59 protein-coding genes and 3 tRNA genes (2 of these 62 only partly in view) are annotated in these 56,347 nt (G+C 57.1%); 17 read left to right on the forward strand and 45 right to left on the reverse strand.

The genetic code is table 11. The annotated features are described in order from the left end of the window. A protein-coding gene (locus tag ACTRWH_RS10285) for a ShlB/FhaC/HecB family hemolysin secretion/activation protein (RefSeq protein WP_156105470.1) crosses the window boundary here: on the reverse strand, nt 1–192 show its beginning. Its footprint begins 969 nt before the window's first position; 192 of the gene's 1,161 nt are visible here — the first part of the coding sequence; it begins with the start codon at nt 190–192; its stop codon lies off the left edge, out of view. Nucleotides 193–572: 380 nt separating this feature from the next. Here ACTRWH_RS10285 and galU point away from each other — a divergent pair, with 380 nt between their 5' ends. Beyond that, nucleotides 573–1,409, forward strand: a complete 837-nt coding sequence (galU, locus tag ACTRWH_RS10290) for a UTP--glucose-1-phosphate uridylyltransferase GalU (protein ID WP_228209727.1) — start codon at nt 573–575, stop codon at nt 1,407–1,409. A 4-nt stretch (nt 1,410–1,413) separates the two neighbouring features. Here the strand turns inward: galU and ACTRWH_RS10295 are convergent, their stop codons facing one another. After that, nucleotides 1,414–1,830 carry a helix-turn-helix domain-containing protein gene (locus tag ACTRWH_RS10295; RefSeq protein WP_036205391.1) on the reverse strand — a complete coding sequence of 139 codons (417 nt, stop codon included), beginning with the start codon at nt 1,828–1,830 and terminating at the stop codon, nt 1,414–1,416. A gap of 134 nt (nt 1,831–1,964) precedes the next feature. On the opposite strand from ACTRWH_RS10295, the gene ACTRWH_RS10300 reads away from it, so the two are divergent. Next, nucleotides 1,965–2,837 (forward strand): dihydrofolate reductase family protein, encoded by an 873-nt coding sequence (locus ACTRWH_RS10300; RefSeq protein WP_462826388.1) that lies wholly within the window; start codon nt 1,965–1,967, stop codon nt 2,835–2,837. On the opposite strand, the gene ACTRWH_RS10305 is transcribed toward ACTRWH_RS10300, so the two are convergent. The 4 genes from ACTRWH_RS10305 to ACTRWH_RS10320 are packed head-to-tail and all read right to left on the reverse strand — an operon-like array spanning nt 2,812 to nt 7,105. Next, complete coding sequence (locus ACTRWH_RS10305; protein WP_462826405.1) at nt 2,812–3,741, reverse strand: lysylphosphatidylglycerol synthase domain-containing protein; 930 nt, start codon at nt 3,739–3,741, stop codon at nt 2,812–2,814. The genes ACTRWH_RS10300 and ACTRWH_RS10305 overlap by 26 nt on opposite strands. 1 nt (nt 3,742) lies before the next feature. Further along, the gene (locus ACTRWH_RS10310) at nt 3,743–5,689 is read right to left on the reverse strand and encodes a glycosyltransferase (RefSeq protein WP_462826389.1); all 1,947 of its coding nucleotides are present in this window, start codon (nt 5,687–5,689) and stop codon (nt 3,743–3,745) included. Then, complete coding sequence (locus ACTRWH_RS10315) at nt 5,676–6,074, reverse strand: 6-pyruvoyl trahydropterin synthase family protein (protein WP_036205386.1); 399 nt, start codon at nt 6,072–6,074, stop codon at nt 5,676–5,678. The genes ACTRWH_RS10310 and ACTRWH_RS10315 overlap by 14 nt, the downstream gene beginning before the upstream one ends. Before the next feature lie 32 nt (nt 6,075–6,106). Next, the gene (locus ACTRWH_RS10320) at nt 6,107–7,105 is read right to left on the reverse strand and encodes a zinc-dependent alcohol dehydrogenase (RefSeq protein ID WP_379865234.1); all 999 of its coding nucleotides are present in this window, start codon (nt 7,103–7,105) and stop codon (nt 6,107–6,109) included. 157 nt (nt 7,106–7,262) lie between these two features. On the opposite strand from ACTRWH_RS10320, the gene ACTRWH_RS10325 reads away from it, so the two are divergent. The 6 genes from ACTRWH_RS10325 (at nt 7,263) to ACTRWH_RS10350 (ending at nt 12,136) form a co-directional block, all read left to right on the forward strand. Next, nucleotides 7,263–7,982, forward strand: a complete 720-nt coding sequence (locus ACTRWH_RS10325; RefSeq protein WP_434049308.1) for a CDP-alcohol phosphatidyltransferase family protein — start codon at nt 7,263–7,265, stop codon at nt 7,980–7,982. After that, nucleotides 7,979–8,581 (forward strand): YceI family protein, encoded by a 603-nt coding sequence (locus ACTRWH_RS10330; protein WP_136633647.1) that lies wholly within the window; start codon nt 7,979–7,981, stop codon nt 8,579–8,581. Before ACTRWH_RS10325 ends, ACTRWH_RS10330 begins: the two co-directional genes overlap by 4 nt. Nucleotides 8,582–8,729: 148 nt before the next feature. Further along, nucleotides 8,730–9,806 carry a hypothetical protein gene (locus tag ACTRWH_RS10335; RefSeq protein ID WP_462826390.1) on the forward strand — a complete coding sequence of 359 codons (1,077 nt, stop codon included), beginning with the start codon at nt 8,730–8,732 and terminating at the stop codon, nt 9,804–9,806. A 29-nt stretch (nt 9,807–9,835) separates the two neighbouring features. Further along, nucleotides 9,836–10,921, forward strand: coding sequence for a hypothetical protein (locus ACTRWH_RS10340; RefSeq protein ID WP_462826391.1), 1,086 nt, complete (start codon nt 9,836–9,838; stop codon nt 10,919–10,921). A gap of 126 nt (nt 10,922–11,047) precedes the next feature. Next, nucleotides 11,048–12,004 carry a DMT family transporter gene (locus tag ACTRWH_RS10345; protein ID WP_091641293.1) on the forward strand — a complete coding sequence of 319 codons (957 nt, stop codon included), beginning with the start codon at nt 11,048–11,050 and terminating at the stop codon, nt 12,002–12,004. A gap of 55 nt (nt 12,005–12,059) precedes the next feature. Then, a tRNA-Val gene (locus ACTRWH_RS10350) sits at nt 12,060–12,136 on the forward strand. A gap of 182 nt (nt 12,137–12,318) precedes the next feature. Here ACTRWH_RS10350 and ACTRWH_RS10355 read toward each other — a convergent pair. From ACTRWH_RS10355 to dapA, 8 genes are all read right to left on the reverse strand, one after another. Next, on the reverse strand, nt 12,319–13,578 hold the full coding sequence (locus ACTRWH_RS10355) for a TRAP transporter large permease (protein WP_199480452.1): 1,260 nt from the start codon (nt 13,576–13,578) through the stop codon (nt 12,319–12,321). Continuing rightward, on the reverse strand, nt 13,575–14,093 hold the full coding sequence (locus ACTRWH_RS10360; RefSeq protein ID WP_136632908.1) for a TRAP transporter small permease: 519 nt from the start codon (nt 14,091–14,093) through the stop codon (nt 13,575–13,577). Before ACTRWH_RS10360 ends, ACTRWH_RS10355 begins: the two co-directional genes overlap by 4 nt. 20 nt (nt 14,094–14,113) lie before the next feature. Further along, nucleotides 14,114–15,112 (reverse strand): TRAP transporter substrate-binding protein, encoded by a 999-nt coding sequence (locus ACTRWH_RS10365; protein WP_075196197.1) that lies wholly within the window; start codon nt 15,110–15,112, stop codon nt 14,114–14,116. A 185-nt stretch (nt 15,113–15,297) separates the two neighbouring features. Continuing rightward, nucleotides 15,298–16,305 carry an NAD-dependent epimerase gene (locus tag ACTRWH_RS10370; protein ID WP_085680253.1) on the reverse strand — a complete coding sequence of 336 codons (1,008 nt, stop codon included), beginning with the start codon at nt 16,303–16,305 and terminating at the stop codon, nt 15,298–15,300. A 19-nt stretch (nt 16,306–16,324) separates the two neighbouring features. Then, on the reverse strand, nt 16,325–17,053 hold the full coding sequence (locus ACTRWH_RS10375) for a TIGR04219 family outer membrane beta-barrel protein (protein WP_075196199.1): 729 nt from the start codon (nt 17,051–17,053) through the stop codon (nt 16,325–16,327). Nucleotides 17,054–17,088: 35 nt separating this feature from the next. Beyond that, complete coding sequence (purC, locus tag ACTRWH_RS10380; protein WP_036205376.1) at nt 17,089–17,802, reverse strand: phosphoribosylaminoimidazolesuccinocarboxamide synthase; 714 nt, start codon at nt 17,800–17,802, stop codon at nt 17,089–17,091. A gap of 44 nt (nt 17,803–17,846) precedes the next feature. Further along, a complete protein-coding gene (gene bamC / locus ACTRWH_RS10385) occupies nt 17,847–18,944 on the reverse strand; it encodes an outer membrane protein assembly factor BamC (protein ID WP_136633252.1) in 1,098 nt (365 codons plus the stop codon). 37 nt (nt 18,945–18,981) lie between these two features. After that, nucleotides 18,982–19,857 carry a 4-hydroxy-tetrahydrodipicolinate synthase gene (dapA, locus tag ACTRWH_RS10390; protein WP_136633253.1) on the reverse strand — a complete coding sequence of 292 codons (876 nt, stop codon included), beginning with the start codon at nt 19,855–19,857 and terminating at the stop codon, nt 18,982–18,984. A gap of 74 nt (nt 19,858–19,931) precedes the next feature. Here dapA and ACTRWH_RS10395 point away from each other — a divergent pair, with 74 nt between their 5' ends. Then, nucleotides 19,932–20,399, forward strand: a complete 468-nt coding sequence (locus tag ACTRWH_RS10395) for a peroxiredoxin (RefSeq protein WP_041334312.1) — start codon at nt 19,932–19,934, stop codon at nt 20,397–20,399. On the opposite strand, the gene ACTRWH_RS10400 is transcribed toward ACTRWH_RS10395, so the two are convergent. Then, nucleotides 20,396–21,475, reverse strand: coding sequence for an AI-2E family transporter (locus ACTRWH_RS10400; protein ID WP_036205372.1), 1,080 nt, complete (start codon nt 21,473–21,475; stop codon nt 20,396–20,398). The genes ACTRWH_RS10395 and ACTRWH_RS10400 overlap by 4 nt on opposite strands. A gap of 30 nt (nt 21,476–21,505) precedes the next feature. Beyond that, nucleotides 21,506–21,733 (reverse strand): sulfurtransferase TusA family protein, encoded by a 228-nt coding sequence (locus ACTRWH_RS10405; protein ID WP_036205371.1) that lies wholly within the window; start codon nt 21,731–21,733, stop codon nt 21,506–21,508. 154 nt (nt 21,734–21,887) lie between these two features. Here ACTRWH_RS10405 and ACTRWH_RS10410 point away from each other — a divergent pair, with 154 nt between their 5' ends. After that, a complete protein-coding gene (locus tag ACTRWH_RS10410; RefSeq protein ID WP_462826392.1) occupies nt 21,888–23,366 on the forward strand; it encodes a M48 family metalloprotease in 1,479 nt (492 codons plus the stop codon). Nucleotides 23,367–23,368: 2 nt separating this feature from the next. Here ACTRWH_RS10410 and nadA read toward each other — a convergent pair whose 3' ends face one another. The 15 genes from nadA to aspS all read right to left on the reverse strand — a co-directional run bounded on the left by nadA (nt 23,369) and on the right by aspS (nt 35,428). Next, nucleotides 23,369–24,430, reverse strand: coding sequence for a quinolinate synthase NadA (gene nadA / locus ACTRWH_RS10415; protein ID WP_036205367.1), 1,062 nt, complete (start codon nt 24,428–24,430; stop codon nt 23,369–23,371). A 214-nt stretch (nt 24,431–24,644) separates the two neighbouring features. Further along, nucleotides 24,645–24,720, reverse strand: a tRNA-Lys gene (locus tag ACTRWH_RS10420). A 66-nt stretch (nt 24,721–24,786) separates the two neighbouring features. Beyond that, nucleotides 24,787–24,862, reverse strand: a tRNA-Lys gene (locus tag ACTRWH_RS10425). 85 nt (nt 24,863–24,947) lie between these two features. After that, nucleotides 24,948–25,733, reverse strand: coding sequence for a tol-pal system protein YbgF (gene ybgF / locus ACTRWH_RS10430; RefSeq protein ID WP_085680251.1), 786 nt, complete (start codon nt 25,731–25,733; stop codon nt 24,948–24,950). Between the two features lie 12 nt (nt 25,734–25,745). Further along, on the reverse strand, nt 25,746–26,324 hold the full coding sequence (pal, locus tag ACTRWH_RS10435) for a peptidoglycan-associated lipoprotein Pal (RefSeq protein WP_036205364.1): 579 nt from the start codon (nt 26,322–26,324) through the stop codon (nt 25,746–25,748). Nucleotides 26,325–26,396: 72 nt separating this feature from the next. Then, nucleotides 26,397–27,680, reverse strand: a complete 1,284-nt coding sequence (tolB, locus tag ACTRWH_RS10440; RefSeq protein ID WP_136633071.1) for a Tol-Pal system beta propeller repeat protein TolB — start codon at nt 27,678–27,680, stop codon at nt 26,397–26,399. Nucleotides 27,681–27,742: 62 nt separating this feature from the next. Then, complete coding sequence (tolA, locus tag ACTRWH_RS10445; RefSeq protein WP_036205360.1) at nt 27,743–28,717, reverse strand: cell envelope integrity protein TolA; 975 nt, start codon at nt 28,715–28,717, stop codon at nt 27,743–27,745. Between the two features lie 78 nt (nt 28,718–28,795). Beyond that, nucleotides 28,796–29,242, reverse strand: a complete 447-nt coding sequence (gene tolR / locus ACTRWH_RS10450; RefSeq protein ID WP_036205359.1) for a protein TolR — start codon at nt 29,240–29,242, stop codon at nt 28,796–28,798. 43 nt (nt 29,243–29,285) lie between these two features. Continuing rightward, nucleotides 29,286–29,975 carry a protein TolQ gene (tolQ, locus tag ACTRWH_RS10455; RefSeq protein ID WP_007152467.1) on the reverse strand — a complete coding sequence of 230 codons (690 nt, stop codon included), beginning with the start codon at nt 29,973–29,975 and terminating at the stop codon, nt 29,286–29,288. Between the two features lie 14 nt (nt 29,976–29,989). Next, complete coding sequence (locus ACTRWH_RS10460) at nt 29,990–30,433, reverse strand: YbgC/FadM family acyl-CoA thioesterase (RefSeq protein ID WP_091641305.1); 444 nt, start codon at nt 30,431–30,433, stop codon at nt 29,990–29,992. Then, entirely contained in the window at nt 30,426–31,454 is a 1,029-nt protein-coding gene (gene ruvB / locus ACTRWH_RS10465; RefSeq protein ID WP_317305583.1) for a Holliday junction branch migration DNA helicase RuvB, read from the reverse strand. The genes ACTRWH_RS10460 and ruvB overlap by 8 nt, the downstream gene beginning before the upstream one ends. A 162-nt stretch (nt 31,455–31,616) precedes the next feature. Continuing rightward, a complete protein-coding gene (gene ruvA / locus ACTRWH_RS10470; protein WP_075196204.1) occupies nt 31,617–32,249 on the reverse strand; it encodes a Holliday junction branch migration protein RuvA in 633 nt (210 codons plus the stop codon). 18 nt (nt 32,250–32,267) lie between these two features. Beyond that, complete coding sequence (ruvC, locus tag ACTRWH_RS10475) at nt 32,268–32,810, reverse strand: crossover junction endodeoxyribonuclease RuvC (RefSeq protein ID WP_379865252.1); 543 nt, start codon at nt 32,808–32,810, stop codon at nt 32,268–32,270. Nucleotides 32,811–32,819: 9 nt separating this feature from the next. Further along, a complete protein-coding gene (locus tag ACTRWH_RS10480; protein ID WP_036205347.1) occupies nt 32,820–33,569 on the reverse strand; it encodes a YebC/PmpR family DNA-binding transcriptional regulator in 750 nt (249 codons plus the stop codon). 53 nt (nt 33,570–33,622) lie between these two features. After that, on the reverse strand, nt 33,623–35,428 hold the full coding sequence (gene aspS, locus ACTRWH_RS10485; protein WP_036205346.1) for an aspartate--tRNA ligase: 1,806 nt from the start codon (nt 35,426–35,428) through the stop codon (nt 33,623–33,625). Nucleotides 35,429–35,610: 182 nt separating this feature from the next. On the opposite strand from aspS, the gene fabR reads away from it, so the two are divergent. Beyond that, nucleotides 35,611–36,228 (forward strand): HTH-type transcriptional repressor FabR, encoded by a 618-nt coding sequence (gene fabR, locus ACTRWH_RS10490; RefSeq protein WP_075196207.1) that lies wholly within the window; start codon nt 35,611–35,613, stop codon nt 36,226–36,228. A gap of 27 nt (nt 36,229–36,255) precedes the next feature. Here the strand turns inward: fabR and ACTRWH_RS10495 are convergent, their stop codons facing one another. Genes ACTRWH_RS10495 through tadA form a run of 4 tightly spaced genes read right to left on the reverse strand, consistent with a single transcriptional unit; the run spans nt 36,256 to nt 39,588 of the window. Then, nucleotides 36,256–36,696 (reverse strand): HIT domain-containing protein, encoded by a 441-nt coding sequence (locus ACTRWH_RS10495; RefSeq protein ID WP_041334301.1) that lies wholly within the window; start codon nt 36,694–36,696, stop codon nt 36,256–36,258. 1 nt (nt 36,697) lies between these two features. Continuing rightward, entirely contained in the window at nt 36,698–38,041 is a 1,344-nt protein-coding gene (locus tag ACTRWH_RS10500; protein ID WP_036205341.1) for a UDP-glucose dehydrogenase family protein, read from the reverse strand. A gap of 53 nt (nt 38,042–38,094) precedes the next feature. Next, nucleotides 38,095–39,078 carry a UDP-glucose 4-epimerase GalE gene (galE, locus tag ACTRWH_RS10505; RefSeq protein ID WP_091641313.1) on the reverse strand — a complete coding sequence of 328 codons (984 nt, stop codon included), beginning with the start codon at nt 39,076–39,078 and terminating at the stop codon, nt 38,095–38,097. 9 nt (nt 39,079–39,087) lie between these two features. Further along, complete coding sequence (gene tadA, locus ACTRWH_RS10510) at nt 39,088–39,588, reverse strand: tRNA adenosine(34) deaminase TadA (protein WP_041334295.1); 501 nt, start codon at nt 39,586–39,588, stop codon at nt 39,088–39,090. A 345-nt stretch (nt 39,589–39,933) separates the two neighbouring features. On the opposite strand from tadA, the gene ACTRWH_RS10515 reads away from it, so the two are divergent. Continuing rightward, a complete protein-coding gene (locus ACTRWH_RS10515; RefSeq protein ID WP_228301344.1) occupies nt 39,934–41,145 on the forward strand; it encodes a virginiamycin B lyase family protein in 1,212 nt (403 codons plus the stop codon). 21 nt (nt 41,146–41,166) lie between these two features. Here the strand turns inward: ACTRWH_RS10515 and guaA are convergent, their stop codons facing one another. Beyond that, entirely contained in the window at nt 41,167–42,744 is a 1,578-nt protein-coding gene (gene guaA, locus ACTRWH_RS10520) for a glutamine-hydrolyzing GMP synthase (RefSeq protein ID WP_036205338.1), read from the reverse strand. A 65-nt stretch (nt 42,745–42,809) separates the two neighbouring features. Then, on the reverse strand, nt 42,810–44,273 hold the full coding sequence (gene guaB, locus ACTRWH_RS10525) for an IMP dehydrogenase (RefSeq protein ID WP_007152454.1): 1,464 nt from the start codon (nt 44,271–44,273) through the stop codon (nt 42,810–42,812). A gap of 228 nt (nt 44,274–44,501) precedes the next feature. Between guaB and xseA the strand changes: the two genes are divergently transcribed. From xseA to ACTRWH_RS10540, 3 genes are all read left to right on the forward strand, one after another. Continuing rightward, a complete protein-coding gene (xseA, locus tag ACTRWH_RS10530) occupies nt 44,502–45,857 on the forward strand; it encodes an exodeoxyribonuclease VII large subunit (protein WP_091641318.1) in 1,356 nt (451 codons plus the stop codon). A gap of 111 nt (nt 45,858–45,968) precedes the next feature. Further along, nucleotides 45,969–47,843 carry a propionyl-CoA synthetase gene (locus ACTRWH_RS10535; protein ID WP_273064983.1) on the forward strand — a complete coding sequence of 625 codons (1,875 nt, stop codon included), beginning with the start codon at nt 45,969–45,971 and terminating at the stop codon, nt 47,841–47,843. Between the two features lie 319 nt (nt 47,844–48,162). Next, entirely contained in the window at nt 48,163–48,372 is a 210-nt protein-coding gene (locus ACTRWH_RS10540; RefSeq protein ID WP_008169155.1) for a cold-shock protein, read from the forward strand. Nucleotides 48,373–48,449: 77 nt separating this feature from the next. On the opposite strand, the gene leuA is transcribed toward ACTRWH_RS10540, so the two are convergent. Further along, complete coding sequence (gene leuA, locus ACTRWH_RS10545; RefSeq protein WP_379865260.1) at nt 48,450–50,150, reverse strand: 2-isopropylmalate synthase; 1,701 nt, start codon at nt 50,148–50,150, stop codon at nt 48,450–48,452. A gap of 146 nt (nt 50,151–50,296) precedes the next feature. Between leuA and ACTRWH_RS10550 the strand changes: the two genes are divergently transcribed. Beyond that, a complete protein-coding gene (locus ACTRWH_RS10550) occupies nt 50,297–50,794 on the forward strand; it encodes an Lrp/AsnC family transcriptional regulator (protein ID WP_036205333.1) in 498 nt (165 codons plus the stop codon). Nucleotides 50,795–50,798: 4 nt separating this feature from the next. Here ACTRWH_RS10550 and ACTRWH_RS10555 read toward each other — a convergent pair whose 3' ends face one another. Beyond that, complete coding sequence (locus ACTRWH_RS10555) at nt 50,799–51,413, reverse strand: TetR/AcrR family transcriptional regulator (protein ID WP_036205332.1); 615 nt, start codon at nt 51,411–51,413, stop codon at nt 50,799–50,801. Between the two features lie 10 nt (nt 51,414–51,423). Beyond that, complete coding sequence (locus ACTRWH_RS10560; protein WP_036205331.1) at nt 51,424–51,852, reverse strand: PaaI family thioesterase; 429 nt, start codon at nt 51,850–51,852, stop codon at nt 51,424–51,426. Nucleotides 51,853–51,960: 108 nt separating this feature from the next. Between ACTRWH_RS10560 and ACTRWH_RS10565 the strand changes: the two genes are divergently transcribed. Then, nucleotides 51,961–53,694, forward strand: a complete 1,734-nt coding sequence (locus ACTRWH_RS10565) for a proline--tRNA ligase (RefSeq protein WP_151982471.1) — start codon at nt 51,961–51,963, stop codon at nt 53,692–53,694. A gap of 47 nt (nt 53,695–53,741) precedes the next feature. Here the strand turns inward: ACTRWH_RS10565 and murB are convergent, their stop codons facing one another. The 5 genes in view from murB to lpxK are tightly spaced (at most 12 nt apart) and all read right to left on the reverse strand, a layout consistent with a single transcriptional unit that may run on beyond the window. Then, nucleotides 53,742–54,776: a UDP-N-acetylmuramate dehydrogenase gene (murB, locus tag ACTRWH_RS10570; protein WP_075196217.1), complete on the reverse strand. Its 1,035-nt coding sequence runs from the start codon at nt 54,774–54,776 to the stop codon at nt 53,742–53,744. After that, nucleotides 54,773–55,252: a low molecular weight protein-tyrosine-phosphatase gene (locus tag ACTRWH_RS10575; RefSeq protein WP_151982473.1), complete on the reverse strand. Its 480-nt coding sequence runs from the start codon at nt 55,250–55,252 to the stop codon at nt 54,773–54,775. Before ACTRWH_RS10575 ends, murB begins: the two co-directional genes overlap by 4 nt. Continuing rightward, a complete protein-coding gene (gene kdsB, locus ACTRWH_RS10580; protein WP_041334280.1) occupies nt 55,249–56,046 on the reverse strand; it encodes a 3-deoxy-manno-octulosonate cytidylyltransferase in 798 nt (265 codons plus the stop codon). Before kdsB ends, ACTRWH_RS10575 begins: the two co-directional genes overlap by 4 nt. A 12-nt stretch (nt 56,047–56,058) precedes the next feature. Beyond that, nucleotides 56,059–56,247 (reverse strand): Trm112 family protein, encoded by a 189-nt coding sequence (locus tag ACTRWH_RS10585; protein ID WP_007155362.1) that lies wholly within the window; start codon nt 56,245–56,247, stop codon nt 56,059–56,061. 10 nt (nt 56,248–56,257) lie between these two features. Continuing rightward, nucleotides 56,258–56,347, reverse strand: the end of a protein-coding gene (gene lpxK / locus ACTRWH_RS10590; RefSeq protein WP_151982475.1) for a tetraacyldisaccharide 4'-kinase. 921 nt of this gene lie beyond the right edge of the window; only the last 90 of its 1,011 coding nucleotides appear in the window; its start codon lies beyond the right edge, outside the window — the gene reads right to left on this strand; its stop codon occupies nt 56,258–56,260.

The raw sequence follows: 56,347 nt of genomic DNA on the forward strand, positions 1-56,347 counted from the left end.
TCCGTCGCTGTTCAGGGAGGTTTTGCCGGAAAACTTCAATCGGGATCTTAGCCAGTGTTCACGCTCATCGCGGAACGCATTCACGGTGCCCTCAAAATTATCGGCGTAGGGTTTCCAGCCATTACGCAACCAGGAACCCGATGATTCCGCGTACAAAGGTTGGCTGAGAACGCACCAAATCAGTGCGAACAACAGGGAATGTCTCAATGTTTCTGATCCTGCCAGTGAGCGCCGACCGCCTGTCGCTGCGAATACCGGTTATTCTTAAAAAATCGTCACTGCGGAATGTATTGCATTAACGCCCTTAAATCCATCACTGGTTGCCAAAATTTACAAAGTTAATCTTCAAAGAAAACAGATGATTACAAAGACCTCTGAAAGTTTTTTCTATAGATTTCAACAGGCCGGAGGTATTGAGAACTGGTGCCACTTATTACCAAATTCTACATTTCGCTACCGAGGCCTCCATTTGGGTCACTAACTTGGTTACACTTGGCACAATTCGTGAGTCAGCCTACACGGACGACTGACTTCAAACAGGCCGTGACCGAAACGAAATAAGGACGAACGTTATGATCAAGAAGTGTCTCTTCCCTGTTGCCGGCTACGGCACCCGCTTCCTGCCAGCCACCAAAGCCATGCCCAAGGAAATCCTGCCCATTGTGAACAAGCCCCTTGTTCAATACGGTGTGGAGGAAGCTGCAGAAGCGGGGGTTCACGAGTTCGGTTTCGTTACCGGTCGTGGTAAAAGGGCCATCGAGGATCACTTCGACATCAGCTATGAGCTTGAGCACCAGATTGCCGGCTCGGGCAAGGAAGACCTGCTTACCTCCATCCGGGATCTGATCGACAATAACTCGTTCGCCTTTACCCGCCAGAACGAAATGAAAGGTCTCGGTCACGCCATTCTCACCGGTCGCAACCTTGTTGGCGACAACCCATTCGCGGTTGTACTGGCGGACGACTTCTGCGTGGCTGACGGCGCCGAAGAAGGCGTACTCGCCCAGATGGTTAAACTTTACAACCAGTTCCGCTGCTCCATCGTTGCCATTGAGGAAGTACCGGAAGACGAGACCCACAAATATGGCGTCATAGCGGGCGAGTCGATGAAAGACGGCCTCTATCGCATCACCGACATGGTCGAAAAACCATCGCCGGAGAACGCCCCCAGCAACCTTGCGATTATCGGTCGCTATATCCTCACGCCCGATATTTTTGACATCATCGAGCGCACGGCGCCCGGCAAGAACGGTGAAGTTCAGATAACGGATGCGCTGCTGGAACAGGCGAAGAACGGCTGTGTGCTGGCGTATAAATTCAAGGGCCGCCGGTTTGATTGCGGCAGTATTGACGGGTTTGTGGAAGCAACCAACTACGTTTACGAAAACATCTACAAGAAAGGTAAGTAGGCGCCTATTTGCCGAGGATTTGCAGGATCATGCGCCGGTTTTCGCCGGAGGTTTTCCGGAACCGGCGCAGCAGTTCCATTTCCTCCTCTGAAAGTTGAATCCGGCTGATTTCACGCTCCAGTTCTTTCAGGGCCGTTGACAGGTCATCGCCCTGGCTGAACGCCAGGCCTGGCAACTCCAACTGGCCGGTGTCCCCGGCGTCGTCCAGATCCAGCAGGTCTTCCAGTGGGGTTTCCGTCTTCAGGCAAAAATCCAGTAACTCGGTGACACCCGGCCATGCCCGCTGCCTCGCATCAGTCGATTCCCAACTCACCACCCGCGCCTCGTCCACTCCGCACATTTCTGCCACGTCCCCGCACGACAACTGCCCGGCTTCCCGAATCTGCCGCAGGCGGCGGTTAAAGGTTTGCAGGTACCGCATAGGAGTGTTCTCTGCCGTGGTTAGTCTTGTGGCCTGATGGCACTTTCGGTGAATCAAACCGGAAATGTAACGTACATATAGCTTTACACACAATCTACCTATAATGAATCCATAAGCAACGGAAATAACTTGGTATGGCGGCAAAAGCACTGGATAAGAACACCGCATGGGAGCTGGTACTGGACGCAGTGAACCGCAGCAATGTGACACTCTCATTGCCGGGCAGTGACAAGCCAGCACTGGATATAGGCCAGAACGGCGAATGGGAACTTCGACTGCCAGCAGAGCTCGACGCACGCAACCTGCTGTCGGTTTTCCTGCCTCTGTGCTGCCCGGTTGCTCAAGGCTCGCGCTCGCGGGTTGTCGGCCAGATGGGGCAGAGCCTGGACGGACGTATCGCCACGGTGACCGGCGCTTCCAAGTTCATCAATGGCGAGGATGGCATTACCCACCTGCACCGCTTGCGGGCTGTGTCGGAAGCGGTCATTGTCGGCGCCGGAACCGCATCCACCGACAATCCCAGGCTGACAGTCCGCAAGACGTCCGGCATTAATCCGGTCCGGGTGGTGATTGATCGCAACCATCGGGTTCCGGACAGCCATCACCTGTTCAGCGACGAAGCATCCCCTACGCTCCGCCTCGTCGCAGGGGACTACCACGCCGGCGACAAGCTGACACCCCGCCACGGCGTAACAGATGTGCCCTGCCTCGGGCAGGATGACACCACGGACCCTGCCCATATACTCGCGGTTCTCGCGGACTTTGGCCTTCGCAGGATTTTTGTGGAGGGCGGAGGGCTTACCGTGTCTGAATTCCTGAATGCGGACCTGCTCGACCGGCTGCATGTCATGGTCGCCCCCATGATCATCGGCAGTGGGCGCCCGGCATTTTCACTGCCGGAGATCAAGAAACTCGACAGCGCCCTGCGCCCGAAGGCCCAGATGGTGGACCTGGGCAGTGACATGCTGTTTGACCTGGATTTCACTCGTTCGACTGTCGACGAGTGAACACGAACAGCACGCCCGGAAGGCTCGACAACAGAACCGCCAACCCATAGCCGACACTGAGTGCAACACCCTGCTCTGCCGGAATCCCAGCCATGGGCCAGAGCAATGCCGCAGCACCCTCGCGCACCCCCCAGCCTGCAACAGTGACCGGAATGGCCATGACCAGCAGCAGAAGGCTGCAAAGAGACGTCAGAACCAAAGCCATGTGCGGGTCACTCCAATAACCCGCGCCCAGAGCCAGCAATGAGAACACGGCCAGGTAACTGGCCACCACACCGGCGGAAGACACCAACTGGACACCCACGGCCGGCCACTCCAACAAGGCTTTGCGCAAGTCCCGCCGCAGCGTATGGACATAGTCTTTCGCGCGCTGCCAAATACTTGTAACCAATACCACTGTGGCCGTCAGGCCTGCCAGCAACAGCAGCGCCCGTTCGCCATATTCCGAGAGGGCTTCGAGCATTCCGTATCGGTACCAGACAAGCCAAACACCCAGGCTCAGCGCCACAGCTATCATCACCAGTTGCCCGGACATTCTCTCAATCATGACGGCGTGAGCGGACGCAAGGCGCTCACCGGAGTCGAGACTGTGACGCCAGGCCCGATTAACATCGCCCATCACCCCGCCAGGAAGCACCTGATTGAGAAAAGTGGCAAGGTAGTACTCCCGCACCGCAACAGCCATGGGCAAGACCAACCCAAGTCGCCGGGCGGTGTAACGCCAGCGCCAGGCTGAAAGCACCACCTGCGCAACGGATACCACCATGGCTGCCAATAACGACAGTAATGAGAACTGCGCCAGTTCCCGCCAGAGCACGCCCAGATCCAGGAAGTAGCCAGTCGCCAATAGCAACAGCAGGGTGAAACCCCAGCGCAGGTAACGGGTTCGGAGCAGGCGTCGCACGTCAGGCAACGCCGTCTCTGGCTGGCCGGGCAAACAAGTCTTCATGTTCCACGCGGATTGACAGGCTCTGCTCATCAGCCTGCTTCAGACGCAGGCCAAACCAGCGCTCGGCCCGCTGACGTTCGCTCGGCGACTGTTGCATCACCGCGTCACGCCAGCCCTCAAGCAAGGCGCGCTGAAGTGCACTTTGAGCAGGCGTCAGGCGCCACGGGCTTGGAGCAACAGACACCTGATAGTCCCGCAATTCGAGCTGTTGCTTGAGGTAATTCGTCGCCGATGGCCCCAGCGCGGCACCAGTCCCCTTATCGTTGTGCTGGTGCTCGTTGACGGTCTCGCGTATCCAGTCGTCGTCCTGGTCTGCCGGCGACAGCTCGACATTCCCCGCGTAACTCAGAACGATAAACACGCCGGCATTGTGTCTGGTGGCGGCTACCGCCAATGCCTCTAGCCAGTCTTCCGACATCAGGTCTATCAGGGCCGAAGCTGTGATCAGCCGGGTGCCATCCGGAATCTGCCCGGCAAGCCGCTTGGCGTTCAAGTGACAGGCATGGGTTTCCAGCGGGACATCAAGGTGTTGCAGTCTCTCTCCGGCAAGGGCAAGCAGGTGTTCGTCCTGGTCCAGTAGCACCCAGCGCTGGGGTACCGTCATGGCCGGCACAAGGTAACGGGCGTTGGAGCCAGTGCCGGTACCCAGATCCACCACCAGCAGTGGTGGTGCGTGATGACCGCTCAGAACGCCCGGGTGACAATAGTCCTGTTCCGCCCAAACCAGCACCTCCGAGAGCAGCCTCTTGTTACGAGCAAGGTGGTCTGCCGGCTCACGCAGTGCCAGCCAGTCGCTGTCGAAGGTGGTAGGGTCCGGTGGCGGCAGCAGGTCTTCCAGTGCCCGTTGGAAGTCAATGGCGGTACTCTGCCAGCTTCGCAGGGAGCGCGCCGCCTGCTGTGCCTGGGTAGCCGCCTCGCCAAGCGCGCCGGGGTTAGTAAGCCAGTCTTCCAGGCACGCCCGCAACCCTGCGACATCGCCGGTTTGATACTGCCGGACGCCAGGCCGCAGGCCTGTGGTGGAAAGGGCACCCCCATCCGTGGTGATCACCGGCAACCCCGCGGCAATCGCCTCATCAATCACCATTCCATACCCTTCGTAAACGGACGGCAGCACAAAAACATCAGCGTTACGATAGGCGCCGGCAAGCTCAAGGTCGTCCAGCTCCCCCAAAAGACTGATCCGATGTTCAAGCCCCAGGTTCGCAATGATACCGCGAAGCTCGTGGGCATAGCGCTCGTCGCGATCCAGCGAGCCTGCCAGGGTGCAGTGCCATGAACAGTCCCGGAGATCACTTAACGCTTCAACCAGATGGTGCTGTGCCTTGCGCGGCGACAGGTGGGCAACACAGAGCAGATGAATCGTGGGGCCCTGGGCTCTTGTTGGCTGGGTTTCAGCGCCAATACCGGCAATGGTGTCGGCGCCCGGCTCAACCACGCGGATGGCCGTGGCCGGTACGCTGTAGTCTTTCAGTCGGTGCGCGGTGTGGGCACTGGTCGTGATTACCCCGGCCACCTTTGACAGCGCCCGACGCTCTACCCGGAAAAGCCAATCCTGCAACTCTTGCGTCAGCCCCGTTTCATCCGCCAGGGCGTGGTGGACCAGCGACACAACCCGCAAACGGGATGCATGGTTGGCGATCACGTCCGGAAGCCCGCCCATGGCCAGGCCATCAAGTACCACCACCGAATCATCCGCAAGGTCGGCAAGCAACCTGTTCATGGATGCTTCCGCCATCCGGTCTGGCACCGGGAAGCTGCCACAGAGCCCGGAAACAAAGGCATCCACGCCGTTATCCCTGAGCCCTGCGACAACACGCTGAACGTACCGGTAGCCTCCGGTTTTCTGTTCAGGATCCCCCGGGACAACGAACAACACCGACGTTAATGGCTCAGAGTTCGCCATGGTAGCTGGCCCAGGCAATATGGGATTCGCCAAGGGTGACCTTCATCGAACACAGGCCTTTGCCGGTTTCACCCAGCCGGCCCTGGCGGATCGCCGCGGCCAGTCGGTCGAACACCGTCATCGCCATGAATTCGGTGGTGGTATTGCGATTGGCAAATTCCTCGATATCGTCCAGGTTCTTCATGTTGAACTCGGCAATCACCGACGACAACACCTCGGACGCCAGCCCGATATCGACGATCAGATCGTCGTTGTCGAGGGCTTCCCGCTCGAAGGAGACATCAACCACGTAGGTGGCGCCATGCAAGCCCTGGGCGGGGCCGAAAATGTCACCCTTAAAGCTGTGGGCGATCATCATGTGGTCTCTGACGGTAAGGCTGAACATGGGTTTTGGGTCCTCGATACGGATGATGGGAGTCAATTGTCGGGGTATACGATACGGTGACAGAGAGTGTCGGAGGCCGTTCCGCCAGCTCTGTTTCCAGCAAGTGCCGGCATAACCTCCGGCAGCGATTCGAAGGTGGTTTCGCCGCTGATCAGGCAGTCCAGGACATCATCCCGCAGCAGCTCCAGGGCCAGCACCATTCGATCCCGATGGCGCCAGCGTGGCCGCTGCTCAGGATGCAGGTTACCAACCTGGCTAGACCGTATCGTCAGCCGACGGGAATGGAATGCCCGGCCCAGGGATACCGGCACTGGCTGCTCGCCGTACCAGCTCATCTCAATAATTCGCGCTTCCTGTCCCGCCAGCGCAAGAGCGGTTTCAAGACCCGTTGGGTGGCCGCTGGCGTGGATGACCAAGTCATGATCGTCCTGTCGGCATTGGGTCTGGAAATCCAGCCCCAGGGTGTGCGCAACCGTTTTACGCTGTGGATTGGTGTCCACGGCGGTAACCCGGGTACCTGGTATGCGGCTGGCAAGCCACGCAACCAGCAGACCAACGACGCCAAGGCCAACCACTGCGACCCGCTCTCCCACTCGTGGTGAAGCATCCCACAGGCCGTTAACCGCGGTTTCCATGTTGGCGGCCAGCACTGCCCTGGATTCCGGAAGACCGGATGGAAGAGGTACCACGGCGGATGCAGGAACCTGGTAGTGCTCCTGATGAGGAAACAGGCAGAAAACCGACTGGCCAGTCAGGGCCTCGGGGCCCGAAACAACACGGCCTACGCTGGCATAACCATATTTGACCGGGAAGGGAAAATCGCCTTCCTGGAACGGGGCACGCATCGAATCGTATTCCGACGGTGGCACACGGTTGTTGAAAACCAATGACTCGGTTCCACGACTGACGCCCGAGTATAGCGCTCGCACAGACACCGCTGGACTGTCAGCGTCGGTCGCCGAACAATGATCGTAGGTTGCTGGGAGAATGGCCCCTTCCCCGGGCCCGGTCACCCAAAATGCGTTTGTCATATCGTCTGTTTCCTTACAGCGCACGTAACTCACTATAGTATACGCAGGCTATAGTACACGCGGCCTTGCCAGCTATAGTGCATACAGGCGCATCCATATTTTCAGTAAGGCCCTGTTACGACCGGATGCACGCTCAATCATACGCTGGGGTTTGATGATGGATTCCCACACTCACACGTTCCGCCTGCCCCTGGCTGCCGATCTTGCCTGGTCCGGCGGACTGACGGTGCTCATGGTGACCGCCGCTGGCATCGGATTCCACCCCCCTGCCAGCTTTTACGCGCTCGCCGTGTTGCTTTGCCTGGCAATTGCGGTGCCTGTTATTCGCTTCTGGCCCGCGGAACAGGACTTCGGTTGGGCCAATCGGGCAACCCTGGTACGCGCCTCCCTCGTCATACTCCTCATCAGCCTGGCGCCGTTCACTTCCGGGTTAGGGAACTGGCTGTGGTTGTACGGGTCATTGTGTTTACTGGCGTTGATTCTTGACGGCGTGGATGGCGCAGTAGCAAGGGCCACCCGTTCAACAACGGCGTTCGGTGCCCGATTCGACATGGAACTGGATGCGCTATTCATCCTCGGGCTGTGTGTTGCGGTCCTGGCCCAGGGCAAAGCCGGCCCATGGGTTCTCGCGTTGGGGCTGATGCGTTACGCCTTTGTGATCGCTGGCCACTGGTTTCGCTTCATGGACAGACCACTACCCGACAGCTTTCGACGCAAAACTGTCTGCGTATGGCAAATAGTCACCCTTATGGTTGCCATATTGCCGATTACGCCGACCGGCTTCGCGACTGCCACACTCGCTATCGCGCTGTTATTGCTCTGTTATTCGTTTTTTACAGACCTGCGCTGGCTTTATCAAACAGGGAGAAAGACATGAAAGCGTTCCTATCCACTGCTGCACTAACCGCCTCACTGGCATTGTCCGCCCCCGTTGCCATGGCCGAGCCGGAGACCTACGTTATCGACGATGAGCATTTCTCGATGTCGTTTGAGGTGAACCACATCGGCTATGCCCCGGTAATGGGCATGTTCCGGGATGTGGAAGGAAAGTTCGGCTACGACGAGGAGACTCAACAGCTCACCTCCGGCACACTGACGTTCAAAAGCAAAAGCGTCTTCACCAATCACGATAAACGGGATGGCCACCTGCGCAACGAGGATTTTCTCAACAGTGGAAAGTTCCCGGACATCACCTTTGAGATCACCAATTTCGAAACCACCGGCGAAAACACCGGCACTGTGACCGGTGACCTGACCCTTCTGGGCAAAACCCGCCCGGTGGATGTTGATGTAACCCTTAACAAATCTGCCGACTACCCCATCGGGCACGAGGACTACACCCTCGGCGTCACCGCCGAGGCCACCATTAAGCGCAGCAATTGGGGCATGACCTACGGCATTGATCAGGATCTGGTGGGTGATGACGTTCGCCTCAGGTTCGGCCTCGAAGCTGTGAAAGAGTCCGGCTGGTTATGAGGTAGTGTGAACAACATCACACCCTGGACACATTCTGTTACACATTCGGGCCATTTTTTTGCGCGAAGTCAGTTTGGCCCGTTATGTTAATACAACAACAAAAATAATGGCGTTCGCGCCATAGAATGCCTCCAACAAGGATCCAAAGATGCCACTGCGGTTGCTCTTGGCCCTAACGTTCGTTGTGTCCGGTGCCGTCGGCCTGGGATATCTACTGTCGACCGACAATACAGTCCGGTTCTCCTGGATAACCGGTGAGAGCGAAGGCAGGAGCCCGCCCCCTTCCGGAACAGACACCACCCGCTCCAAGCCCGGGCCGGCCGAATCGCCGACCACGGAAAAGCAGGAACCCTCTGAGAATGCGATCGGCTTCATGTTGGCCAGTGCTGCAGCCCAATACAGCCAGAACATCCGCTACCCGACGTACTCCATTCCAATCTCTGACGACCAGGCCAAGGCCTACGCCGGCAACCGTTTCGACCCTGTGGAGCTGCCGCTGGACGGGGGCGGACAATTTACCGTCACACTTGAGAAATACCGCTTCGTACAGGAAGAAGACATTCTTGTGGCAGCGAGCATTACTGGCTCCCAGGTGGTAGGGCCAAGCCTGGACGCGACCCTGGAGTCCCCCGAGTCTCGCCAGGCGATTGCCAGTACTACACTCCAGAACGAGGCCGGTGCCCCCTACTATGAAGGCATCATTGAGGCCGACGCAGAGCCTGGCGAATATCGGTTGATCGTTGAGGCAACCATTGATGGCAAACCCGTACGCCACGTTTCAACCCTGACCATTGAGCCCGTCCTGGGAGAGTTTGACGGCCTGGGCGACCCAAAGGTGACCAACAACGACCTGATAATACCGGTTCATTTCGACGCCAAAGACCCCGGCTTCTATGCCCTCTCTGCCCAGCTCTACCACAACGGCCGCGCACTCGCGCAGCTGCAGGCGGAGAAGCGACTCGACGGAACCACCGACACCCTGGAGCTCAAAGCCCATGGCTCGGTGCTCGCCCATCGTGAGATTAGCGGTAACCTGGAACTGCGCAACCTGCAGATCCGGCGCCTGCCGGCCTCGCCCGGAGACCGCACCGACTATGGCTATGGCCCTGATGATGGCTACTCGTTTTCGCCACCGGACATGGACGGATTGACCGACAGCCCGGCAGGTGACCCCGAATCAGAGCAACGTGCTGCGCTGCTGCAAAGGCTGGCAGACAAGTTCTGATACAACAATAAAACAAAGACGGAGCCTTTATGAAAACAAGAAAGAGAAGTGCCTGTAAGACCGCCCTTGCGGTGGCCATCGCCGGCGGCTTGTTCGCCGGCACCGCCCACGCCCAGCTTGCGGGCCACAACGTGATCCTGGTTCACGGCTTCCAGCAGGAAGACCTGGCCAATCCACCTGCCAACCTTAATGAGGTAAAAAGTGCTGGCGAGGACTACTGGCGTACCTTCTGGCTGTCCCGTTCCGACGCCCGTGTAGATTGGGGCAGCGATGGCCGTGTGGAGGGCAACATCGCCCAGCAGGCCTATCACCAGCTACGTGACATCAGCCAGCAGGGGCTATGCAACGATTTCTGCATTGTGGTTTCCCATTCCACCGGTGACCTGGTTACCCGATATCTTCTGGAAAACCAGGCACGCTGGCTTCAGGCCGACGGACTGCAGCCGCTGAAAATACTCGCTGCGATCGACTACTCCGGTGCCGGCGGCGGTACAGAACTGGCCGATCTGGCCCTCAATGTTGCCTACAACGACAGCTGGTACAACTGGCCGCTCAAACAGGCGGTACGTGCCTTCACCGGCATCACCCCTGAGCCAGGCAGCCTTGGCGTGGTCAATGACCTGCAAACCAACACGGCACGCAACCTCGCCGTCAGTCCCAATAATATTCCGCGCCTGCGGTTTGTGGCCGGCGGCTCCTCCTACGGCGGCATCACCAAGCCGTTCATTGCCGGCACCGATGATGGCGTGGTACCAACCCACTCGGCCTGTGGCGCCACCACCAGCAACGGTATCGACTCCTGTAGCTCGAACCTGAGCCTGGCGGGCAAGGTGTCCAGCCAGAACGGGCCGTCGGACCTGTACTACAATCACTTTCCGATCCTGATGAACGAGGGTGCTTCCCACAGCGGCGTTCTGGGCTCGGAAACCGGCAATATTTCCGTCCCCGTAGTGAATGACACAACCCTCAATGGGCTGCGTGTCGATTTCGCCAGCCGCACCTACAACAAGCGCGCCTGGTGGCAGTGGTGGGGTTCCGGTGACCGATATGTTGAAGTACCCGGTTCGGACCAGACCGATATGTCGACACTGGTCTACAACACACTCAACAACTAAAAATACCAAGATGGACCCAACCGTCTGAAGGAGCACCAACCGGCTCATGGAAGAGCCATTCTTACCTGCCCGTGATAAACTCCGCCGCTGTCGCTCTAAAGCCTATCCACTCTATGGCGGTCTTGAATGCCCCTCTCGAACACTCATAAATCCGACCTGTTACTGGTGGTTGTCACCCTGATGGCAGCCATTAGCTGGATATTTTCCAAGGAAGCCGTATTACTGATGCCGCCGCTGATGTTCATGGCCCTTCGGTTCCTGTTGGCCGGTTCGGTACTGGCGGTCATAGCCTGGCCTTCGCTGAAACGACTAAGCCTGGACCAATTCAAGCGCAGTGCTGGCGTGGGGCTGGTGTTCGGAGTGGCCATGAGCTTCTGGGTGATGGGGCTTTTTCACGTCACCCACATAGGTGAAGGTGCCTTCCTGACCAGCCTTGGCGTGGTCATCGTGCCAGTGATTGCCCGGGTGATCTTCCAGGAGGCACAGCCTTTGAGCACCTGGTTTGCAATTCCGGTCGCGGTGGGCGGGCTCGCGCTGCTGTCGCTCAAAAATGGATTCCGGCCCGAAATCGGTCAGGTTTTCTTCGTGGTGGCTGCGTTTATCTTTGCGCTGTATTTCACCCTTAACACCCGCGCGGCCAACCAGCGCACGGTGATCAACCACCGGGGAGAGTCCGTGGAAAAACACCGCGTCCCCGCCCTGCCCCTCACGACCATTGCGCTGCTCACCGTAGGCACCGTCACCTTGACCGAGTCAGTGCTGCTGGAACCCTGGACACCGACTCTCGAGAACTTCTCCGGCATTCTCGCCGGCTGGGTGATTGCCAGTGCCGTGGTAGGCACGGCAGGCCGCTTCCTGCTGCAGACCTATGCCCAAAGCCTGGCTACCCACAGCCACGGAGTTGTAATCCTTGTGTTGGAGCCGGTATGGGTCGCACTGTTCGCTGCAGGCTGGTTCAGCGAATCCATGTCCACCACACAACTCGCCGGTTGCGGCCTGATATTCCTCGCACTGCTGATCAATCGGTGGGGAGTGCTCAGCAAGGCCATAAAAGGCTGGGCCAGAAAGCAGAAAACCGCCTGAAAGAGGTTGACCACGCCCATCGGAATCAGTATATTTCCACCCCGTTGCAGGACATAGGACCATAGCTCAGTTGGTTAGAGCGCTGCCTTGACATGGCAGAGGTCGGCAGTTCAAATCTGCCTGGTCCTACCATTCCTGCTTAACGATCCGTTTCTTGCAGTTCCCTTCTCTATACCGTCTTTCTTTCCCGATATTGTTTCAAAGCTCTTCCAATAAGATTCTTAATACCGCTCCCGGGCCAGATCGCTCACTAGTTCACCCCCATCTGATGTCAAACCGTTTCATCACGACAACTGAGACGCAGCGATTCCTGCCTAACCTGATATGCCTGTAAAAATCGGGATATAAACCACCAGAAGCAACACTGCAATTAAGCCAAGCAGGTAGGGAATGATAGCGCGGGTGATGCGCTCGAGCGGCAAACCGGTGACAGAGGACGCCACATAAAGGTTGATTGCGACTGGAGGCGTAATCATACCAATGGCCAGTCCCACCACAATTATGAGACCGAAGTGGATTGGGTCGATTCCTAGCTGGATGACTAACGGCAACAGAACCGGGGTCAAGATTATCAGGGCACTCGCTGTTTCGATGAACACTCCCGTTATCAGGATAATACCGACGACGAGTAGCATAATGATGTAAGGGTTAGTGGACAGTGACAGGACCGATTCAGCAATCGCGCCGGGTACCTGCCAACTTGATAGTGTCCAGCTCAGAACGGCCGATGTGGCAATGACGAACATGATAACGGCGGTTGTAATCGCAGAGCGGATCAATATCCGATAGATATCCGGAAGCTTGAGGTCGCGATAGATAAACAATGAAACTAACAGTGCGTAATTGACCGCCACTACTGCCGCTTCGCTGGGTGTAAAGATGCCAGAGAATATTCCACCCAGAATAATGACGGGTGTCATCAACCCCCAGCTTGCGCTCTTAAGCGTGCCCCAAATAGTAGCGAGGGATAATGCTGTCCCACGCGGATAATTCCGACGGTAACCCTGGGTAATGGCAATAGCGATGAGCCCCAAACCCATGATAAGGCCGGGAATAAAACCATTTAAAAACAGCTTGGAAACCGATTGCTGAGCAATGACAGCATAGATAATCATCGGCACTGATGGCGGGATCACCACACCAATAGTGCCGCTGGCAGCAATCAAACTGGCTGCCGCCGCCGGGTCATACCCTTTTTTACGAAGCTCCGGCACCAGGCTGGAGCCAACAGCTGCCGTTGTGGCTGCCCCTGAGCCGGATATAGCCGCAAAGAACATGCCTGCCAGTACGGCTACGATAGAAAGCCCACCTTTCAGAAACCCAAACAGCGAGTCCGCAAAACTGACCAGCTTCTCACTGACCTTGCCTTGGGCCATGAGGTCGCCGGCCAGTATGAACATAGGTACCGCAACCAGGGCGAAGGAGTTAATCCCCTGAAACATCTGCTGGGTAACCACCATCAGTGGCACACCCTGAAAAAATAGCGCTGCCATCGTACTGGCACCGATTGACACGGCAATAGGTACGCCAATGAGCATGAACAGAAAAAAAAGTAGGAACAGCAGACCAGTCACAGTGGCGGGTCACTTATATCAGAAGCAGTCTCGGCGGCGCCAGGTCCTTCGGACACCAGTTCAACCAGATCAACAAATGCATACCAACTCATCAGCGCTCCACAGACCGGGATAATCGCGTAAACGTAGGTCATTGACCAGCCAAGAGAGGCCGAGGTCTGGAAGCTTTGCATCTGCATATAGCGATAGCCAACAAGCACTAACGCAATCATGAATCCCAAAACAATGGCCACAGCCAGAATACGCGTCACTTGCCGCAGCCTGCCTGGCAGCGCATTGACGACGAAGGTAACAGCGATATGGCGACCACGCTGAAACGCGAGGGTGGCCCCCATAAAAGTGATCCAGATAAGCAGGAACCTGGCTAACTCCTCAGTCCAGCCCGCCGCTGTAAAGAAAACCCTGGATATAATCTGCAGCGTGATCACGGCGATCAATGCCACCATCGCCGCAAACACCATAGGCTGCATGATGGCATCGATTGCACGTTCAACTCTCTTCAGAATTCCCAACATAACGTCGTCGGGTCCTTTAACTATTGCTGCTGGAATTCACGAATCCGCTCCAGGTAATCACCAAACTGATTACCGTACTTTTCATAGACGGGGGCGACGGCAGCCTGGAAGGCATCAATCTCAGGATCCTCTACGATTTCCATCCCCGATGCTCGAAGCTCCGCCAACTGCTTGGACTCCATTTCAGCATTAACGCTGCGCTCATGTTCCGCAGCTTCCTGGGCCGCCTGTTTGATTACGCCTTGAGCTGCCTCCGGCAAGCGGTTCCATACTGGCATCCCCATGACAAATATCGCCGGCGCGTAGGTGTGCCGAGACATCGTCATATAGTTCTGAGTCTCATTGAGCTTAAAGGAGTGTACGACGTTGACAGGATTTTCCTGGCCATCAATAGTGCCTTGTTGCATTGCTGTCAGCGCTTCGGTCCAGGCCATGGGAACGGCATTTGCCCCCAGCTCACGGAACGTATCAACGTAAACAGGATTCTCCATGACACGCACGCGCAAACCGTCAATGTCATCCGGATGACTGACCGGCCGCTCGCTGTTGGTGAGGTTACGGAAGCCGCGCTCCGCATATGCGAGGCCTTTGAGGTTGACTTCGCTTAACTTGTCCAGCAACTCCTGGCCAATGGGACCATCAAGCACGGCATAGGCTTCTTCCGGGGAAGAAAACAGGAAGGGCAGTTCAAATACTGCCATTTCTTCTACGAAATTGGCGACCGGACCATTGGTTATGACGCCCATATCCACGGTACCAATTTGCATACCCTCAAGTAGGGTGCGCTCGTCGCCGAGAGAAGCATTGGGATAAAGTTCGATGGTCACCGCACCTTCTGTGCGCTTACTGACCAGCTCCTGGAATTTTACAGCGGCGATGTGGAAGCCATCCTGCTCGTTAACGACGTGAGCCAGGCGCAAAGTGACGGGATCCATATCCGAAAAGTCATCGGCAAAGACCGAGGAAGTCAGGCCAAGTGTGAGGCCAAGTACTGCAGTAACGCAGGCGAGTTTATTCATCATCTTTCCTTTTTTATTTTGAATAATTGTGAATCCAATCTCAGAATAACAGCAATAAACTACATAGCAAGCTCTCGACACGGTAAACGCTTGATTGCGTTACGCTAAATACTGCCCCCCAGTAATGGGGGCATAAAAAAACCGCCGAAGGTGCCCTTCAGCGGTTTTGTGTGCGCCTGAAAAACCTAGACCTTGTAGAAATCCCGATACCAGTCCACGAAGTTGGCAATGCCCTCTTCCACCGTGGTGGATGGCTTGTAGCCCACATCTTCAATCAGGTCATCCACATTGGCGTAGGTAGCCGGCACGTCACCGGGTTGTAGGGGCAGCAGGTTCTTCTCAGCCTTTTTACCAACGCGCTCTTCGATGATCTCAATAAACCGGGACAACTCCACCGGATTGTTGCTACCGATGTTATACAGTCGATATGGCGCCTTGCTGGTGCCGGGGTCTGGCGTTTCACCACTCCACTGCGGGTTGGGGGTGGCGACACTGTCCAGGGTCCGGATAACGCCTTCCACAATATCGTCAATGTAGGTGAAGTCGCGCCTGTGGTGCCCATGATTGAACACATCAATGGGTTCACCGGCCAGGATCTTCTTGGTGAAGATGAACAGCGCCATATCCGGTCGGCCCCATGGGCCATAGACGGTGAAGAAGCGCAGGCCGGTGGTGGGCATGTTGTAAAGGTGGCTGTAGGTGTGGGCCATCAGCTCGTTGGCTTTCTTGGAGGCCGCATACAGACTCAGGGGGTGGTCCACGTTGTCGTGGATGGAGAACGGCATGGTTTCATTCGCGCCGTAGACGGAGCTGCTGGAGGCGTATACCAGGTGCTTCACATCATTGTGACGACAACCTTCCAGGATGTTGGTGAAACCCACCAAATTGGCATCGATGTAGGCATGAGGATTCTCCAGGGAGTACCGCACGCCCGCCTGGGCCGCCAGGTGAACCACACGCTCTGGCTTGTGCTCTCGGAACAGGGCCTCCATGGCGGGCCTGTCGGCCACGTCCTTACGAACCTCGGTGAATCCTGGTTTACAGGTCAGGCGCTCAAGCCGCGCTTCCTTCAAAGTGGGGTCGTAGTAATCGTTGACGTTATCTACGCCGATTACTTCATCACCTCGGTCAAGCAGCCGATGCGCCAGATGGGAGCCAATGAAGCCCGCCGTGCCCGTAACCAGAATTTTCAACGTGTTCTCTCCTGTTCCTTCAGAACGTCAGCCCGGCACTTACAAACGGGCCACCGAGTTCGATGTCCAGACGGTCATCGCTGTCTTCGTAATCAATGCTGATCTGACGGTATCCGGCGCGCAGCTGTAACAACGACAGTTCGTATTGGCCGTAAGCGTTGTAGTCATAGATGGAATCGCCGTCGAAGCTGATGAGATTGGCCTCGCCACCGACGGAAACACCGGTAAAGGGAAGATCAAAGCGGGCAGCCAGATAACCCATCGGAATCACGCCGTCGACCTCAGTCTTACTGACCTGGCCATTGGTGGCCTGCTCACGAACAATCAGTTCGCCATCCAGATTGCGGGCGGTCACGCCCAGATCCAGATTGGCCCAGTTGTCGAGCACTTCGTAATACAGGGTGACGTCAAACTGACTCAGGTCCAGATCCGAATCGACGTCGCCGGACACCAGATCAAATTGCGTGGACACTTCGCCACTACCGCTTTGTTCAATGCGGGTGTAATTCAGGCGCACGTTAGGCAATACCGGCACCGGGTGCTCGAGGTAGGCACTCAGGTTGGCATTGGTGTCGCTTTCCAGGTCAAGGTCGTTTTCGACGTCGACCACGTCGTTGTTTTTGCCGGCTTTGCCCGAGAGGTCAGAATCCCAGTAGCTGACATTGGCGCCCACACCAACCACATCAGCGGTTGCGACTGGGGCGGCGATGACCAAAGAGCCGCCGATGGCAAGAATCAGTTTACGCATAGTGCACCTGTTTTCTGGTTGTTGTACCTGACTGATCAGTCGAAACGGATGCCGAGACGACGACCAACCTCTTCGTAGGTCTCAATCACATCGCCCAGTCCCTGACGAAAACGGTCCTTATCCATCTTCTTTCGGGTTTCCCTGTCCCAGATACGGCAGCCGTCAGGGCTGAATTCGTCACCCAGGACAATCTGGCCACCCGAACGACCAAATTCCAGCTTGTAATCCACCAGCAGCATGCCGGCTTCCTCAAACAGCGCCTTCAGTACGTCATTTACCTGATAGGTCAGTTCTTTCATTCTGGCAAGCTCGTCTGCTTTCGCCCAGCCAAAACTGACCGCCAGTGACTCATTGACCATGGGATCATGCATGGCGTCGTTCTTCAGGAACAGTTCAAAGGTGGGCGGATTCAGCGTCAGCCCTTCCTCGACACCCAACCTGCGGCACAGACTGCCAGCGGAGATGTTACGAACCACGCATTCAACCGGAATCATATCCAGCTTCTTGACCAGCGATTCCGTGCCGGAAAGCAGGCCCTCAAAGTGCGTGGGAACGCCGGCCGCTTCCAGTTTTTCCATGATGAAGGCATTAAAGCGGTTGTTCACCATGCCCTTGCGGTTGAGCTGCTCTTTCTTCTCGCCGTCAAAAGCCGACGTATCGTCGCGAAAGACCATCACAAACCGGTCGGGGTCGTCGGTACGGTATACGGATTTGGCCTTGCCCGCGTAAAGCTCTTCACGCTTTTCCATGTCAGATCTCCGGACGTGCCCGCTCGGTGCAGGCACTGCTTGCATTAGTAAAGATATTCGAACAGTTCTGAAAGCAGCTCGGTCGAGCGATTCTCACCATCGTAACTCTCGGCGATGGCGGTGGAAACGACAATGTCGCCGTCACGCTCCTCAAGCCGTATATCAAACGAATGTACCGGTTCCGGGGCGTCGGAGAACCAGCTGAACCATCCCGGCTCGCGCTCGGATTCCGGCCGGAAATCCACAAAGAAATATCCGTCTTCACGGTTCAGGTCGATCACCGGTATGCCCGCGTCATCCACCGCTCGGCGAACCTCCGCCCAAGCCCGGCCGTAATCCAGGCTCATTACAATTTCCCTGGGCGTTTCGTCGTCCGATACCAACTTGACCAGGGGTTCGCTGGCCATGCCCAATGCCGCACGGGAGTAAGACTTACTGTCTTCCCGGTTGCGTAAATACTGGGCCAGGTCTTCGAGCAGCTTCCGACTGGTATCGAGTTGCTCGCGGCTACGGGTATCCCCACCGCCCCAAGCCATCAGTTCGTTCGGATCATCAGCAACTTCGAAGGAACGGAATTGAACCTCTGTGGTTTTGCGGCGCACACCGGGCGCAACACGGGCCTGGACAACCACTTTCGCTTCTGGTCCGTCGGGGTTTTCCGGCAGCTCCAGCAATTCCCTCGCCTGCTTGCTGAAGTTAACCAACTCACTCTGCATCAGGCCGAGCTGGGGGCTGTCGTACGCCACACCAAGACCGTTCTCATTCATGTAGGAGGTGACTGCAGGCCAAAGGCGACCTGGAACATCATTCACCAGCAGCCATATCTGGCCATCCAGTTCCTCAACCAGATAATTTTCGTCAAGGATATCGGAGGTCATATCCGGCGGCCTGGGTATGCTTCCCCGATACATACGGCCCGAGTCGGCAGCGGTCGCTTCGCGTATCGGCATGATCTGACCAAACTCGCCTTCATCCGCCGTTTCCGGCAGTTTCAGAGGCGTGCCTTCCGAGGCATTGACATAGCGCTCTGAGCGGTCTTCGATCAAGCTACAGCCTGACAGGGCCATAACAAACATCAGGCCCGCCAGGGGCCTGATGCATTTTTCGGTTTTTTCGATTTCTGTCCTGAACCTAAACGCCATCAGGCGACTCCAGTTACGATAGATGGTACAGCCTGACTCAGAGTACGCCAGAGGCTTTCAGTGCGTCTTCCACTTCGCCGTGGAACCTGTCACTCAGAGGGGTGAGCGGAAGGCGAATGCCCTCCCCGATCATACCCATATGATAGAGAGCCCACTTCACGGGGATGGGATTGGCCTCGAGGAAAAGTTTGCGGTTCAGAGGCATGAGCAACTCGTTAAGCCGCTCGGTTTCCTCCTCATTTCCGGCGATGGCGGCTTCGCACAACGCAGCCATGCCCTTGGGCGCCACGTTGGCGGTAACGGAGACGTTGCCTTTGGCGCCGGCAAGCATCAGTCCGGCGGCCGTCGCGTCGTCGCCAGAGTAGACCACCAGGCGGCCTTTAACGGCTTCAACCAGCTCTGCACCACGGGGAATATTGCCGGTTGCATCCTTGATGCCGATGATGTTCGGAATATCTGCCAGGCGCTCAACGGTTTCGTTCAGCATGTCGCACGCCGTTCGGCCGGGAACGTTGTAGAGAATCTGATCGACCGGGACAGCCTCAGCAATGGTCTTGAAGTGCTGGTAGAGCCCTTCCTGGGTCGGCTTGTTGTAGTACGGGACGACAAGCAGACAGGCATCGGCACCCAGCTTGTGAGCTTCTTCGGTCAGCTCTATGGCTTCGCGAGTACTGTTACCGCCGGTACCGGCAATCACAGGAATGCGGCCATTGACGCGTTTTATGATATGCCCCACCACCCGCATGTGCTCTTCCGGGTCCAGCGTGGCGGATTCACCCGTCGTTCCAACGGCCACGATACCGTGCGTTCCGTTGTCGAGATGAAAGTCCACCAGCTTATCAAGGTGCTCCCAATGAACGCTGCCATCGGAATGCATGGGCGTGACCAGTGCGACAAGGCTCCCCGTAATCATAAAAACTCCGTACGAATAAAAACGATATGGTAATGTTGGGCACCCACTGACACAAGGGAATTAAAGGAGATGTCATGTCAGCACCCGAACTGAACCGTCCTGTTGATGATTTTGAGGCCCCGGCTACCGGAGATCAAACCATTCGTTTATCGGACCTGAAAGGCCAGAATGTGGTGGTCTATTTCTACCCCAAGGACAACACCCCCGGATGCACCACTGAAGGTCAGGATTTCCGCGATCGGCACGACCAGTTTGAAGCACTCGATACGGTTATTTTGGGCGTGTCACGTGACGGCCTGAAAGCCCACGACAACTTCCGCGAAAAGCAGGCATTTCCCTTCCACCTGATTTCCGACAAGGACGAAGCCCTCTGCCAACAGTTCGATGTCATCAAGCTGAAGAAGCTCTATGGCAAGGAATATATGGGCATTGACCGCAGCACCTTCCTGATCGACAAGGACGGGGTCCTTCGCAGGGAGTGGCGAGGCGTGAAAGTACCAGGCCACGTTGACGAAGTGCTGGAGGCCGTCAGGAGTCTTTAAGACTCCTTTGGCAACGTCTCTGCCTGCCCGTACTTGACCGGCCATGCCGAGAAGATCGCCTTGAGCATGGTCGCCAGCGGTATGGCGAAGAACACACCCCACAAACCCCAGATGCCACCAAAGAACAACACAGCCACGATGATGGCGACAGGGTGCAGATTATTCACTTCCGAGAACAGGATGGGAACCAGAACGTTGCCATCCAGCGCCTGGATCACACCGTACACCACCATGACCCAGATAAACTGGCTGCCCCACCCGAAGGCGAACAAGGCGATCATGGCGACCGGAATGGTGACAACAGCCGCCCCGATATAGGGAATCACCACGCTCAGACCCACCATCAGTGACAGCAGGGCCGCATAGGGCATACCCAGAACCTTGAAGGCCACGTAGGTGATACCTCCAACGATCAGTATCTCCACCGCCTTTCCCCGCACGTAGTTGGCACACTGAAGATTCACTTCATGCCATATCCGGACCATCATCGGGCGTTGGGATGGCAGCATGCGAGCGATCGCACCCAGTAGCACCCGGCGGTCCTTGAGGAAGAAGAATACGAGAATCGGCAGCAACACCATGTAGATCAGCAGCGCCACCAGATCCGGAATGCTTTCCAGTGAAAAGGACACCAGCCATTGGGTCATGCGGCCGGCTTCGGTGGTTACCTGATTGTAGATGGTGTTGATGCCTTCCATGGATATCAGCGTTGGATACTGCTCAGGAAGCACTTCAAGATAGGACTGCATCTCTCTGAAAATACGAGGCGCTTCGCCCGCCAGCCCGGTCACCTGGGTCCAGATCAGAGGTAACAGCCCGAACAGGACGCCAATCAACAGCCCCAGGAAGACAAAGAACACGCCTATGATGGATACGATTTCCGGAATTCCGAGCCGATTAAGCTTGGTGACCAGCCCCTGGAGGATAAAGGCAACAATAACCGCCGCAATCGCGGGCGCCAGCATGGAGCCGAAAAAAATGATGAAGACGACGCCTGCCAGTATCAGCAGGAAAAGAATGACGGCTTCTTCATCTGAAAAGTATTTGTGGGCGAGACCACGTAAAATTCTGATCATCAACGACTCCGGAGGGTCATTACTACGGGCTTAACCGCCGCACTTTATCACAAAGGTGAAACAGCCACCCTGTTCGGATGTGCGGACCAGCTCATGACTCGACAGTTCGAGGAACGCAGGAATATCCCTTGCAGAACCGGCGTCTGTGGCGATAACTTCAAGTTCCTGGCCGGGAGACATGCTGTTGAGTTCGAGCTTGGTTTTCAATAGCGGCATCGGACAGCGCAGGCCCGATGCGTCCAGTGTTCGATCAGCCATGGCGATAAGGCATCCGTATGTTCAAAACAGGAGCCGGCATTATGCCCACAGTGGTACTGTATTGCACCTCAATCGTAACAGACGAACCCCGATAGAACTTTCGGTGGCACAATGCTGTCAGAGAGAACCCCATGACAACGGACATCGCCTATTCATGACTGTAACAAACCGCCGCCGAACTCAACGGCCAGGCACCCTGGCATCCGCCTTTGCCCTGGCGTTTTCACTGACGGTCAGCCAGGCCTCGGCACAATCGTCGGATAGCACACTGCCGTCCATTGGTGGCGCCGGTGGTGGGCTTATCTCTGAGCGCCAGGAAACGGATATCGGGCGTCAAGTGATGACATCCATCCGGCGATCCGCCCCTCAGATCACCGATGCCCTGGTCCAGGACTACCTGAACTCGATCATTTATCGCCTCGTACCCTCGGCACCTCTGAGTAGCAGCGACCTCACGCTGGCGATCATCGACAGCCCCGACATCAATGCCTTTGCGGTCCCCGGCAATGTCGTCGGCGTTAATGGCGGCCTGTTCCTGAATGCCGAGAGTGAGCAACAGTTTGCCTCGGTTCTGGCCCACGAACTGGCGCACCTGAGCCAGCGCCATTTCGCCAGGCGCCTGGAGCAACAGGAAACCAGCGCCCCGTTGACCATTGCCGGCATGATCGCCGGCATCATCCTCTCAGCGGTTACCCAGTCGGATGTCGGCATAGCGGCCATCGCAGGCACCCAGGCACTGGCAGTACAGAATATGTTGGCTTATAGCCGGGCCCATGAACAGGAAGCTGACCGGGTTGGCATGGACATACTGGCCAGCTCCGGCATGGACCCGAGAGGGATGCCGGAAATGTTCGAGATCATGATGCGACAGAACCGCCTGCAGGGAAACCGGGTTCCGGAGTACCTGTCCACCCACCCGCTGACGCAGAATCGTGTATCCGACACCCGCAACCGCGCCGAACAATACCCTCGCAGGGATGTGGCCGATGCCCAGGAGTATCATCTGGTTCGATCCCGGCTTCAGGTTCGATACGCAAAGTCCGCAGACATCGCTGTGGAAACGTTCAATGACTACCTGAACCGTTCGGACACCGAAAAGCCGGATGCCATTCGCTACGGCCTGGCGGTGGCGTTGCTGAGAAATGGAAACCAGAGTGAGGCGATTATTGAGCTTGAAAGGCTGCTCGATGGAACACCGGGGCGCATCACCTATCAGGTGACACTCGCAGAGGCGCTGATTGAGCAGGACAAGCTCAACGAAGCTCGCAGCCTGCTTTCCGAAGCCCTTGCAAGAAATCCCGGCAACTACCCGATTACCGACATGCTCGCACACCTGGAAACCGCGGCGGGTAACGGCGAACGTGCCGCCGAATACCTCCACAGACTGACGCGGGAACTGCCGAAGAAAGAGCATCTCTGGCTGAGGTTGGCGGAAGCCGAAGGGTTGGCGCGCAACATCGTTGGGGTGCACCGGGCGAGGGCCGAATACGATATCCTGATGGGCGACCTTGAGGCAGCCCAGCGCCAGTTGCGACAGGCCCAGGAAAGACTCCCCGCCGGAGCGCCATTGCGCCAAATCGTGACCGAACGATTGTCGCAGGTGTCAGAGCGGCTGAACCAGCGCCGCAGCTGACGTCAGGCGTTGCCGGCGGCCTTCAGATTCATCTCGGCGGTGAAATCCAGCATTCGCTGAAGCGGCCTCAACGCATCCTCCCGCAACGACGGGTCCACATGAACCTCCTGGTCACCGTTCTCAATCACCGACAGCAGGTTCTCGAGGCCATTCATCGCCATCCACGGGCAATGGGCGCAGCTACGACAGGTGGCGCCATTTCCGGCTGTTGGCGCCTCAATCAAGGTCTTGTTGGGGGCCAACTGCTGCATCTTGTAGAAAATGCCGTTGTCGGTGGCAACGATAAACTGATCGTTGGGCAGCGTCTGTACCGCATGAATCAGCTGAGAGGTCGAACCGACAACATCGGCCATCTCGACCACCGCGTTGGGCGACTCAGGGTGCACCAGAACCGCCGCATCCGGATACAGCGCTTTCAGATCCTCCAGCCCCCGGTACTTGAACTCTTCATGTACGATGCATGAACCATCCCAGAGCAACACATCCGCACCGGTGGTTTTCTGCACGTAATGGCCTAAATGCTTGTCCGGGGCCCAGAGTATTTTTTCACCACGGGCATCCAGCGACTCCACAATGGCCTGAGCACAACTGGAGGTAACCACCCAGTCCGCCCTTGCCTTCACCGCTGCGGAGGTATTGGCGTAGACCACAACGGTACGGTCGGGGTGCTGGTCGCAAAAGGCCGAGAATTCGTCCGCGGGGCAGCCAATATCCAGTGAACAGGTGGCCTCCAGCGTGGGCATCAGCACACGTTTTTCCGGGTTCAGAATCTTGGCGGTTTCGCCCATGAAACGGACACCTGCCACGACCACGGTTGACGCTTTGTGCTGGTTGCCAAACCGGGCCATTTCCAGCGAATCGGCAACACAGCCGCCGGTTTCCTCCGCCAGGCGCTGAATGTCAGGGTCGGTGTAGTAATGAGCCACGAGCACCGCATCCTGCGCTTTCAGCGCTGCTCGAATACGGGACTCAAGGTTGGCTTTCTCGTCGTCGCTCAGGGTCTTTGGCTCCGCCTGGTGTGCCAGATGTTCCTGAACGAGAATACGGTCTTCAACTCGCGTCATTACTGCATCTCTGTATTGCGTTAACGTCGGAAGTATATCACTTCGGCCACGACTTTCACTGGGCTGACACCCTGCTGTCACAGAGTTTTGCTTAGGTTACTTACACGCACCCTTTTAACTACGCCCACTATCACAGATGTATGACCGTATACCCAAAAAAAAAGAGCCCGAAGGCTCTTTTTTCGACAGGAGCCGCTTTGGCTTCCTGTTCTATTGGTGGGTCGTGAAGGATTCGAACCTTCGACCAATTGGTTAAAAGCCAACTGCTCTACCAACTGAGCTAACGACCCATAACTGTCGGCCCGAATCCGGACCAGAACAACGCGACGACTCAGTCCACCGCCTCGTTCGTAATTTGGTGGGTCGTGAAGGATTCGAACCTTCGACCAATTGGTTAAAAGCCAACTGCTCTACCAACTGAGCTAACGACCCAAACGAGGCGCATATAGTAATGATTTTTCAGCGCCGATCAACCCCTAATTCCCAGGTTTCTCAACATTCTTCGTGGCAAGCACGATCAGCCGTTACTGGAGTCGAGGTACTTCTTGGCCAACTCAGCAGCGCTGGTATTCGGATAGTCGCGGACCACGGTTTCCATACGCCCGCGAGCCTGCTCCTTATCGCCAAGCCGGTCCAGGGTCACGCCAAGCTTGTAAACAGCGTCCGGCGCCTTGCGATGATCCCCATAACGGGTTGCAACGATGGTGAACGCCTGCCGCGCCTGTTCGAGCTGTTCCTCAACGAGGTACACTTCGCCCAGCCAATAATAGGCGTTGACCGTCAGGTCCCCTTCCTCATACTCATCAATGAAGTCGTACAACCCGTTGATCGCCTGGTCGTAGTTCTTTTCCTGATGAATCAGAGTCTGGATTTTCTGGTATTCCGTTCGCTCCTTGTCGGAAGGCTGCCGGTAGATTCTGGTTTTCACCCCCGAATTTCCTGCTGCCTCAGCCGAATCGGCCGCGCCCTCTGAGCTCGCTGAGCTCGTCGCTGGTGCTTCCGAGACCTTTTCAGAGAGTTTCAGAATTCGCTGGTCAAGATCGATGTAGCGGTCCCGTGACTGCTTGGTAAGCCGATCAATGAGGTTGCGCTGCTCTTCGACCCGCCCCTGCAATCGACGAACCTCGCCCTGCAGTTGCTGAATCATGTAGAACAGTTCCGCATTGGCCTGACTGTTGCCAGCCTTGCGTTCTGCCTCGGACGCATTGTCCTGGAACGCTGGAGAAACGGATTGCGCCAGCGCGCCGCCCGCATGCCCGAAGGCAAGCGGGAGCATCACTGTCGCCATGAGCAGATGTCTCATGGGGTTCGCCTGTTACTGGAAAACGAGTTCAACGCGACGGTTCTGGGCCCACGCGCTCTCACTGGAACCCATCACTGCCGGCTTTTCTTCACCGTAGCTGATGGTTTCCGTCTGGCCGCGGGAAGCACCGTTCACGATCAGGAAACGCTCGATGGCGTTGGCACGACGCTCGCCCAATGCGAGGTTGTATTCTTTGGTGCCGCGCTCATCAGCATGCCCTTCAATACGGACATTCTGCCCCGGATTGGCTTGCAGGAACCGGGCGTGGGCCACCAGCACATCGCGGGCTTCGGTTTTGATTTCGGAGGTATCAAAATCAAAGTAGAAGGTGGTGATTTCGCGCATGGCGGCTTCTTCCGCCCGCGCAGCACGAGCTTCCGCTTCACGACGCTGCTCTTCGCTCATCTCGGATGAAGACACACCGCCGTCATCATCGCCGCCATAAACAGTGCTGCCACCTTCCTGGTCGACAGCAGAGACATCGGAACCGTACGCACCGTCTTCAGTGGTCTCACCGGTGCTGCTGCAACCGGCGATCAGACCAAGAGACATTACCATGGCGAATAACTTGTGGTGAGCTGATACGTTCATAATCACTTCCTTCCTTTTTGAGAGTCTGTTGTACGTTAATGCAAACGAACCTGTTCTGTTCGGAGTTCCGGTTTACTTGACGATCGGTGACCATGCCGGTTCACGCACATCACCCTCCGAGGCCGGCAGACTATAGGCCGCTCCGCCATCCGCGGCAATTACAGTTAGTACACTGTCGCCGCCCTGCTTGGTTGCATAGATCAACATCCGGCCATTGGGCGAAACACTGGGCGACTCATCGGACTCAGTTCGAGTGAGAATCGTTTCTTCCTCCGTCTGCAAGTTAGTCCGTGCTATATGAAACGCCTTGTCTCTCTGATGCACATAGTAGACGTACTTGCCGTCATTGTCTGGCCGCGGGCGGGCATTGTAGCGGCTACCGAAGGTAATCCTGCGGGGTTCCGCACTCTCACTGGACTTGTGGTAGATCTGCGGCCCACCGGAACGATCAGACGTAAAGAAGAAACCTTCACCCGTATGATCCCAGGTGGGCTCAGTATCAATAGACCAGTGATTGGTCAGCCGCTTGAGCGAGCGACTCTGAATATCCATCTTGTAGACCTCGGCATTGCCGTCCTTCGACAGGGTCATAAGCAACGACCGACCATCCGGGCCCCATGCGGGAGCTGAATTCAAACCCCGGAAGTCCGCGATCCGCGTGCGGTTGCCCGATGAAAGCTCGTGGATATAGATTGCAGGCTTACCGGTTTCAAACGACACATAGGCAAGCCTCTTACCGTCGGGCGACCAGGCTGGTGACAAAATGGGTTCATCGCTTTCCAGCCTGACCTTGGCCCTTTTGCCATCCACGTCACTGACCTGCAGCCGATACAGGGCGTTGCCACCGGATCGCTGAAGCGTGACGTAGGCCAGCTTGGTAGAAAATGCGCCCGGCACACCGGTGATAGCCTCATAGACCTTGTCACTGATGTGGTGGGCAAGGCTCCGTGTGCTATTCACCGATGAGGACGCCGTTGCCCCAAGGATCCGCTCCTCGCGGTTCACATCGTATAACTCATACCGGGCTTCAATCTTGTCGCCGGTACGTGTCAACTGACCGACCAGAACGTAACGCTGCCCCAGAAGTCGCCAGTCGCGAAAATAGACCTCATCACCCTTTGACGGCAGGCTGAGCATTTTCTCTGGTGGCAGTGGCTTGAATTCACCGCTCATGGTGAGGTCGTCGCGGATGATACTGCTGATCTTATCGCCGGACGGCATGGTGCCGGATTCAGCGAATGGGACCACGGCGACCGGGATGGCCGAATCCGCACCCTCCGTGATTCGGATCAACAGCTCTGCGTGGGCCGCCGGACTGCTCCCTATCATCACCGCCAGCATCAGCAACCATGTCATTACCATGCCGGTTGGGGTTGTGCCTTTAGTACTCCGGTTCGTCATTTGATTTCCCATTGTCCTTATCTCAACCGCCGAGGATTGAACTCAATCGTAAACTGGCGAAAATACTTTTCAAACGTGTCCCGATCATCGGGAATCGGATAACGATTCAACGACTTAACCGCGCCCAGCGCCGAATTGTCGAATGCCGTGTTGCCACTGGTGGAGACAAGCTTTACCGAGGCAAGTTCACCAGTCGGTAGCAAAGTGATCTGAAGCCGCGCAGTCATCTCCTCGGTTGCCGATGATGGCGGATACCAGGCCTGGCTCAATCGTTCACGAATCAGCGCCTGATATTTCTGGCTTTCCGTCAGCATCTGCGCTTCGCGCGCTTTAGCGGCAGCCGCCTCCCTCTTACGGCGCTCCTCCGCCTCGCGTTCCTGCTGGGCTTCTTCCGCCAGGGCTTCCAGTTGCTGTTCTTTCAGACGCCGCTCACGCTCTTTGCGTTTGCGTTCAGCTTCCTGGCGCTCTCGCTCTTCCCTCGCCTTGCGCTCAGCTTCTTCCTTGCGGCGCTGCTCCTCCGCACGGCGTTTTTCCTCGGCGGCCTTCCGGGCAGCCTCTTCCTGGCGACGCTTTTCTTCCTCGGCCTTTTGACGTTCACGCTCCTTGGCTTCAGCAGCAGCCTTCTGGCGGGCAGCCTCTTCCGCTTTGCGCTGCTGTTCACGTTCGCGCTTCGCCGCCTCTTCCTGGCGCTGCTGTTCCTGCTTGCGCTCTTTCTCCTGCTGGATGCGGCGAGCCTCTTCCCGTTCGCGTTCCTCTTCGGCCTTTCGACGTTCGGCTTCTTCCTTACGCTTCCGCTCTTCCTCCTGCCTGCGTTCTTCATCACGATCCGGTTCATCAACCGGTTCCGTCACCGGGCTGGGTTCGGGCTCGTTCGGGGTGATCAGGCGCGCAGAAATACTGGGCGGCGGCGGATCCTCCGAGGGATTGGTCCACGTCCATCCGGCCAAGGCCACGCCCAGGATCAACCCATGCAGCAGGATTGACAGAGCCACGGGCGACTTCCAGGGCGGCTGGCCAGTGTTGGTTACATCACGCTCATGACCTCTCACAAAAACCTGCCTGCTCTGTACCTACTCATCAATGGATGGCGCTTCGGTGATCAATCCGACATTAGAAGCCCCTGCGGCCTGTAACTGAGCCATCAGTCGAACAACGGTACCGTACTCAACATGCTCATCACCCCGAACAAGCACTTCGCGGTCCGTACGCTGGGACAGGATTTTGGCGATCCGGTCGCGAATGTCCGCGAGTGACATCGGGTCACTGCTTTCATCCCCGATATCCATGAAATACGCACCATTGCTGTCCACCGATACCACAATGGATTCCACGTTCTTGTCGGACTGGATCGGCTGCGATGTGGTTTCCGGCAGATCCACTTTTACGCCTTGCGTCAGCATCGGCGCCGTCACCATAAAGATGATCAGCAGCACCAGCATGACGTCGATGTAGGGTACGACGTTGATTTCAGACATCGGCTTGCGACTTCTCGCCGGCATCATTCCCATGCCTTTCATGTTTCTGCTCTCCCGACTGGCTGTCCGTTACTGGCTGCCTTCCTCATGCGGCTGACTGCTCGCTGTTATGCACACGGCGATGGAGGATGCTCGAAAACTCATCGGCAAAGGTTTCATAGTTCTTCAGCAGCGCATCGGAAATAGCGGAGAAACGGTTATAGGCAATCACGGCGGGGATGGCCGCAAACAAGCCCATTGCCGTTGCTATCAATGCCTCGGAAATACCGGGGGCTACCGTGGCGAGGGTCGCCTGCTGAACCTGAGCCAGTCCCCGAAATGAATTCATGATGCCCCAGACCGTGCCAAACAGACCGACATAGGGGCTGGTGGAGCCGACGGTTGCAAGAAACGGCAAGTGCATCTCCAACCGCTCCTGCTCACGGGAAAACGCCACTCGCATCGCACGCTGGGTGCCTTCCATGACGGCATCGGCATCCCGGCTTTGCTGGCGCAGACGGGAAAATTCCTTGAAACCAGCCCGGAACAACGACTCCATGCCGGAGAACGGCGTCGGATTACTGTTCACTTCCCGGTAGAGCTGACCCAGGTCCATTCCGGACCAGAACCGTTCCTCGAACGCATACTGGGCCTGCTTGGCCTTGCGGAACACCTTCAGGCGCTGGAAGATCAGTGCCCAGGAGATAATGGACGCCAGGGCAAGCAACAGCATAACCAGCTGAACCAGCACACCGGCGTTGGCGATGAGATACCAAACAGAAACTTCTGACTCCACCTTTTACTCCTGGATTATTCCACTTGTGAATTGGTTTTCAGGCTGCTTTCCAGCAACTCCAGCATGTTTACCGGAAGGCGTCTTGGCCGGCCGGAATCCAGTGCTATACAGGCCACACGCACATCCGCCGAGGCCAGTACCTTGTCATCGGAGCGGCGAACAACCTGTTGACGAAAATCCATCCATACACGGCCGAACGCCACTGGCTCCGCGGTCACTCGCAACCCATCGTCGAGCCTGGCCGGAGCACCGTAGTGAATCGACAGGCGCTGGACAACGTAACTGATGTTATCCGCCAGACCGGCGCGAAGCCCGACACCCTTGTGACGAACCCACTCCGTACGGGCACGCTCCATATAGTGCAGGTACTTCGCGTGGTATACGATACCGCCGGCGTCGGTATCCTCGATGTACACGCGAACCGCCAACCCGACCGATGAATCATAACGCTCAGTCAAACAGGTCCTCCCGTTCCGGACCGGATGGCACGACACCAAAATGCTGGTAGGCATTGGACGTCACCATACGCCCACGGGGCGTACGTACCATGAAACCCTGCTGAATCAGGAACGGCTCAAGAACGTCTTCGATAGTGCCTCGTTCTTCACTGATCGCCGCTGCCAGACTTTCGACACCGACCGGGCCACCATCAAACTTTTCAATCATCGCCAAAAGCAGGCGCCGGTCCATGTGATCAAACCCCTGGGCGTCCACTTTCAGCATGTTCAGTGCCTGGTCCGCAATGGACTCACTAATGCTGCCATCCGCTTTTACCTCAGCAAAGTCACGCACTCTGCGTAGCAGGCGGTTGGCAATACGGGGTGTTCCCCGGGAACGACGGGCAATTTCGTAAGCACCGCCGTTGTCGATAGAGACCGATGACAATCGCGCGGAACGGAGAATAATATCCGTCAGATCCTTGGTGTTATAGAACTCAAGGCGCTGGACGATGCCGAAACGATCCCGCAGCGGCGACGTCAGAAGCCCGGCGCGTGTCGTCGCACCCACCAGGGTAAAGGGGGGCAGGTCCAGTTTGATGGAGCGGGCCGCCGGGCCCTCTCCAATCATGATATCCAGTTGGTAGTCTTCCATCGCCGGGTAGAGCACTTCTTCCACGGCGGCGCTGAGACGATGAATTTCATCAATGAAGAGGACATCACCCTCTTCGAGGTTGGTCAGCATGGCGGCCAGATCACCGGCTTTTTCCAACACCGGGCCGGATGTGGTCTTAATGGACACACCCATTTCATTGGCAATGATGTTGGCGAGCGTGGTCTTGCCCAGCCCCGGCGGACCAAAGATCAGCACATGATCCAATGCCTCCTGGCGACCTCGCGCGGCGGAAATGAAGATTTCCATCTGCTCCCGCACAGCCGGCTGACCAACATAGTCCGCAAGCACACCGGGACGGATCGCTCGATCCTGCACTTCCTCATATTGTCCGGCCTGGGCTGTAATCAGGCGATCCGATTCAATCATTGAACTACCCGCTCAGAGGAAATCAACAACATGCCTGTACACTCGTATCGGGTTCATTATGCCCCAATTGTACAAACGGCGCTTTTGCTGTCACGTTACGCTCTCTACACATATGGGGCCAGGATGCGATTAATGACACTCTTTTAATCAGCCCGTTACCCATTAGTTGGCAGGAATCATTGCCCGTAGCGCCAACCGAATCAATTCCTGGCTCGACATGTTCTCTTCCGCCACTTTGCTGATCGCCTTGGACGCCTCCTGTGGCTTGTACCCCAGGGCAATCAGTGCGGCTTCCGCCTCTTCCCTGGGGTCATGACCTGCAGCAATGCTCGCGTTGGCTGAGTCGGAGGTAACCGTCGCATTTGGCGACGCTGGCGTGAACTGCCCTTCAAGTTGCCCTATACGATCTGTCATTTCAATAAGCAGGCGTTCGGCGGTTTTCTTGCCAACACCGGGAAGCTTGACCAGGGCATTAGCATCGCGAGCCTCAACGCAGCGGATAAACTGATTCGCATCCAACCCCGACAGAATCCCGGCGGCAAGCTTGGGACCAACCCCATTAACCTTGATCAGCAACCGGAACAGGTCCCGGTCCAGCCGTGAAGAGAAGCCGTAGAGGCTCTGGGCGTCCTCGCGAACAACAAAGTGGGTGTGGAGAACCAGCTCGTCGCCGGTTTCAGGAAGGTTAAAGAAGGTGGTGTAGGGAATATCGACTTCATACCCCAGGCCGGCGCATTCCACCAATGCCTGGGCGGGGGATTTTTCAATCAGGATGCCTCGGATACGACCAATCAACGGGTTTCTCCCTGGACTTCAATGAGTCTGGTTATTTCTTCGGACCCGGCCACTTCGCACTTTCCCGCCACCTCCGGACGCCAGCCGGGCAACGCTCTGGCTCATGTGGGCGTGGCACAGCGCAATCGCCAGGGCGTCTGCCGCGTCGGCCTGCGGCTTGCGAGACAGGGCCAGCAACACCTGGACCATATGCTGGACCTGGGACTTATCAGCGCCGCCTTTACCCACCACCGCCTGCTTGACCTGGCGGGCGGAATACTCGTGAACCGGCAAACCGCTGTTGGCGGCCGCTACAATCGCCGCTCCCCTGGCCTGCCCCAACTTCAGCGCTGAATCCGGGTTACGGGCCATGAATACCTGCTCGATGGCGAATTCTTCAGGGCGGTATTCGCCAATGAGCGTTGCCAGACTATGGAAGATGGTTTGCAGGCGTTCCGCCATGGGCTTCTCGCCGACCCGGATGCATCCACTGTCAATATATTCGATCACCCGGCCCTCGGCCCGGACAATGCCGTAACCGGTAATGCGTGACCCTGGGTCCACCCCCATGATTATCGACACGTTGCGCCCTTATTGATGGAGTGCCTCCATCACGTCCGCCGATATATCGGCGTTGTGATAGACATTCTGCACATCGTCCAGGTCTTCCAGCATATCGATGAGCTTGAGGATGGGCTCTGCGCCCTCCTCATCCAGCTCTACAGTGGTTGAGGGCACCATAGTGACTTCTGCGTTATCGGGTATCAGGCCGGACTCCACCAGGGACTGTTTAACATCGAGGAACTGATCTGGCACGGTGACTATCTCGAAAGAGCCGTCGCCGAGCGTCGCCAGGTCCTCGGCACCGGCAACCAGGGCCGCTTCCATCAGCCGGTCTTCGTCCATCTCCGGGCTGTAGCTGATAATACCCTGCTTACTGAACAGATACGCTACCGAACCGTCAGTGCCGAGATTACCACCCATCTTGTTCAGGGCGTGACGAATGTCGGCCACAGTGCGGTTGCGGTTATCCGTCATGACTTCCACAAAGATAGCAACGCCACCGGGACCGTACCCTTCGTAGGTCAGTTCCTCGTAATTGCTGTCGTCACCATCCCCGGCACCCCGCTCAACGGCGCGCTCGATAGTGTCCTTCTTCATGTTGGCGGTGAGGGCCTTGTCGATCACGCCCCGCAATCGCGGATTGTCATCCGGGTTTCCCCCGCCCTGACGGGCCGCCACCGTCAACTCGCGAATGATCTTGGTGAAAATCTTACCGCGTTTGGCGTCCTGAGCCGCTTTACGGTGCTTGATGTTGGCCCATTTACTGTGTCCAGCCATAATCAACTCCGTTCAGTCGCGGAGCACACATAGGGGTGTGCTCCGGCATTGCGTTACTCGCCTGCCTGGGTGTCTTCCTTACTTTCGCCGGCCTTAGCCACGGGCTTGCGGCGGCGAATATGAAGCTCACGCAACTGCTTGTCGTCCACTTCTCCGGGAGCCTGTGTCATCAGACAGGTGGCGCTCTGGGTTTTCGGGAACGCAATCACATCACGGATAGAACTGGCACCGGTCATCAGCATGATCAACCGGTCCAGACCAAACGCCAGGCCACCATGGGGAGGGCAACCGTATTTCAGCGCATCCAGCAGGAACCCGAACTTGGCTCGTGCTTCTTCGTGCTCAATACCCAGGGTACGGAACACGCTTTCCTGCATTTTTTCGTCATGAATACGGATGGAACCGCCACCGAGCTCGGTGCCATTGAGCACCATGTCGTAGGCGCGGGACAATGCCGTCGCCGGTGACGCTTCCAGCTCGTCACCAGAACAGGATGGCGCCGTGAACGGATGGTGAATCGCAGTCAGGCTTCCGTCAGATGTTTCCTCGAACATCGGGAAGTCCACCACCCACATCGGCGCCCACTCGGACGTCAGCATGTTCAGGTCGTGGCCGACCTTGATGCGAAGCGCGCCCAGGGCTTCGTTGACCACGTTGGTCTTATCGGCGCCGAAGAACACGATATCGCCATCTTCCGCACCGGAGCGCTCGATGACAGCCTGCGCAACATCGTCACCCAGGAATTTGATGATCGGCGACTGCAGGCCTTCAACGCCCTTGGAAGTATCATTGACCTTGATGTAGGCCAGCCCCTTGGCACCGTAGATACCCACGTACTTGGTGTAGTCGTCGATCTGTTTGCGGGTCAGCTCGCCGCCCTTCGGAACACGTAGTGCTGCTACGCGGCCCTTGGGGTCATTAGCCGGACCGGCAAACACCTTGAAGTCAACGCCCGCAACCAGATCACCCACGTCAACCAGCTCAAGCGGGATACGCAGGTCCGGCTTGTCGCTGCCATAACGCTGCATTGCCTCGGCGTACGGCATGCGCGGGAATTCAGGCAGATCCACTTCCAGAACATCCTTGAACAGCGAACGAATCATGTTCTCGTTCAGGGTCATCAAGGTCTCCTCGTCGATGAACGAGGCCTCGATGTCAATCTGCGTGAATTCCGGCTGACGGTCGGCACGCAGGTCTTCGTCGCGGAAACACTTGGCGATCTGGTAATAGCGATCCACACCGGACACCATCAGCAATTGCTTGAAAAGCTGCGGGGACTGGGGAAGTGCAAAGAAGGAGCCTTCATGGGTGCGGCTTGGCACCAGGTAGTCACGTGCGCCTTCCGGAGTGGCGCGGGTCAGGATAGGCGTCTCCACATCCATAAAGCCGTTGCTATCCAGAAAGTTGCGAATATAGCTGGTCACCCTGGAACGGAAACGCAGTCGGTTCAGCATTTCCGGGCGACGCAGGTCCACAAAGCGATACTTCAGGCGAACGTCTTCACCGACATCCACATGCTCATCTAGCGGGAACGGAGGCGTTGCAGCGGCATTCAGGATGGATAACTGCTTACCCAGCAGCTCAACCTGCCCCGTCGGCATGTTGGCGTTTTCGGTACCAGCGGGACGACGGCGCACACGGCCGGTCACCTGAATAACGAATTCACTGCGGACCTTCTCCGCCAGATTGAAGCTCTCTGGGGTATCCGGATCGAACACGACCTGGGAAATACCGTCCCGATCGCGAAGGTCCAGAAAGATCACCCCACCGTGATCGCGGCGACGATGAACCCAACCGCAAAGAGTAACTTCCTGATCGATGTGAGATTCGTTGATTCCACCGCAATAATGACTGCGCATACCGGTTCCCGTTGTATCTGATGTGTGCGTAAAAGTTTGCAAAAATGGTTCTGGCGGACCCTACTGCAAAAGCGGCCCATTATAAACACAATGAACGGGAAAATCAGGCTTCCATCACCGTGGGTGACGGTAAAACATTTGGCCGCTAGAATGGGCCGATTTACCGCCCTATGGAGCCGCCCTTGTCAGCCCGAGCCGAACAGAAACTCCGCACTCGCCGTGCCCTGATGGACGCCGCCCTTGCTCAGCTCAGTGCGGACCGGGGCTTTGGCAGCCTGAGCCTGCGGGAAGTGGCAAGGGAAGCTGGCATTGCGCCGACATCGTTCTACCGGCACTTTTCCGAGCTCGACGAGCTGGGGCTTGCCCTGGTGGACGAAGGCGGTGTCGCCCTGCGACAACTCATGCGCCAGGCACGCAAGCGAATTGCACGAAACGGCAGCGCCATCAGCACCTCGGTGGACACCTTCATGGAGTATCTTGGCAACAACTCCAATCTGTTTCGTCTGATGCTGAGGGAAAGCACCGGGGTATCAAAACCCTTCCGCACCGCCATCAAAGCTGAAATCGACCACTTTGTGACCGAACTGGCTGCAGATCTGGCGCGCATCGCGGATGAAGAGAATCGCCCCCTATCCGACTCCAAACTGGTGGCAGACGCCATGGTGACACTGGTGTTTAACCAAGGCGCCGAGGCGCTTGACGCAACACCACCGGAAAAGGAAGCCTTGAAGGACAAACTGAAAACCGAGCTCAGGATGATCCTCGTTGGATCACGCACCATCGCCCGGCACAAACGCTAAGCTACCCGGCTTTGCCGGAAGAGATTGCTACGCCACTATTTGCGAGAGCCGACCCAGCAACGGCTTCAGTTGTTCGCTTATTCTGGCCAGATCGCTGACACTGTAGGGCTTCGGCGGAAGTTTGCCCCAGACCGGGCCCGGCCAGGCAGAGTCGCCGTCAAAACGCACGATATGATGAAGGTGAAGTTGCGGCACCATGTTACCCAACGCCGCAACATTGAGCTTATCCCCACCGAACAATTCCATCATGCCCTCCCCAAGAAGGGACGATTCCGCCAGCAGCTGCCGCTGTTGCTCCGGAGCCAGCTGATAGATCTCCCGCACACTGCCAACCCTTGGTACCAGAAGGATCCAGGGCCAGTTGCTGTCGTTCATCAGCCGAATTTCACACAGCTTGCTCTGTCCGAGGCTGACTGTGTCAGCTTCCAGACGCTCGTGCAGAACAAACGGCGACTCCGCCCCACTCATATTAACCTCCGTGGAACTGGTTCCGGCCACGGCCAATGGCGTAGTAGATCATACCGTGGCGCTCAAGCATTTCAGGTTCGTACAGGTTGCGCCCGTCAAACACGACAGGCTCCTTCAGGTTTGCGGCTATGGCTTCGAAATCCGGAGAGCGGAACTCCTTCCACTCGGTACAGATGGCCAGCACATCGGCCCCTTTCAGCGCCTGCTCCTTGGTGCCGCAGAGGGTTAACCCTGGCTGATCGCCAAAGATACGCTGGGTCTCTTCCATGGCTTCCGGGTCAAAGGCCTGCACGCTCGCTCCGGCCTTCCAGAGGTCCTGCATCAGGGCTCGGGACGATGCTTCACGCATATCGTCGGTGTTGGGCTTGAATGCCAACCCCCAGATCGCGACGACCTTGCCCTTCAGGTTGCCACCGAAGTAATGACTGATCTTGTCGAACAACACGTGCTTCTGGGCATTGTTCACGGCTTCCACGGCGTTCAACAGGCGGGAGTCGTAGTCACAATCCCTGGCTGTGCGGGTCAATGCCTGGACATCTTTCGGGAAACAGGAGCCGCCGTAACCGCAACCGGGGTAAATAAAGTGGTAGCCGATGCGGGGGTCGGAACCAATGCCACGACGCACATTTTCTATATCGGCCCCCAAACGCTCCGCCAGGTTGGCTATTTCATTCATGAAACTGATCTTGGTGGCCAGCATGGAGTTGGCTGCGTACTTGGTCAGTTCCGCAGACCGGATGTCCATGAAAATCATGCGGTCGTGGCTACGATTGAACGGGTAGTAGACCTCATGCAGCAACTCTTTGGCCCGCTCACTGTCGGTGCCAACGATAATGCGGTCGGGCTTCATGAAATCGGTAATGGCCGCGCCTTCCTTAAGAAACTCAGGGTTGGACACGACATCGAAGTCCAGCTCCAGCCCGCGCTTGTCCAGCTCGGAACGCACCGCAGCCTTGACCCTGTCGCCAGTACCAACCGGCACGGTGGACTTGTCCACCACCACCTTGTAGTCATCCATATATTGGCCAATGGAGCGCGCCACGGCGGTCACATACTGCAGGTCGGCGGAACCGTCTTCATCAGGCGGTGTACCCACTGCAATGAACTGCAGAGACCCATGGGCCACGGCTTCTTGGGTATCGGTGGTGAACGCCAGGCGGCCTGCCTCGACCGTATGCTTTACGATGGACTCGAGGCCAGGCTCATAAATCGGTATATGGCCGTTCCTAAGCTTATCAATCTTGCCCTGATCCACATCCATACACAGAACGTGATGACCCACATCGGCCAGACAGGCACCCGTGACAAGACCAACGTAACCTGTGCCAAAAATAGTAATTTTCATCCTTTAAAACCCTGATGTCTGCAATTTATGGTTGGTATTCGATGTGCGGCCTCTCAGCCCTGCTTATCCTGCCAGATCCTCTCCCAGGCCAGGGCTGTGCCGACGATGGTATCCAGGTCGTCGTAATCCGGCTGCCAGCCCAGTACCTTTTTGATTCGCGAGTTGTCAGCCATCAGCGCGGCTGGGTCCCCTGCCCGACGGCCGGTTTCCTGCACCGGAAAGTCGTTGCCTGACTGGCGCTTGACCACATCAATAACTTCGCGGACGGTAAACCCACGCCCGTAGCCACAGTTCAGCACCCGTGACTCACCTCCACCGGCCATATACTCCAACGCCATCACATGAGCCTTGGCCAGGTCTTCCACGTGGATGTAGTCGCGGATGCAGGTACCGTCACGGGTGTCGTAGTCGGTGCCAAACACGCTCATGCCATCGCGCTTGCCCGTCACACACTCACACGCAACCTTGATCAGGTGCGTAGCTTCAGGCGTTGCCTGACCCAGCAAACCGTCCGGATTGGCCCCAGCTACGTTGAAGTAACGCAGGATCACGTAATTGAGGGATGACGCGGCAGCCAGATCCATGATCATCCGCTCGCTCATCATCTTTGAGGCGCCATAGGGATTGATCGGCGCCAGCGGAAGATCTTCCGTCAGTACGGTTTCCTCTGGCATGCCATAAACGGCAGCCGTCGACGAAAACACCATGTAAGGTACCTGGTGTTCTTCTACTGCCTTCAGCAAATTCAGCGTGTTACGGGTATTGTTGCTGTAGTACTTGAGGGGGTTCTCGACCGATTCCGGCACCACGATATTGGCGGCGAAATGCAGCACGGCTTCAAAGCGGTGCTGGCTGAAAAGGTCCGCAATGGCCTGTTCATCGGCGAGGTCTCCGATCACAAGCTCACCACAGGTGACCGCCCAACGGTATCCGGTGGACAGGTTATCGAAAACAACAATGTCGTGTCCGGCTTCGCCCAGTTGCCTTACGACATGACTACCTATATACCCGGCTCCGCCGGTTACCAGAACTTTCATGATCGATCGTCACTCCTTCCCTGAAAACAGTTGCCTCCGGCGGCGGATGTCGGCCCGCCGACGCGTGAAGAATTCGCTGATAACATGGCTGCACTGATCCGCCAGAACACCTCCGACAGACTCAACACGCCAGTTGAGATGTGGCTCGTTCAGTGTTTGCCGAGCCGACACCACGGCACCCGCCTTCGGTTCCGCCGCACCGTACACCAAACGACTGATGCGGCTGTGCACAATGGCGCCCACACACATGGTGCACGGCTCAAGGGTGACGTAAAGCGTGGCACCCGGCAACCGGTAATTGCCCGCACGTCTTGCCGCGTCCCGCAGGGCGCGTATTTCAGCATGAGCTGTGGGGTCGCATCCACTGATCGGTGCATTATAGCCAGCTCCGATTTCCCGTCCATCCAGCACGACCACTGCACCAACTGGCACCTCACCAGCGGCTCCGGCCTGACGGGCCAGCTGCAGCGCACGCTTCATCCAGGAATAATCAACATCAGTGCCAGCCATAATGCCTGCCCGGTCACACCCCTCTGTTCGTCACGTCAGCGCTCGACAAAACGGGGTATGCAACCTATTAAAACAAAAGATTTATTGAGGGATGATTAAAGGGTGCAGCAACAATATCTGAGGCGGCATAATTTGTACCATCATCAACCAGGCGACATATTACCAAAGTTGGAAACGAGTGCGCGAATACCTGAATTCGCGTCTATTCAGCAGATTTCATCATTGCCTGGCATTCAGTTTAGAGTAAAAGCACGCCAACCCGGAACTTTCATTACCTCACAATGTCCACAGCATCGTGACGTACGATTACAATAAAGGTCTTCCCGAATGACAGGAGTCGTTCTCATGAGCCTACCTGCATCCCTGACAGCTGCAGTCGTCGTTCTACTCGGCACCACGCAAGCCTCCCTTGCGCAAAACAATTTGCAATCTTCACTACCGGAAGGTGCCGGCAAAGCATTGGTTGAGAAAGCCTGCACGGCCTGCCATGGCGTCTCCACCATCAAGCGCTCAGCTGGCTATAGCTCACCCGAAGAGTGGCGACGGGTTTTCTCTACCATGATTGACCTGCAGGATGAGCAGGCCACCAGGATCGCCAATTATCTGGCCCAACACTTTCCGGAAGACCCCAGCAGGCGACCAACACTGGTTCCGGGAAACGTCGACATTGAGATTACCGAATGGACAACACCTACCCTTGGTCAGCGCACTCGGGACCCGATTGAAGCACCAGACGGCTCTATCTGGTGGACAGGTATGTGGGCGAGCCTGGTTGGAAAACTGAACCCGAATACTGGCGAAATGAAAGAATACAATTTACCGCCATCAGCCCGGCCACACTCCATTGTCCCTGATGAGGATGGCAACATCTGGTACACCGGAAACAGCAACGCCACTATCGGGAAGCTGAATCCGGACACCGGCAATATCACTGAATATGAAACGCAGGCCAAAGACCCTCACTCTGCCGTGTTTCATCCCAACGGCAACCTGTATTTCACGGCTCAGCACGCGGCCATGCTGGGCCGACTGGATCCTGAAACCGGTGTATTGAAGGAAGTGAACACTGAAGCCAGGCCCTATGGAATCAAGGTAGATTCCAACGGCACCGTTTGGATTGCCTACAATGGCACGAACAAGATTGGCGCCATGAACCCGAACACTATGGAGGTTCGTTATTACAACCTGCCGGATAAACGAACCCGAGTACGTCGACTTGACCTGGATAGCCAAGGCAACGTTTGGTACGTCAATTCAACGAGGGGAAAAATCGGCCGACTGAACCCGGATACCGGCGCAATCACCGAATGGGATTCCCCCAGCGGCACGGACTCTCATCCTTACGCATTGGCCGTCATCGACGACATTATCTGGTACAACGAATCGGGCATGCGACCTGATGCACTCGTCAGATTCGACCCGAAAGCCGAGACCTTTCAAAGCTGGGCCATTCCCTCGGGAGTTGGGATCATTCGCAATGTTTGGGTGACTGAAGAAGAAAACCTGCTAATCCATCAAAGCAGCACCAATCAGGTCGGGTTGGTCAGAATTAACTGACCAACCCGACCAGCATACCGGTCACTCCCACTCGATGGTTGCCGGCGGCTTGGAGGAAACGTCGTAGGTTACCCGGGACACACCTTCAATTTCATTGATGATGCGATTGGATACCGTTTCCAGCAGATCGTACGGCAGGTGTGCCCAACGGGCGGTCATGAAATCGATGGTTTCCACTGCGCGCAATGCCACCACGTATTCATAGCGTCGGGCATCACCTACCACTCCAACCGATTTGACGGGCAGGAAGACCGCAAATGCCTGACTGGTTTTGTGGTAAAAGTCAGCACGGTGCAACTCTTCCAGGAAAATAGCATCAGCCCGACGGAGGATTTCGGCGTATTCCTTCTTCACTTCACCCAGAATCCGCACGCCCAGGCCGGGCCCGGGGAATGGGTGGCGATACACCATGTCGTAAGGCAGTCCAAGCTCCAGGCCAATACGGCGAACCTCGTCCTTGAACAGTTCCCGCAGCGGCTCCACCAGCTTCATTTTCATGGTTTCCGGCAGACCACCCACATTATGGTGGGATTTAATAACATGGGCTTTACCGGTCTTGGAGGCTGCGGATTCAATGACATCCGGGTAGATGGTGCCTTGGGCCAGCCAGTTCACATCGCGGATGTTGGCGGCTTCTTCGTCGAACACATCAATGAAGGTGTTGCCAATGATCTTGCGCTTCTGCTCAGGATCATCAACACCCTTGAGCTTGGACAGGAACAGGTCTTCGGCATCAACGCGAATAACCTTCACACCCATGTTGCTGGCGAACATATCCATCACCTGATCGCCTTCGTTCAGGCGTAACAGGCCGTTGTCCACGAACACACAGGTCAACTGGTCGCCGATGGCTTTGTGAAGCAGCGCAGCGGTAACGGAAGAATCCACACCACCAGACAGACCCAGAAGCACCTTGCCACTGCCCACCTGGTTACGGATCTGTTCCACCGCATCGTCAACAATCTTGGCTGGCGTCCACAGAGCCTCGCACTGGCAGATGTTGAGAATGAAGTGCTCCAGGATGCGCTTGCCCTGCAGGGTATGGGTCACTTCCGGGTGGAACTGGACGCCGTAGAGGTTACGCGACGTATCCTGCATGGCCGAAATCGGCGCACTCTCCGTTGATGCCAGCAGTTCGAAGCCCTCCGGCATCACCACAACCTTGTCGCCATGGCTCATCCACACATCCAGCAAAGATTCGCCGGTTGCCGTGAGATGGTCTGTAATATCTTTCAGCAAAGGCCCCTTGGCCCGCACTTTGACCTGGGCATAGCCAAATTCCCGCTTCTCGGAACTGGCAACACGACCGCCCAGCTGCTCGGCCATGGTCTGCATGCCATAACAAATGCCCAGAACCGGAATCCCTTTTTCGAACAGGCCTTCCGGCGCACGAGGGCCACCCAGTTGAGTCACGGACTCGGGGCCGCCTGCGAGAATGATACCTTTGGGATTGAACTCTTTCAGTTCCTCATCGGTAATATCAAAGGCCTTGATCTCACAATAGACCCCAATTTCCCGAACGCGGCGCGCGATGAGCTGGGTGTACTGGGAACCGAAATCGAGAATCAGAATACGGTGGTCGTGGATGTTATGGGCCATGAAATCCTCGGAGCAGAAAGAAAAAACGCGGCTCACTGGGTGAGCCGCGCCCGAATCGACAGTGGTCAGCCGATACGGTAGTTAGGGGCTTCTTTGGTGATGGTCACGTCGTGGACGTGACTCTCACGCATGCCCGCATTGGTGATGCGGACGAACTCAGGCTTGGTGCGCATTTCTTCCATGGTGGCACTGCCGGTATAACCCATGGAAGCCCGCAGGCCGCCCATCAACTGGTGCACAATGTTCCGCATCGGGCCCTTGCAGGCAACGCGGCCTTCAATGCCTTCCGGCACCAGCTTCTCAATGCCTTTACTGGCGTCCTGGAAGTAACGGTCACTGGACCCCTGCCCCATGGCTCCAATGGAACCCATGCCGCGGTAGGCTTTATAGCTACGGCCCTGATACAGCTCAACCTCGCCCGGGGCTTCGTCAGTACCGGCCAGCAGGCTGCCGATCATGACACTGTAGGCTCCGGCTGCAATGGCCTTGGAAATATCGCCAGAGAAGCGAACGCCACCATCCGCGATCACGGGCACGCCACGGTCTTTCAAGGCGGCGGCCACATTGGACACTGCTGTGATCTGTGGCACGCCAATGCCGGCCACAATACGGGTCGTGCAGATGGAACCGGGACCGATACCTACCTTGACCGCGTCTGCACCAGCGTCGGCCAGATCGATTGCGGCATCAGACGTAGCAATGTTGCCGCCGATCACCTGAACTTCCGGGAAATGTTCTTTAATCCAGCGAACCCGGTCGAGCACGCCCTTGGAATGGCCATGGGCCGTATCCACTACGATCACGTCAACTCCTGCCTCAACCAGCGCGGCTACACGTGCATCTGTATCTGCACCGGTGCCAACGGCAGCGCCAGCTCGAAGACGGCCCTGCTCGTCCTTGCAAGCGAGCGGATAGTCCTTCGCCTTCTGGATATCCTTGACGGTAATCAGCCCGCGCAATTCAAAGTCGTCATTCACGACCAGGACTTTTTCAATGCGGTGACGATGCAACAGCTCTTTCACGTCGTCCAGGTTGGCACCCTCTTTCACCGTCACCAACTTGTCCTTGGCGGTCATGATTTCCGAGACAGGCGTGTCCAGGCGGCTTTCAAAGCGAATATCACGACCGGTGACGATACCAACGAGATCGACACCGTCCACCACCGGCAGCCCCGAAATGTTGTTGGCCATGGTAATGTCCACGAGTTCGCGAACCGTAGTGTCCGGCGTCACCGTGATAGGATCCTTCACGACGCCGCTTTCGAACTTCTTGACCTTGCGGACGGCCGCGGCCTGCTGCTCAACAGACATGCTCTTGTGCATGATGCCGATGCCACCTTCCTGAGCCATGGAAATGGCCAGATCAGCTTCGGTCACGGTATCCATAGCCGCTGATACCAGCGGAATATTCAGGGTGATACCTTTGGTCAGCTGGGTTTGCAGGCTGACCTGGTGAGGAAGAACCTCTGAGCGTCCTGGAACGAGCAGTACATCGTCAAAGGTGAGGGCTTCTTCGGCAATTCGCAGCATTGGGATCCGCCTTTTGAACATGCTAGATTGGAGAATTCTGACACCACACCCCGCAGGCTGTGGCAGTACAAAATTCTTAATCGACCTATTATAAATGGGCCTTGGTTGACAGTAAACCGGGGCTGACTACCTATTGGGTTGCATCTTTTTGAATTTTCGCTATTTTTACTCTCCAATTTTCGGCTTTTGCGTATACAGCAACCCCACAGAAACGAAGGAGCACCCCCTTTGGACAGCGGTTTCCAGGATTCCCGGCCCCGAGCGCTGAGTGTCAGCGAGCTCAATCACCAGGCCCGCCACCTGCTGGAAGCCAGCTTCATGCAGGTTTGGGTTGAGGGTGAATTGTCCGGATTCTCCCGCCCCTCTTCTGGCCATTGGTATTTTTCCCTGAAAGATCGCAAATGCCAGATCCGCTGCGCCATGTTCCGGGGCTTCAACCAGCGGGTGAAAGAAATTCCGAAGGAAGGCGAGCAGGTTCGCATCCGCGGCAAGGTAACGCTTTACGAAAACCGGGGTGATTTCCAGATCATTGTCGAGCATGTCGAGCCAGCGGGACTCGGCGCGTTGCAGCAGGCCTATGAGGAGCTCAAACGCAAGCTGCAGATGGAGGGTCTGTTCGATGCAGCTCGCAAAAAACCGCTGCCATCAACCCCTCGCCACATTGGGGTTGTGACATCGCCCACCGGAGCCGCCATTCACGATATCCTGACCGTACTTGCCAGACGATGCCCGGCCATTCCCGTCACCCTTTACCCCACCGCTGTCCAGGGGCAGGCAGCAACAGCTGACATTGTCCGCGCCATTGACCGGGCAGCCCGACACGGACTCGCCGATGTGCTGATTATTGGTCGCGGTGGTGGCTCACTGGAAGATCTTTGGTGTTTCAACGAGGAAGCCGTCGCCCGCGCCATAGCAGCATGCCCCCTGCCAACGGTCAGTGCGGTTGGCCACGAAGTGGACGTAACCATTGCCGACTTTGTCGCCGACCTGCGGGCACCCACACCGTCCGCCGCTGCGGAAAAGATATCACCCGATCAGCAGGACTGGCTGCGACAGCTCAAGGAACGCGAACATCGACTCGCCGGCGCCGCCAGCCGAGCCCTAAAACGCATGGGGACTCAGCTGGCGCATCTTTCCGCCAGGCTCAGGGATCCCCGGCGTGAACTGATGGAAAAAGCCCAGCGCATGGACGACCTCGACCTGCGGCTGGGCAAGGCCATGCGTCAACGCATGGAGCGGGAAAAGGTACGCGCTGAGCACCTTGGCCAGCGCCTGAGAATGCAGTCTCCCGCAAAACGGCTCGACGACAACCGCAGGAGCGTCAGCCAGCTGTCCGAACGACTAACCCGCTTGGCTCGCCAGTCCGTCGTCCAACGCCAGGAGCGCCTTGAGCATCTGGCTCAAACACTGAATGTGGTCAGCCCGCTGGCGACGCTGGGGCGGGGGTACGCCATCGTCCAGCAGGAAAACGGGGATATAGTTCGCCAGGCCAGTGAACTCGCGCCCGGCGACAGGATCACCGCCCGTGTTGCCAGCGGCCACGTTGAAGCGAACGTGACCGCGGTCAATTCAGGAAACCAATAACTTTCAAAAAGACAGAAACTTAGCCTATGGTCTAGTAGTCCTATACCTCAAAGCGCCTAAAGTTGTGGGTATTACAAAACACAACAACAACAGTGATGCGAGGTGGATGTTATGGACTACCACTCCGAGTTCAGGCAATCAATCGACCAGCCTGACGCCTTCTGGCGCGAGAAAGCGTCTGCCATTGACTGGATGGAGCCCCCGAAAACCATCTGGCAGCCCACCGATAACGGACATGGGGAGTGGTTTCCCGATGGCGTCCTTAACACCTCCGACATAGCACTGGATGCCAACATCCGGGCCGGGCGCGGCGAACAGAAAGCCCTGATTTACGATTCTCCGGTCACCGGCACCACCCGCTCATACACCTACAATGAGCTCACCCGTGCGGTGGCAACCTTCGCCGGTGCCCTCCAGGACAGAGGCATCACCAAGGGTGACCGGGTGATTCTCTACATGCCCATGATTCCGGAAGCCGTCATTGCCATGCTGGGATGCGCCCGGATTGGCGCCATTCATTCCGTGGTCTTTGGCGGTTTCGCATCCAATGAACTGGCGGTGCGCATCGATGATGCCAAGCCCAAGGCCGTCATCACAGCCTCCTGCGGCATCGAAGTCAGCAAGGTCATCGAATACAAGCCCTTGGTGGACAAAGCCATCGATCAGGCGGACCACAAGCCCGAGTGTTGCATTGTGTTTCAGCGCCCGCAGGCTCAGGCCACGCTTCAGGAAGGTCGCGATTTCGACTGGGGTGAAATGGTTAGCCGGGCCCGGGCGGTAGACCCGGTGCCTGTCAGGGCCACCGACCCGCTTTATATCCTCTACACGTCCGGAACCACCGGTAAACCCAAGGGCGTTGTGCGCGACAACGGCGGCCATGCCGTCGCTCTTCGCTACAGCATGCACCTGGTTTACGACGCCAGCCCGGGAGATGTCTACTGGGCCGCATCGGACGTTGGCTGGGTGGTCGGGCACAGCTATATCGTCTATGCCCCCTTGTTTGCAGGCTGCACCACCATCCTTTACGAGGGCAAGCCGGTCAAAACTCCGGATGCCGGCGCCTTCTGGCGCGTGGTCCAGGACCACGGCGTGAATCTGTTGTTCACGGCACCGACCGCCTTCCGGGCGGTCCGCAAGGAAGACCCTGAGGCTGATCAGCTGTCCCGCTACGACATCAGTTCCCTGAAGCGCCTCTTCCTGGCCGGCGAACGACTGGACCCACCCACCTACGAATGGCTGAAGGAACATACCCGCCTGCCAATACTGGACCATTGGTGGCAAACCGAAACCGGCTGGGCAATCTGCTGCAACCCGGTGGGCATCGAGATGATGACGACGAAACCCGGCTCCGCCACGCTTCCGTCCCCCGGATTCAACGTTCAGGTGGTGGACATGGAGGGCCATCAGGTGCCCGCCGGCGAACAGGGCCAGATTGCCGTTAAGCTGCCATTGCCTCCGGGCTGCATGTCCACGGTCTGGGGTGACGACGCCCGATTCCGTAACACTTATCTTGCCCCCATCGAAGGTTTCTACAGTTCTGGTGATGGAGGATTTGTTGATGAAGACGGCTATGTGTTCGTGATGGGAAGAACGGACGACGTTATCAACGTCGCGGGCCACCGGTTGTCCACCGGAGAGATGGAGGAAGTGGTGGCGGCCCACCCGGCCATCGCGGAATGCTGCGTGGTCGGTGCTCACGACGACATGAGAGGCCAGGTGCCCGTGGGGCTCGTACTGATCAAGGACGGCGCAACCATCGACCACGACGAACTTGAAGAAGAGCTGGTTGAGATGGTGCGCGAAAAAATCGGCGCTATTGCCTGCTTCCGCAAGGCGTTGGTCGTGGAACGACTCCCCAAAACCCGGTCCGGCAAGATCCTGCGCCGGGTAATCCGACAAATCGCCGATGGTGAGGACTACGCAGTGCCAAGCACGATTGACGACCCCGCCATACTGGAAGAAATCAGCGAGCAGTTCAAAAGCTGACCACGAGACGCCGTCACCAATCGGAACCTGCGCCACAACGGTGCATCCGTTTGGTGACGATTTTATGACAACTTGTTGTTTTTGCGGATTAAAAAACTTAAATAAAGTGCTAAAAAAAGCGTTGACGCCCTCCCAACTCGGTCTATACTGAAATTGCTGTGAAAATACAGCGGTATTTGGTGAATGCGTTTCAACGTCCTGCCGCAGTGCTCTTCGTTGCCCCTTTCCTCAGTACTTTCTGAATTTTTACAGCGCCGGTATTCCGACTGGATACCGATGGTCCCGTGAGGGCAAAATTTCAGAAATACAGGAAAGATCAATGTCAGATACAAAAACAGGCCACGTAAAGTGGTTTAACGAGTCCAAGGGCTTCGGCTTTATCGCCCAGGACGGTGGCAGTGACGTTTTCGTTCACTATAGTGCAATCAACGCGAGCGGTTTCCGCACCCTGACCGAAGGTCAACAGGTGCAGTTTACCGTGACTCAGGGTCCGAAAGGTCCCCAGGCGGAAAACGTAACCCCAGTCTGAGGTTACGCGACCCCGCCCTATGCCCCTCACGGGCACAGGGAATCCGAAAAAGCCGGCATTCGCCGGCTTTTTCTTTTTCAGGCACCTGCTTCCGCCGACGCCTTATTGGTGACCCCATCCCGACGACCAGCTTCGACCACCTGGGAAACCGCTGAAAACAGCGCCTGCAAGGTAGCCGACGTGGTATCCTCGGCCAGAGCGGCCGCACTGCAGTGATGTCCATCCACCGTCACACGGATACAGGCCAGTGCATTGGCGTTGGTGCCCTCACCCAATGCAAATTCATCGTAGGCTTCTACCGCCAGGGTTACGCCGTATTCCGCCTCCAACGCCGCTGACACTGCCTCGACCGCTCCGAGGCCATGACCTTTCAGTATGATCGGGTCGCTTTCAGCGCCAATACTCACAACGGCATTCACGCCCTCATCATCCCGGTGAAGGTCATAGGATCTCAACTCCCAGGCTTTGGCCACCTTCAGGTAACGATCTTCGAACAACCGATGAATCGTCAGTGAGTCAATCTCTCCGCCGTTGGTTTCGGCCTCTCGCTGCACCAGCTTACTGAACTCGATCTGCAACCACCGTGGCAGGCTGATGTTGTAATCACGCTCCAGGACATAAGCCACACCACCTTTGCCAGACTGGCTGTTGATGCGAACCACTTCCTCATAACGGCGACCGAGGTCGTGAGGATCGATGGGCAGATACGCCACATGCCAGCTTTCGCCTTCGGTGCGGCGGGCCAGGCATTTACGGATGGCATCCTGGTGGCTGCCCGAGAAGGCTGTAAACACAAGCTCACCGGCATAGGGGTGGCGGGGATGGGTGGAAATCTCGGTACAGGCTTCAACCACATCGGTAATCTCGGCCATTCCAGACAGGTCCAGCGTCGGATCCACGCCCTGGGAGTAAAGATTCATCGCCATGGTGACCAGGTCCATGTTGCCGGTACGCTCACCATTGCCCATCAGCGTGCCTTCCACCCGGTCAGCGCCGGCCATCACCGCCAGCTCCGCCGCCGCTACAGCACAGCCACGGTCGTTGTGGGTATGGACGCTGATACTGATGTGCTCGCGATACCGAACGTGATCGCAGATCCACTCGATCTGATCGGCAAATACATTGGGGGTCGCCATTTCCACGGTGGCTGGCAGGTTGATCACCACCGGCTGGCCCTGATCCGGGCGCCAGACGTCGTTTACTGCATCGATCACGTCCGCGGCGTATTCCAGTTCCGTTCCGGTAAAGCTCTCCGGCGAATACTGGAAAGTCCATTCGGTCTCCGGGTACTTGGCGGCGTTGGCCTTGACGATGCGGGCACCATTGACCGCAATATCTTTCACGCCTTCGCGGTCCATGCCGAAGACCTGCTCCCGCTGAACCGTCGACGTCGAGTTGTACACATGTACGATAGCCTTGCGAGCCCCCTTAAGGGCATCGTAGGTGCGCTCAATCAGCTCCGGCCGCGCCTGGGTCAGCACCTGAATGTGCACATCATCGGGAATGCGATCTTCTTCAATAAGTTTGCGACAAAAATCAAAATCCGGTTGGCTCGCTGCAGGAAAGCCAATCTCGATTTCCTTGAACCCCAGCTTTACCAGCAAATCAAACATCCGCTGCTTCTGCGCTACCGACATCGGCTTTACCAGTGCCTGGTTGCCATCCCGCAGATCCACCGCACAAAAACGGGGAGCGGTGGTGATGACTTTGTCAGGCCAGCGACGATCGGTTTTCGCCACCGGCGTAAACGCAACGTATTTACGATGATCAAATGCCATTGGGGTGATTCCTTGCTGTTCTCACGGGGAATTCATTGATTGTGTATCAGGATAACGCGTCACACGGGGAAAATGATTGCTTTTTCTCCCTTAAGAAACCCAGAATAGACACAATATTCCAGGATACTCACTGAAGGTGCAATTTTATGTCAACTTCCGACAAGTCGCTTGTTAAAATCGACAGGATTGACCGTCATATCCTCGAACAGTTGCAACAGAATGGCTCGCTGACAAACCAGGAGCTGGCAGACAAAGTCGGTCTTTCACCCTCCCCTTGCCTGCGACGGGTCCGCGCACTGGAGGACGCCGGGATCATAGTTCGGCAGGTAACAATCCTTGATCACAAAAAGCTGGGACTGTCCCTTACGGCGATCATACTCATCGGCATGGACCGGCACACCCCCGAACGCTTTGCCACGTTCGAGCGGCAGGTGGGTGAATACCCCGAAGTTCAGGAATGCTACCTGATTACCGGCCAGGACGCCGATTACATGCTCAAGGTGGTAGTGCCCGACATGGATCATTATCACCACTTTCTGCTAAATCGCATCACCCGCATCCAGGGCGTCAGTGGTGTGCATTCCAGCTTTGTGCTGAGGCGGGTTATTGACAGCACGGCCCTGCCTCTGGGGTATCTGTCCTGACTCGCTAGCGAATGAGCTCAGCCAGATAGGCCCGGGCCATGCATTTGAGCTCACTCACCATCGAACGGGCCTGATCGTCCGGCAGGGTCGCCGCAAGCCTGAGAACGGTTCCGGCCGAGCGGGGCAACATCAGGCTCGCCGTCCACCGACGGTCTTCCGGAATGCGGGGGCAGACGTCCCGCAAGCGGTTATCCAGGTCGCGGGCATGGCTGTAGAGCTCACGGATATCCAGGTCCCGCAATTCGGGCATCGATTCCACCCCGCTCCAGATCACGGAATAGGCAGGTTCGGTCCGATAAAACTCATAGAACAGGTCAATCAGAACGTCTACGGCATCCACCAGCTCCAGAGTCTGGAGCCGCTCCCGCAACGCCGTCTCCATGCGCTCAACATGCCCTTCAGCAATCGCCTTTACGATGGCCGCCTTGTTGGGAAAGTAACGATAGAGGGAGGCGAGTGACATGCCGGACTGACGGGCAATGGCAGACATACTGGTGGCATCGACACCCACCTCGTGGAAAATCGCTGCCGCATGGCTGAGAATGCTATTCACGCGCTCGCGGCTTCTGGCCTGAACAGGCTGACGGCGAGGCGTGATATCTACGGTTTCTTCGGTCATATCTCCTGCTTCAGTCGCGGTTATACGGTAAAGCATAGCTGCCCGTTACATGGGCGACCAGTTTCTCCTCGTTTCCCTGCCCGGATAGCAACCGCACCTCGCAAAAAGCAAGTCGGCGCCCCATCCGCAGAACCCTCGCCTCCCCTATCAGGTCGTCCGGTGCCGGCTTATGCAGGAAATTGATCGACAGGTTGCTGGTCACCGCCATCTCAACCTGACCAATGGCGGCCATCACTGCCGCGTACATGGACGCATCCGCCAGGGCCATCTGCACCGGGCCAGACAGTGTGCCGCCGGGGCGAATCAGGCGTTCGGAAAACACCAGGCGGGTGCGGGCGAACCCATCTTCCCGCGCTTCGTCGACGGTAAATCCGATATCCTCGGCCATAGGCACACCGGCCCTGATAACGGCCTCGACTTCAGTTGCGGTCAGTGTCATTCGCAGCTCTCCCAATGTCCATCTGTACCTCGTGGTAATCGCTCCGTACAATAGCGAGCACGACAGGATAAATAAAGAACCCCTTCTCAACTGCTTACGGATAACACAATGCGAGCAAGCCGCTACCTGATTGCCACCCAAAAAGAAACGCCTGCCGATGCCGAGATCATCAGCCATCAAATGATGCTCCGGGCAGGAATGATCCGAAAACTGGCCTCCGGCCTCTACTCCTGGCTGCCAATGGGATTGAGGGTGCTTCGCAAGGTTGAACGCATCGTGCGCGAGGAAATGGACAAGAGTGGCGCACAGGAAGTGCTGATGCCCGCGGTACAGCCGGCGGAGCTGTGGCAGGAATCCGGGCGCTGGGAACAGTATGGCGGTGAACTACTGCGGATGAACGACCGCCATGGTCGCGACTTCTGCTTCGGGCCCACCCACGAGGAGGTCATCACCGATCTGATCCGCAACGAGCTGAAAAGCTACAAGGAATTGCCCGCGAACTTCTACCAGATCCAGACCAAGTTCCGCGATGAACGACGTCCCCGGTTCGGCGTGATGCGTGCGCGGGAATTCATCATGAAGGACGCTTACTCGTTCCATGTGAATGCGGAATCATTGAACGACACGTATCAGGTCATGCATCGCACCTACTGCGCCATCTTTGATCGACTGGGCCTGGATTACCGCCCCGTCGAGGCGGATTCAGGCGCTATCGGCGGAAGCGCGTCCCACGAGTTCCATGTACTGGCCTCATCCGGTGAAGACGCCATTGTGTTCAGCACCGACAGCGACTATGCCGCCAACATTGAGAAAGCCGAAGCCGTTGCGCCTGCCGGAGACCGCTCATCGCCTTCCGAAGAAATGGCGGAGGTGGCCACACCAGAGCAACGGACCATAGAGGCCGTTGCCACATTCCTGAACGTAGACGCCAGTCGCTGCGCCAAGACCTTGCTGGTCAAGGCCGAAGAAGACGACAAAGGCCACAGTGGCCTGATTGCCCTGATTCTTCGGGGGGATCACACCCTTAATGAAATCAAGGCGGAAAACCTGCCCGATGTCGCTGAACCGCTGACCATGGCCACCGATGAGGAAATCGAACAGGTTGTCGGTTGCAAGGCCGGCTCCATCGGCCCCGTGAACCTGCCAGTGCCGGTCATTGTCGATCGCAGTGCAGCACACATGGTGGACTTTGTCTGCGGCGCCAACAAGGAAGGCCACCACCTGACCGGCGTAAACTGGGAACGCGATGTAGCCCTGAGCCGCGTGGAAGACCTGCGCGATGTGGTCGAGGGCGATCCCAGCCCAGACGGCAAGGGCACCCTGGAAATCCGGCGCGGTATTGAAGTTGGCCACATTTTCAAGCTGGGCAATAAATACAGCAAGGCCATGAACGCCACCGTACTGGATGAAAACGGCAAGAGCGCCATCCTGGAAATGGGCTGCTACGGTATCGGTGTCTCCCGGATTGTCGCCTCGTCCATTGAGCAGAACCATGACGACAAGGGCATCATCTGGCCCGACGCCATTGCTCCGTTTGAGGTGGCTATCGTGACACTGAACGGCCACAAATCCCCTTCGGTCATGGCTGCCGGGGAAAAGCTCTATGAGCAGCTTCGCCAGGCTGGTTTTGATGTCCTTCTGGATGACCGGAACGAACGTCCGGGCGTGAAGTTCGCGGATATGGAACTGATCGGCATTCCTCACCGGTTCGTGGTATCCGAGCGGGGCCTGACGGCAGAAACCCTGGAATACAAGGGCCGCCGTGACGAAGACAAGCAGGATATTCCACTCGCTGAGGCACTCCCCTTCCTGATTAGCGCCTCCCCCCGCAACGGCCTTTAACGGCCTTTAAGGCACCGTGCAACGAGCGTAATCGGTTCAGGCCTGCCCTATGGGCATGAACCGATTACGCCCGGTTCCATTTCCAGCGCAATACCAAAGCGGGCTTCAACATCCTCCCGGATACGGTTGGCCAATGCCAACACGTCCTGACCGCTGCCATTCGAATGGTTCACCAACACCAGTGCCTGACGGTTATGGACGCCAACGCGGCTATTGCGATATCCCTTCCAGCCACACTGGTCGATCAGCCATGCGGCCGCCACCTTGGCATTATCATCACCGGGGTAGCCGGCGATCTCTGGGTGTTGCTCCTTCAATGACTCCCAGGTTGCCAATGGCACAACTGGGTTCTTGAAGAAGCTGCCGGCATTGGGAAGCTGTTCCGGATCAGGCAATTTGCGTCGACGAACAGCCATCACGGCACTGGCGACATCAAGCGGAGTGAGATCGCGCAGGTCCTGCCCGTCGAAATAGTCGCAGAGGTCACGATAATCCAGTGAGAATGGTCGGCTGCGGGACAATCTCAGACGAACCTCTGTGATGACGTAGCGCCCGGGTTCGTGTTTGAACACGCTGTCACGATAGCTGAAATGGCACAGACTGTTGGTCAGCACCACTTCGTTGCCGGTCTGCCGATCCAGGGCCCGGATATCCACCAGGGTGTCCTGCAACTCCGTGCCATAAGCTCCGATGTTCTGAACCGGTGCCGCCCCGACGGTGCCAGGAATCAGCGCAAGGTTTTCAATCCCTCTGTAGCCGGAGGAAGCCGCGTACAACACACTTTCGTGCCAGTTTTCACCAGCGCCCAGTACCAGTGTCGCCTCGTCGCCACTAACCTGCTCCCAGCACCGGCGTGCGATGGCGATGCGAATCACCAGCCCTGGATAATCCCCTGCAAATACCAGGTTGCTGCCACCTCCGAGCAGGAGCGGCTCAACCGATGCTTCCGATGCCCACGCCAGCGCTCTCCGGAGCGCCTCGACAGTGGTGACTGACACAAAATACCGCGCCCTCGCCTCGATACCAAGACTGTTCATCGTCCCCAGGGACACGTTCTCCCTGATCTCCCCGGAACGGGTCACACCAGCCGCTCCCGGATATGCTCAAGAAGACCTTCACTGGCCTCGGTAATCAGGTCAAGTACGTGCTCGAAGCCCTGGTCGCCACCGTAGTATGGGTCCGGCACTTCCTCTTCATCAGAACGACCAAACCCCAGAAACAATGCCGGCTCGGTCCCGCCATGTTGCTGCCAGATATCCCTGACGTCCGCGAAATTCTGACGGTCCATCACCAGTACGTAATCGAACCGGTCCAGATCCGGCGCCTGGAACTGGCGGGCCCGGAGATCACTGATATCGATTCCGCGCTTGCCGGCAGCGGCCATGGCGCGTCCGTCCGGGGCCTTACCCACATGCCAGTCGCCGGTTCCGCAGGAATCGATGGCAATGCGACTTTCGAACCCGGACTGCTGAACCACCTGGCGAAAGACACCTTCTGCGCTGGGCGAACGGCAGATGTTGCCAAGACAGACAAACAGTACGTTTACTTCCGGCTTCATGGGTGTCCTGCCCCCTTTTGTCTGGTAATCATGATTTGCCGCAGACGCTCTAGATCCTCGGCGGTATCCACGCCCGCAGGTGGCATCCGGCACGCTTCTTCGACGTGAATGCGGGCGCCATTGTAGAGTGCCCGCAGCTGTTCCAGGGATTCAGTGACTTCGGTCGGGGCTGGCGCCCAAGTCACGAAATTCCGCAGGAGGCTGACGCGGTAGCCGTAGATGCCAATGTGACGATAGTAATTGCTGTCTTCCGGTAGCGGCCGCGCCGCGGCGGTGTCGCCACCGTCCTGCCACGCATCCCGGGCCCAGGGAATCGGCGCCCGGCTGAAGTAGTGGGCCATGCCCCGGTTATCGAAAACCACTTTGACAACATTGGGATTGAACACACTGGTGGCGTCAGGAATCCGCTCGCAGAGGGTGGCGATGGCTGCGTCAGGGTGAGCTTCGAGGTTTGCGGCCACCTGGTCAATCAGTTCCGGTGGGATCAAGGGTTCATCACCCTGAACGTTGACAACCCGGTTGTCCGAACCAAACCCCAGTTTTCGGGCTACCTCTTCAAGACGGTCCGTACCACTGGCGTGGTTGGCGGAGGTCATCACTACTTCCGCGCCGAAGGCGGCACAGGCGGCCTTGATGCGTTCGTCATCCGTGGCGATCACCACACGACCAGCCTGACTTTCACACGCCCGCTCATAGACGTGCTCAATCATCGGCTTGCCGGCAATGTCTGCCAATGGCTTGCCAGGCAGCCGAGTAGAGGCATAACGTGCCGGGATAACGACGGTGTAGGACATACGGGCTTCCTGTCAGCGTTTGTGGAGTCGCTCGTCGGTCGTCAGAGTCCGGGCTTCGGTGGCGAGCATCACCGGTATCCCCTCGCGAATCGGAAAGGCCATCGCATCCTGATAGCAGACAAGCTCGGTTTTGGCGTCGTTCAGCTTCAGGTCACCTTTGCATACCGGACAGGCCAGCAGGGCCATCAGTTTTTTATCCATGGTGCGGTTCTCACAATGTCATTGTATCCAGCGATTGGTTGCAGTCATTGACGCGGGCCACGAACGCCTCGGAAAACACCTCGGGGAGGCTGGCCGTGAC

This window comes from Marinobacter sp. G5_S1_61_S3 (assembly GCF_054968585.1).

What these genes read in the sequence shown, in the direction of transcription:
- galU (WP_228209727.1), top strand. Translation starts at nt 573, where the DNA reads ATGATCAAGAAGTGTCTCTTCCCTGTTGCCGGCTACGGCACCCGCTTC.
- ACTRWH_RS10295 (WP_036205391.1), bottom strand. Translation starts at nt 1,830, where the DNA reads ATGCGGTACCTGCAAACCTTTAACCGCCGCCTGCGGCAGATTCGGGAA.
- ACTRWH_RS10300 (WP_462826388.1), top strand. Translation starts at nt 1,965, where the DNA reads ATGGCGGCAAAAGCACTGGATAAGAACACCGCATGGGAGCTGGTACTG.
- ACTRWH_RS10310 (WP_462826389.1), bottom strand. Translation starts at nt 5,689, where the DNA reads ATGGCGAACTCTGAGCCATTAACGTCGGTGTTGTTCGTTGTCCCGGGG.
- ACTRWH_RS10315 (WP_036205386.1), bottom strand. Translation starts at nt 6,074, where the DNA reads ATGTTCAGCCTTACCGTCAGAGACCACATGATGATCGCCCACAGCTTT.
- ACTRWH_RS10320 (WP_379865234.1), bottom strand. Translation starts at nt 7,105, where the DNA reads ATGACAAACGCATTTTGGGTGACCGGGCCCGGGGAAGGGGCCATTCTC.
- ACTRWH_RS10325 (WP_434049308.1), top strand. Translation starts at nt 7,263, where the DNA reads ATGGATTCCCACACTCACACGTTCCGCCTGCCCCTGGCTGCCGATCTT.
- ACTRWH_RS10330 (WP_136633647.1), top strand. Translation starts at nt 7,979, where the DNA reads ATGAAAGCGTTCCTATCCACTGCTGCACTAACCGCCTCACTGGCATTG.
- ACTRWH_RS10335 (WP_462826390.1), top strand. Translation starts at nt 8,730, where the DNA reads ATGCCACTGCGGTTGCTCTTGGCCCTAACGTTCGTTGTGTCCGGTGCC.
- ACTRWH_RS10340 (WP_462826391.1), top strand. Translation starts at nt 9,836, where the DNA reads ATGAAAACAAGAAAGAGAAGTGCCTGTAAGACCGCCCTTGCGGTGGCC.
- ACTRWH_RS10345 (WP_091641293.1), top strand. Translation starts at nt 11,048, where the DNA reads ATGCCCCTCTCGAACACTCATAAATCCGACCTGTTACTGGTGGTTGTC.
- ACTRWH_RS10360 (WP_136632908.1), bottom strand. Translation starts at nt 14,093, where the DNA reads ATGTTGGGAATTCTGAAGAGAGTTGAACGTGCAATCGATGCCATCATG.
- ACTRWH_RS10365 (WP_075196197.1), bottom strand. Translation starts at nt 15,112, where the DNA reads ATGAATAAACTCGCCTGCGTTACTGCAGTACTTGGCCTCACACTTGGC.
- ACTRWH_RS10375 (WP_075196199.1), bottom strand. Translation starts at nt 17,053, where the DNA reads ATGCGTAAACTGATTCTTGCCATCGGCGGCTCTTTGGTCATCGCCGCC.
- purC (WP_036205376.1), bottom strand. Translation starts at nt 17,802, where the DNA reads ATGGAAAAGCGTGAAGAGCTTTACGCGGGCAAGGCCAAATCCGTATAC.
- bamC (WP_136633252.1), bottom strand. Translation starts at nt 18,944, where the DNA reads ATGGCGTTTAGGTTCAGGACAGAAATCGAAAAAACCGAAAAATGCATC.
- dapA (WP_136633253.1), bottom strand. Translation starts at nt 19,857, where the DNA reads ATGATTACGGGGAGCCTTGTCGCACTGGTCACGCCCATGCATTCCGAT.
- ACTRWH_RS10395 (WP_041334312.1), top strand. Translation starts at nt 19,932, where the DNA reads ATGTCAGCACCCGAACTGAACCGTCCTGTTGATGATTTTGAGGCCCCG.
- ACTRWH_RS10400 (WP_036205372.1), bottom strand. Translation starts at nt 21,475, where the DNA reads ATGATCAGAATTTTACGTGGTCTCGCCCACAAATACTTTTCAGATGAA.
- ACTRWH_RS10405 (WP_036205371.1), bottom strand. Translation starts at nt 21,733, where the DNA reads ATGGCTGATCGAACACTGGACGCATCGGGCCTGCGCTGTCCGATGCCG.
- ACTRWH_RS10410 (WP_462826392.1), top strand. Translation starts at nt 21,888, where the DNA reads ATGACTGTAACAAACCGCCGCCGAACTCAACGGCCAGGCACCCTGGCA.
- nadA (WP_036205367.1), bottom strand. Translation starts at nt 24,430, where the DNA reads ATGACGCGAGTTGAAGACCGTATTCTCGTTCAGGAACATCTGGCACAC.
- ybgF (WP_085680251.1), bottom strand. Translation starts at nt 25,733, where the DNA reads ATGAGACATCTGCTCATGGCGACAGTGATGCTCCCGCTTGCCTTCGGG.
- pal (WP_036205364.1), bottom strand. Translation starts at nt 26,324, where the DNA reads ATGAACGTATCAGCTCACCACAAGTTATTCGCCATGGTAATGTCTCTT.
- tolB (WP_136633071.1), bottom strand. Translation starts at nt 27,680, where the DNA reads ATGACATGGTTGCTGATGCTGGCGGTGATGATAGGGAGCAGTCCGGCG.
- tolR (WP_036205359.1), bottom strand. Translation starts at nt 29,242, where the DNA reads ATGAAAGGCATGGGAATGATGCCGGCGAGAAGTCGCAAGCCGATGTCT.
- ruvB (WP_317305583.1), bottom strand. Translation starts at nt 31,454, where the DNA reads ATGATTGAATCGGATCGCCTGATTACAGCCCAGGCCGGACAATATGAG.
- ACTRWH_RS10480 (WP_036205347.1), bottom strand. Translation starts at nt 33,569, where the DNA reads ATGGCTGGACACAGTAAATGGGCCAACATCAAGCACCGTAAAGCGGCT.
- aspS (WP_036205346.1), bottom strand. Translation starts at nt 35,428, where the DNA reads ATGCGCAGTCATTATTGCGGTGGAATCAACGAATCTCACATCGATCAG.
- ACTRWH_RS10495 (WP_041334301.1), bottom strand. Translation starts at nt 36,696, where the DNA reads ATGAGTGGGGCGGAGTCGCCGTTTGTTCTGCACGAGCGTCTGGAAGCT.
- ACTRWH_RS10500 (WP_036205341.1), bottom strand. Translation starts at nt 38,041, where the DNA reads ATGAAAATTACTATTTTTGGCACAGGTTACGTTGGTCTTGTCACGGGT.
- galE (WP_091641313.1), bottom strand. Translation starts at nt 39,078, where the DNA reads ATGAAAGTTCTGGTAACCGGCGGAGCCGGGTATATAGGTAGTCATGTC.
- tadA (WP_041334295.1), bottom strand. Translation starts at nt 39,588, where the DNA reads ATGGCTGGCACTGATGTTGATTATTCCTGGATGAAGCGTGCGCTGCAG.
- ACTRWH_RS10515 (WP_228301344.1), top strand. Translation starts at nt 39,934, where the DNA reads ATGAGCCTACCTGCATCCCTGACAGCTGCAGTCGTCGTTCTACTCGGC.
- guaA (WP_036205338.1), bottom strand. Translation starts at nt 42,744, where the DNA reads ATGGCCCATAACATCCACGACCACCGTATTCTGATTCTCGATTTCGGT.
- guaB (WP_007152454.1), bottom strand. Translation starts at nt 44,273, where the DNA reads ATGCTGCGAATTGCCGAAGAAGCCCTCACCTTTGACGATGTACTGCTC.
- ACTRWH_RS10535 (WP_273064983.1), top strand. Translation starts at nt 45,969, where the DNA reads ATGGACTACCACTCCGAGTTCAGGCAATCAATCGACCAGCCTGACGCC.
- ACTRWH_RS10540 (WP_008169155.1), top strand. Translation starts at nt 48,163, where the DNA reads ATGTCAGATACAAAAACAGGCCACGTAAAGTGGTTTAACGAGTCCAAG.
- leuA (WP_379865260.1), bottom strand. Translation starts at nt 50,150, where the DNA reads ATGGCATTTGATCATCGTAAATACGTTGCGTTTACGCCGGTGGCGAAA.
- ACTRWH_RS10550 (WP_036205333.1), top strand. Translation starts at nt 50,297, where the DNA reads ATGTCAACTTCCGACAAGTCGCTTGTTAAAATCGACAGGATTGACCGT.
- ACTRWH_RS10555 (WP_036205332.1), bottom strand. Translation starts at nt 51,413, where the DNA reads ATGACCGAAGAAACCGTAGATATCACGCCTCGCCGTCAGCCTGTTCAG.
- ACTRWH_RS10560 (WP_036205331.1), bottom strand. Translation starts at nt 51,852, where the DNA reads ATGACACTGACCGCAACTGAAGTCGAGGCCGTTATCAGGGCCGGTGTG.
- ACTRWH_RS10565 (WP_151982471.1), top strand. Translation starts at nt 51,961, where the DNA reads ATGCGAGCAAGCCGCTACCTGATTGCCACCCAAAAAGAAACGCCTGCC.
- ACTRWH_RS10575 (WP_151982473.1), bottom strand. Translation starts at nt 55,252, where the DNA reads ATGAAGCCGGAAGTAAACGTACTGTTTGTCTGTCTTGGCAACATCTGC.
- kdsB (WP_041334280.1), bottom strand. Translation starts at nt 56,046, where the DNA reads ATGTCCTACACCGTCGTTATCCCGGCACGTTATGCCTCTACTCGGCTG.
- ACTRWH_RS10585 (WP_007155362.1), bottom strand. Translation starts at nt 56,247, where the DNA reads ATGGATAAAAAACTGATGGCCCTGCTGGCCTGTCCGGTATGCAAAGGT.